This window comes from Proteus faecis (assembly GCF_003144395.1).
Taxonomy (GTDB): domain Bacteria; phylum Pseudomonadota; class Gammaproteobacteria; order Enterobacterales; family Enterobacteriaceae; genus Proteus; species Proteus faecis.
Map to the genome: position 1 here is coordinate 115,343 of NZ_PENZ01000051.1, position 57,671 is coordinate 173,013.

A 57,671-nucleotide genomic window follows, 5' to 3' on the forward strand; every position below is an offset into this window, starting at 1 on the left:
GCTTTAGGAATACTTTCCGTAGTACGCGCTGATGCCGGCTTATTACCAACTTCAAAACGTAAAGAAGGGACTTCTGAGCCACAAAAATCCACTAACAATGCATTAATATTATTAATGTATTTTTCTCTCACCCAATCTAAAACGAAACGATTAGGTGCATACAGTGCCAGCGTATTATCGCTTAGTTCTGCCTGCAAGGGACGTATCCACATACTAAATTCAGTGGCAGGTAACTCATCCTGCAATCGGGCAAGACAATGCTGCCAAAGCGAAAGTGACACGGCGGACTCCCCTAAAAAAACAAGACTAAAAAATAAACAGGAAAAATGCAGTTAAACACTGTGTGCCTAAATACAAAGTGCACAACACCGTTCCTCTTCAATTCTTAATAAGGAACAACTCTTGGTGACAACGATTTTTTTACATCGTGACTCACGATCGCAGACTGGCTATTCTGATCGTGACGGGGGATCATATCGCAAAATGAAACGAAGATCCTCTTTCTTTTGCACAGTTTTTATGGTTTTTATCCACAGGCTTACTGATTTAAGATAATTCACCAAATTAAATATGCAAAGGCGTTCTAGTGTACTTGAGTCGCCCTATAAATAGCAATTGGGGATAACTTTCTCTTTGCATAAATCTCTCTTTCTTATAGTAAGTGATCAAATATCTCTCATTTGATCCCTCAAAGATCCTTGCGCTTTCACTATGAGTCCGTATAATCTTGCACCCTGCGTGCTTGTACCAACAATGTCACTTATTTAAGGCCCTTTTTAGGTCGCTAATAAGCGTACTCGTTGCGCATAAGTCAGGATTGATTATCGGGTTTGCTAAAAAAGACGACAAAAATCGGTACTTAAAGCGTCATCTTCATTGACGCATTTGAGTGATTTTATTACAATCCCGCATCTTTCCATCATTGATGCTGCGATTGAAGTACCGGTTTGTTTATTTATTACACGCCTGTCTGTCAACGCATTTGCTGAATCAGTAATTATATTAAGTAGGTAGAAATCGCCATGAAACGCACTTTTCAACCGTCTGTACTGAAGCGCAACCGTAACCACGGCTTCCGCGCTCGTATGGCCACTAAAAATGGTCGTCAGGTTCTGGCTCGCCGTCGTGCGAAAGGCCGCGCTCGTCTGACCGTTTCTTCGAAATAATAAAAGCTAACCATTCCGTGGTTAAGCTCGCTTTTCCAAGGGAGTTACGTTTGTTAACTCCCAAGCATTTCAATTTTGTTTTCCAGCAACCACAACGTGCGAGTTCTCCAGAAGTTACTATTTTGGGTCGCCAGAATGAGCTGGGGCATCCCCGCATCGGTCTAACAATCGCAAAGAAAAACGTTAAACGTGCTCATGAGCGCAATCGGATTAAACGATTAGCCCGTGAATACTTTCGTTTACATCAGCATGAATTACCGCCGATGGATTTTGTGCTATTAGTAAGAAAAGGGGTTGCTGAACTTGATAACCATCAATTGACGGAAGTGTTGGGTAAATTATGGCGTCGTCATTGTCGCTTGGCTCAAAAGTCCTGATTTTGCTAATTAGGGGCTATCAACTGGGGATTAGTCCTCTGTTGGGGCCTCGTTGTCGTTTTAATCCTACGTGCTCTAATTACGGAATTGAGGCATTGCGCAGGTTTGGAATGATAAAAGGTAGTTGGTTAACAGTGAAACGCATATTAAAATGCCACCCTTTACACGAAGGTGGTGATGATCCTGTCCCACCTAGAAAAAACGACGATAACAGAGAAAATTAACGATGGATTCGCAACGCAATCTTCTATTCATCGCTTTGCTGTTCGTTTCTTTCCTGATCTGGCAGCAGTGGGAGGGTGATAAAGTTTCACAAAACACCACCACTACCGCTCAGATCTCGCAACAAGCGGACGTGCCAAGCAGTGATAGTCTTGCTGTAACTGGTAACAGCAATGAGCAGGCAAAATTGATTACCGTAAAAACTGACGTACTTGATCTTCGTATCAATACTCAGGGCGGTACTATCGATGAGGCTGATTTGTTAGCCTATCCCGCCGAGCTTAATTCGACTACGCCTTTCCGTTTACTGGAAACTACACCACAATTTCTGTATCAGGCACAAAGTGGCTTAATTGGCCCAGATGGCCCAGATCAGAAATCTCGCCCTATCTATAACGCAGATAAGAACGAATTCGTACTTGGTGAAAATCAAGATGAATTACGCGTACCTATGACTTTTGTGAATGAAGAAGGGGTGAAATTCATCAAAACCTTCATTCTGAAAAAAGGTCAATACGATATCAGCGTTGATTACAAAATTGAGAATACAACAGATAAAACACTGACAATGAACTTCTACGGTCAGTTAAAACAATCTGTTAAATTGCCAGAAAGCCGTGATACAGGTAGTAGCAACTTTGCGCTACACACTTATCGTGGTGCGGCATACTCATCAGATGAAACCAACTATAAAAAATACAGCTTTGGTGATATCGAAGATAAAAACTTATCTCTAACCACCAATAATGGCTGGGTTGCAATGTTACAACAGTACTTTGCAACAGCATGGGTTCCATCTAAAGATAGTCAGAACAATCAATTCTATACTATCACTTTAGAAAACAAATCTATTGCTCTGATTGGTTATAAATCAGCACCGGTGACAATTGCACCAAATAGCAGTGCTGATATCAGCTCAACATTATGGGTTGGCCCTGAAATTCAGTCAGAAATGTCCGCTATTGCGCCACATTTAGACCTGTCTGTAGACTACGGTTGGTTATGGTTTATCTCTCAGCCACTGTTTAAACTGCTGAAATTCCTTCACAGCTTTATCGGTAACTGGGGCTTCTCCATCATCATGATCACCTTTATCGTTCGTGGTATCATGTATCCGCTGACAAAAGCGCAGTACACCTCTATGGCGAAAATGCGTTTACTGCAACCAAAACTGGCTGCACTGCGTGAACGTATTGGTGATGACAAACAACGTATGAGCCAAGAAATGATGGCGTTATACAAGCAAGAGAAAGTGAATCCTCTGGGTGGTTGTTTACCACTGATTATCCAGATGCCAATCTTCCTTGCATTGTATTACATGCTGATGGGCTCTGTTGAATTACGTCATGCTCCATTTATGTTATGGATCCAAGACTTATCTGCACAAGATCCGTACTACATCCTGCCATTATTAATGGGTGTGACAATGTTCATCATTCAGAAACTGTCTCCTACAGCAGTGACTGATCCGATGCAACAAAAAATCATGACCTTTATGCCGGTTGTGTTTACTGTATTCTTCCTGTGGTTCCCATCAGGTCTGGTTCTGTACTATATCGTCAGTAACTTAGTGACCATTATCCAGCAGCAGTTAATTTACCGTGGTCTGGAAAAACGTGGCTTACACAGTAGAGACAAAAAATAAGGTCACATGAGGAAAAACCTCTTCCTTGGTTACATTCAAAGGAAAGTGACATAAAATAGCGAAGGCGGTCTACAATGACCGCCTTCTGTTTTTTATATTGATATGATTATTCTGATTAAGCGAGTACACCATGCATAGCACTGATACTATCGTCGCTCAGGCCACACCTCCGGGAAGAGGCGGTGTTGGTATCCTGCGCGTTTCTGGCCCTAAAGCAGCTCTTGTAGCACAAACCGTTTTAGGTAAATTACCTAAACCTCGTTATGCCGATTACCTGCCATTTCGCAATGATGACAACTCAGTACTTGATCAGGGTATCGCCCTTTTCTTCCCGAACCCGCACTCATTTACCGGCGAAGATGTTCTAGAACTACAAGGCCATGGTGGCCCCGTTATTCTGGATTTATTACTAAAACGTATTTTACAAATTCCCGGTGTGCGGATTGCAAACCCTGGGGAATTTTCTGAACGTGCATTTTTAAATGACAAACTCGATTTAGCTCAAGCTGAAGCGATTGCTGATTTAATTGATGCTAGCTCAGAACAAGCGGCACGTTCAGCGATTAATTCATTACAAGGTGCCTTTTCTTCTCATGTTAACGAGATGGTTGAGTCATTAACTCACTTACGCATCTATGTTGAAGCGGCCATTGATTTTCCTGATGAAGAGATTGATTTTCTTTCTGACGGGATCATCGAAGGAAAACTCAATGCTGTTATTGCTGAATTAGATGATGTTCGTGCTCAAGCTCGCCAAGGTAGTCTGTTACGCGAAGGAATGAAAGTGGTTATCGCTGGTCGTCCTAATGCGGGTAAATCAAGCCTATTAAATGCATTAGCTGGCAGAGAAGCGGCGATTGTCACGGATATTGCGGGTACAACTCGCGATGTATTGCGTGAACATATTCATATTGATGGTATGCCTTTACATATTATCGATACAGCGGGCTTACGTGAAGCCAGTGATGAAGTTGAACGTATTGGTATTGAGCGTGCTTGGAAAGAGATTGAGCAAGCAGATAGAGTGCTATTTATGGTGGATAGTACCACTACCGATGCAACAACACCTGAAGATATCTGGCCTGAATTTATGGCTCGTTTACCAAATACCTTGCCTGTTACTGTTATTCGTAACAAATCAGATTTAACAGGGGAAAATGTCGAGATCACGGCACAAGGTAACTACCCGATGATCCGCTTATCTGCTCGTGATGGTATGGGTATTGAGTTGTTGCGTGATCACCTAAAAGAAGCGATGGGCTTTAATAGTAATACTGAAGGTGGTTTTTTAGCTCGCCGTCGCCATTTACAAGCATTAAATACCGCAGCAGAACATTTACAGCAAGGCCATGAGCAACTGGTTTATGCAAAATCAGGTGAGTTATTGGCAGAAGAGCTAAGACTCGCTCAACAAGCATTAAGTGAAATCACGGGTGAATTTACCTCCGATGATTTATTAGGTCGTATTTTCTCTAGTTTCTGTATCGGGAAGTAAAGTAACTTATCAATCAGATGAAATGTGGTAGAATTCTTTTAAAAAATCAAAATAACCAGTTGTTTTCAATGAGAATTATTTATTTCTGATTACGAAGAGGTTTTACTGCATTTCACATACTTTTGTTCCATTTTGATAGAGTTTGATCCCTATTTACTCCCAGTCCAGCAGATAGAGCCGTCAAGTTCATCGTATCGGTGGCTTTTGATAAAGTAAGTATCCCACTGCTATAATCAGAACACCCTGATGATATCAAGAAGTGATTTTTTGATTGATTTTCAATCTGTAAGCCGTGTTTTGATCAAACATGCTTGGTGATCTTGGTTATAAAATTATTTCTATTAAAGCACAAGCTTAAAGTTCTTTAATTTTGAGACGAAACTTGGAAGCTTCTGCTTTTGCAAGCAAGTTAAAAACTCGTCTTGAGTCATTGGTGGTCTTTTCAACGAACCTCGTTGTTGCTGGGCAGCCTTGGCGCAAGCACTGCTATCTAGCTCAAACATATCACATAAAAACTCATCTGGATGTATTGCAGAAAGACCTAGCGGATCAAGCTCCGTTGTAGGGAAGTCTTTTAGATTGAAAGTGATGATAGACTCTGCTCGTCCTTTAATAGCAGCGGCAACAACATGTCTATCATCAACGTCTGGTAAGGTTAAACCATTAATCAATGATTCATAACCTTCAACTAAGCAGTCAGGTACATGAGCGTTCATTAACTGCTTGGTTCTTTCTAGCCGTCCAAGATCGGCATCTGGGTTGTTCTTGATAAGATTACGAATCCATTCATCATGTATTTGCTCTGTCCATCGTGCTCTGAATAGCCCGGTGTTGGACAAATACATTAGGTAACTACGAAGCGGAGCTGGATACATAACACATGCGTCTAAAATCACCGTATATGATGTCATTAATACCCCATATCCATTTCTTGATCTAATGCGGATAATTCAGCAAGAGCTGCTAGTCTGTTTTCCTCTAAACGGTTCTTGTATTCCATAAGGTCAGCATAGGCTACCTTCCTGCGATTACCAGTGCGATTAAACGGAATCTCTTTAGAATCTAAGAGTTTAATAAATGTAGGTCGAGACATATTTAGCATGTCAGCACCTTCTTGCGTTGTTAGTTCAGCATGAATGGGTGTAATGCTAACAGAGTTACCTTGACCTAATTGAGTAAGCACCTCAATCATCATATTTAATGCATTTGATGGGATCATGACTTCGTGAGTCTTACCTAATTTATCGATAACATTGATCCTTTGAGCTCCGCCATTGATTTCCATTACGGCTGACAACTCTTGACTACCAAGCTTAGCCAGTGCAATTTCTTCAGCACTTGGCAGTTTTGTAACAGTATTCATCGTATTTCTCTCTCTAGTTTCAAATTTAAATTATACAAATCTATACATCACAATATTATCCGAAATATTCGAAAAGTCAATATTCGAAATATTCGCAACACTAAGAGAGTTTACTGCATGAGATATTCCTGAAAACTTACCTCCAAAAACGACTCGTTTCTTTCAATAATGAGTTCTTCATGGCAAAACCTAACAAAAGGTTACACTCCAAATCTGCGCCAATAGCTTTCTAACACTTTGAGTGGTTTTGCATTTTTAGTTTCTGTATTGAAAAGTAATCACTAAAATTGACCTGCTATACCGTGTAAATATGCTTTTAACAGTTATAGCTGGTAAATAATAAGCGATCGACATTGCACTTGGTAACGAATTTTTTCAAGAAAGAGCAAATTAAAAAGAATTCACTTATTTTCTTTTTATCTTTTATATTAATAAATAATATTTATTTGCTAATTAACTAATTATTTCAATAACGCAATCGTTTACTTTGTCTTTTTCTTTTTTTAAAAGAAAAATAGATTTTATAGAAAGAAAAAATACGTATTTAAATGATGATGTTTAATGATCTAAATATAGTAAATCAACTAATGATAATGCTAAACTTCGTTTTTAGTTAACTGGGTAAATATCCCCCTTATATTTAAGAGTCTATCGTGAGAACGCTTTATTTTACTGCGCTGACAACAGGCATTCTTTCCGCCATTTGGGCATTTGTTGCTAATCAATTTGATTTATTAAGCTGGGCTGGCTTTTTAGGTTGTACGGCTTATTTTGCTTATCCAAAAGAAGGTATTAAAGGATTAGCAGTGACAATTGCCACAATTATGAGTGGTGTAATTTGGGCATTAGCCATTATTTATGGTAGCCAGATTTTTAATGATATTTCTATTTTCGGCTATGCAGTAACGGGTGTGATTGCCTTTATCATGTGCATTCAAGCTAAAAGCACTCTGCTTGCCTATATCCCCGGCACTTTTATTGGCGCCTGTACCATTTTTGCAGCACAAGGTGATTTAACACAAACCATTCCTTCGCTTATTGTCGGTGTATTATTTGGTTATTCAATGAAAATGAGTGGACTTTGGATTGCCAATAAATCACAGGGAAAAACAGTTTAATTAATTTATCAAACCAATAAAAAGCGGTAACTTGATACTTTCCCTCTTAAAGTACCGCTTTCTTTTTCCCTTAACTTTTCTACTTTCCCTCATAGATAACTAACAAAATTTGAAATTGTAGTTCGTTTCTATTTACGTCAAAAAAGAGCTCTTAGTTAATCAAACCATGGAACTGATTTAAACAAGGAGCTTTCGTTATGTATTTAAACCCATTAAAAATTGCTATTAGTCCTTCATCATTACCTGCAACACAGCCATTAATCTGTATCGACTACCAAGAACTCCAAGAAGGTATGTTGGATATGATTAACCGCAACAGTAATGTATTGCCTACCATTGTAGACAAATTCAATGAGCAAGATCCGCTAAATGCCCCCATGATTGTAGGGCAAACCGTCATCGGACATATTATTGGCTTAATACCTGTTGTCGGTGGTGCATTATCGAAAATCACCTCTGCACTCTTTGGCTTGATGAATAAAAATATGAAAGATAGCTCGCTCGCTAATCAAATTATCGAACATGTCTCTCGTATTATTGATGCAAAAATCGCTGATAATAACGTTAAGATAATCAAACTCACTACAGAAGGAATATCTGATGTTTATCAGTTATTTTCTGATTCACTTGCTCGTTATCTTGATCCCACAATGCGTTATTCGGCACAACAAAAACAAGATTTACGGGAACAAGTACTCAACCGTTTTGATGATGTGATTACTACCATTGTTTCTCAACAACCCTTAGTATTAAATTTAGCGCAATCAGCAGGCTTACCTTTTTATTGTCATTGTTGCGCCCTTTTTGTTGCGGCACACTACGATATTCTCACCAATAAAGACAAACTCGAGTTAAGTGATAATTACTTTAAAAGTAATCTAAAAACATTAAGAGAAAGTATAGATAAATTTAATGGTGCTATTCACACTACAATTTATCAGCAAACCTCTGGTGTATTTAAAGATGATTACAATAAAAGTAATACCTTTTTATCCGGTGTTTATACCTCAGGATTATCTTTTTATCAGGCTTGGATAAAAAAGAGTTTTGAAATCGAATTTAACACCCCTTTTTCTCATTGGAATAGCTTAGAGTTATATGGAAACGATTATAGCCATGATCCTAAAATCAGCTATTACAAAGCTTATTTTGATATAGGCAAAGATATATTACATCGAACATCAATGTTACAGAGTATCGAAACCTATTCCCATATTGATGCCGTTATTCGTATTAAACACAACTATTTAAGTATTGAAAAAATAGTAGATAGTTTTCAATATGAAGGCTGTTATGGTGTAACGGGTGATGGTCGCGATGTATTAAAAACAGACACCTTTTTTACACCAGATAGTAGCAAAGCATATTTATCGCCCTCTCAAATTTTGCCTTCTGTACGTTATATTTCTGACACGCCTTGGGGTGCATTACACTATATGGTGCTTGATGATGTAAATAATAATAGCTTTACCATTGGTCAAGGCCGTCGAGAGAACAAGTCTTATCTCAATATTCCTGGTTACTGTTTTAATGGCGTAAACCTTTACTTAAGCCGGCATAATGGCAAACAATGCCATGATGATTCTGGCGCTTGGCTAACCGAATCGGCTCCGATATTTCGTTTTTATGATGGATATGCATCCCTTACGCTAGAAACTGAAAACCAGCTACCGCTCCCCCAAAAAAGCTATGAACTGGATTTAAATCATGGGTTTGATACGCAATTAAGCAAAGCTCAATATGGTTATAGCGATATGCTGGTTGGTAAAAACTGTATTTTGTTAAATCAAGAAGCTTATTTTTGTTTACCTTCAGAAGAAACGATTAGAAAAACAGATAATCCACAAAAAATGGAAGTGTTACTACAGTGTGCTATTGAAAGTGAACAATCACTTTCAATTTCAGTGCGAACGGGTAATGCCATAAATGGTACATTAGTCGCTTCAAATACATTTTCACTTGGCCTAAATCAGGACAATATCGTTTATAAAATAACACCGTTACTTAATCATCCAGTAACAAATAACAAAGCCTATTTTCGTACTTATCAGCTTGAATTAGACTATTTATTCATACGTGAAAACGAATCCAACCTTTATTTTTATTTGCACTTTTCTAAACCTAATACGGTATTAGCAGATATTACCGTACTGTTTTAGCCATCGATTCTAATAAAAACACCTAAGCCTTAATCATACTTAGGCGTTTTTATTAGCTCATTAATTTAATTGAAAATCTAATGAAACAATAAGGGGGTTCAATACACTTTCAGGTTTAGGGCCGATGGGTTTTACACGTTTAACAGCAGCAATAGCCGCATTATCAAGAGAGGAAATACCCGAAGTATTTTCTATCTCAACTCTTGAAACCACACCTTCTGATGTTAGTGAAAAACTCACCACGACCTGACCTTCATGTTGCATGCGACGCGCTTGTGATGGATAACGTTTATGGCGTTCTATTTCTCGACGCAGTGAGCTTATATAGTGATGATCAGATTCACCTTTCCCTATTCCTTTCTCACTTAATGCATGACTCCTTCCTGCTAACGAACTTGCGGTATGTTGCGTTAAACTTTCTGCCGATGCTTCAGATGCTGTTTGCGCTATTTGGCTTTCTAAATCACTCTGTTTTATCGGTTCTACCTTTTCTTGTATTACCTGTTTTTTTACTGAAGTTATTGGTTTAGGTTTTATAGGTATAGGTTTTTCTTTGGGTTTTTCTTTGGGTTTTTCAGGCATTTTCTTTGATGCTTCAACAAACTCCCCTTTTTCGGCACTGGGTAACACAATGGGCGTTTCTTGAGGTAGCGTTTCCACTAAAGGCTCTGGCACAGCTGTCGATTGTTGGGGTTGTGAAAATACCACTTGGTAAACGGATAATGTATTTTCTTGTTGCTGATGAATATGGTGTGCACTTTCTGTCATAGAAAGTGAACGTAACACCCAACTTAATATAGCGATATAAACTAACGATATGCCTATTAGCCAGTAATAAATATTAAGCGGTTGTCTGACAGAAAGTGCCAACATAACAAAAGCTCCTTACTCTCTTTTAATTAAAATTGTGCAGTCACACCTAATCGGAACGTTCTTCCCGGTGCGGGCATACCTGATCGCGTTAATGGATCAATGTAATATTCGTTTAATAAATTACTGCCCGTTATTTCAAAAGATAAATTAGGGCTATATTGATAGTTAATATAGGCATCAACAGTAAAGACTTCTGCCCAACGCATCGGGTTATTATTTCGGCCATACATTTCTCTTGGTAATTTTTCTTTTAGCCATTTTTCATCTTTATTTTCTACTTCTGATGAATAGAGCCAGCGGCTGCCTATTTCTAATTTATTATCTAGCCAACGAGTACCTAAATGTAAATTAACCGAATATTTAGGCTGAATAGAGGTACGTAAAAAACCACCGGGATAACCGCCTGTCATGCACTCTTTAATGCCCAAGAAACCAAAAGGATCATAGTGACTAAAGGCATTTTTATCGCATACCTTATTTTTATGGCTATAAACTAAAGCTGTATCCATAAAAATAAAACCGTTATCAAAACGCGCTTGAACTTCCATCCCCTTTAATACTTGTTTTTCAAATTGCCTAATTTGCCAATTCCCATCTCTATCAAACACATTTTCAATATTGGTATGAAAATAATTTATTTTAATATCAGCATGGCGCTCGACATTAAGCCAATCGGTCAAATCAAACACAACCCCAAATTCTGTACTTTTGGCGCGTTCTGGTTTTAATTTAAAGCCGTAATAACGAGCTTTTGACCCCGAAAAACCACTGGTGTCTTCAAATAAATTAGGTAAACGCAGTTGCTCGGTATAGCGCCCATAAAAGCGTAATATCTCGTTGGCATACACCGTTGCAGAAACTAGAGGGGAAAATGCCCCATGCTGATAGCTAGGCTCCGGTGCAAAATTATCTTTATCATCATCAAGATAAATAGGGATTGGATTTGTTACACCCATTTCATATTTATTAACTAACTTACCTATAATTGGATCGGGCACTTTTTCATTGATATCAACATAACTACTTAAGAACATATTTTTACTTTTAGATAATTCGCCATTTTTATCATAAAGTAAGACTGTATATTCTGTGGTCATAGGGCGTTTTTGAGAAGATTTTATGTTTAAATTTCCTTGTTCATCACGAAGAAAATCATCTTGCATCATATGAACTTGAATTTTATTAACTTTATGATGATTAATAATCTTTTCTTTTATTTCAGGTGATAATTTTTCATATTCAGGATAAACAAATTTAGAGAGTAAAAACTCACGTATTTTTTTATGTATTTCTGGATGACGCCGAAAATTTTTAAGCTCTTCAGGTAAGCTTTCTACATCCACCCGATGGTAAGCTCTATATAATAAATATTCCTCCGCAGTTAATGTTCGTCGATAAGGAAGAATAAAACCTCTTATTGAAGGGGATTTTTCATAACCTTTTACGTTATTCTGTCGCTTATTATTTAAAAAGGTATCTGTTAAATGATAATAATGGTATTTCCCTCCCGCAGTAATGGCTAACCAAGAAAGGGGTTTCCAATCAGTAGAAATGGCTAAATTAATTTCATGACGTTGCCCTGCTCGCCCGGAGGTAACAAAATCAAAGCCTTCAGGTAATTCCAATTCATCGCTATCTAATTTTTCAAATTGATAATGACTGGAAAATGAAATGGAAAATTGAGGTGATAATTTAAATATCGAAGAGAAATCAATGCCATAACGATTATTCTCTTGATAAAGAGAAGATGTATCAATAAATCCCGTATCATAACTGAGTCTCCACTCAGTATTTCTATTAGAAAACGAATCAACTTGTTTTGGCTCTCTCGGTTTACCACCTCGAGTATTAGTATGCCCTGAGGTTACATTACCCCATAGCCGTAACAATAAATCAGTTTGTTTATCTTCTGGTTTATATTGGTAGGTTAATACTCCCGCTTGTTGTGTAATATTTCCTAAAGGCCATTGGTTCACTAAATTTTTATCATAACGAACCCAACTTAAACGTGATGGCATAATATCGCCAAACAGTAAGTCTGTGTATCGGTAATTAATGGAAAAACGGTGCGTTAATTCAGGAAATAACGTTCCTTTAACTAAAATAGAGCGACTGCGATTGGAAGTGTTCGGTACTTCATTATTTGGGCGATAAATATGAGCAATAAAAGGTAAATAAGGCTCAAAATTTCTTCCCCCATCTTTTACATGAACTGATTCAAGTAAATCCTTATCTGTTTCACTATAATTTTTGGCATTTCTTTTTCCTGCAAAGTAATTTCCTTTTTCTCGTAGTGCATAAGCAAATAATAAGTTAAAGTTTTCCTCTTCAAAACCTACCCCAAGACGAAATGAATAATCTTGAAAGTTTTGTACTTTACTTTTTTGAGGTGTGATTTCTAAGGCAGGATCAATAATGTAAGCACTTTGCTGATAGAATTTCGGATAATAGCGATAATCTTCAATCATATTTAAATAAACTTCTTTATACCGTGTAGCGTTATTACTCATATCCCCTTTAAAATTAATACCAAAAGAGTCACCAATAGGCACAATATCGCGGATATCTAGGGTTTTAATCGCAATACCGCCACCAATACCTGTTTTCATATCTGGGGTTAATGAAGGGCCTTTTTCAATATAGATACTACTAATCAAATTAGAATCAATATAGTTACGATTAGAGGCACCACTATACCCACGATAAACAGTAATTGCTTGCTCTGTCCCATCAACAGTAACAGGAATTCGCCCTTGCCCTTGAATACCGCGAATATTAGGATCAAGTGCGCCACCATTACGAGCTTCACCACTATAAACCCCAATGGCACTTTTTAATAAATCTGCCGGAGAAACACCTTGATAACGTTCTAATAGCTCTTTGCCTAAATAAACATTAGAGACATCTTTCTCATAAACTTGTGAGTAACCTTGTGTATCTTTTTCTTTATTATCGGAGATCTGAATATGACCAAGATCGGTTTTATCTTCTTTAGCTTGCAGATAAAAGCAAGGAGAAAATAACGATAGAGAAATGAAGATTGAAACAATTTTCCGCTTTCTAAAAAGCATAATATGCATTGTTTTACCTATTAAATTAATAATGGAAGTTACTTATTCAATTAAAATTGTTTTTCTAATTTAAATAACACTTCATGTTGCTGATATTGATATAACCAATCCACATTGCTTAATCTTCGGGTATAACGGAACTCTATTGTGGGGTAAAACCCTAAAATAAAAGGTGATTTATTTTTAATATTGGTTGTAAAAACAAAACCATTGTCTCTTCTTCTCTTTTTTAAAAAAGGATTATAGTTATTAAAGTGTTTAAATTGATACTGTAAAAAAAGAGATATATGCCAATTTACTGACAGTGGATAATGAACGCCAGTTTTTATACCATGTCGATGATAATTTAATAAAGTGTTTTTTTTGTGTTCTAATTGATAATTTAATTGATTAACTAAGTGTATTCTATTATTAAAATAGTAGTTATGATTAGCACTATAACTAACTCGCTGACTATTTAAACTATTTAACGCTTCTTGATATTTCTTTATTTTATAATCCAAACTTAAATTAATAGTTTGCTTTTTATTAATAAAATAAGAAAATTGTATTTCATTTCCCCATGCTTGATATTCATATTGAGTTGGTGTTTTTTTTATTTCGTAATAAGGTGTTATTGACCATTGATATAGAGGTTTTTGATAGCGATAACCTAATTGTGTATATAACGCAAAAAAATTAGCGCTACGGTGAGAGTGATAATCGACATATCGTGCATAAGTATAAGAAGAAAAAGTATGGTGAGAATAAATAGCAACAGGCTGATAAAAAGAAAAATAATGAGCAAGTCCTGTTGATACAATGGGTTTAGCACCTCTTAGCGTCACTTTTCTTTGAATGGATTGAGAAACAACTTGTTCTGCTAAATCAGGTGCATGGTTAATATTATCATCATAAAAAAAGCTTAGTTGATAGAAACGTTGACCTTGAAAATAAGAGGCTAGCTTAACCTTATAAAATTCTATAGATTGGATAATATCTTTAGGTAAATCAACTATATTGCTCAACTGATTGAGTTGTAGTTGTGCTTTTTTATACTCTCGCAGATGAAAATAAAGTTGAATTAACCCTGTTTGCGCTGGGATAAAATCGGCTTTTTTTTTAAGTTGCTGCTGATAATAAAATTCAGCATTTAAAAAATCACCTTTTGTTTGGGCTAAAAGCGCTTTAGCGTAATCAATTAATAATGTTTCATGTAAAGGTAATTGTTGATACTCCAGTAGTAGTTCTTCAGCCTTTTTCCACTGCTGTTGCTGTAAAGCACGATAAAGTTGTTGCCCTATTTGTGCAACTTGGTGTTGAGATGAAGAATAGGAGAATAAAATAGCATTATTTTCTTTGGCGTTAACTTTTAATGGAATAAATAACACGCTGATAATAAGAGCTAATTCCATTCGTTTTTGATAATAACGCATGGTATATCCTTATAATAAAAATCGACCTATTCCTTAAGATCGGTTTATTTTTGATAAAAAAAAACAGATAACCCTATACCTGATTATCTGTTGCTAACATTTAGCTTAATGACCACTAATACCACTTTTTAAAGAATTAACCGATTGTATGACCAAACAAATTTATAATATTATTTTTGAAAAAATTAAGAAGCATCCGTGCTTGCTGTTATTTCTTCACTTTCACTACTCTCTTTCGCACCACCAAAACCAATATCTTTTGTGTGATCCGAACTAAATACCACAATACCCGCTAACGCTTCAGCACTTTCGCCAAAAAAGGCACCTTCAACAATCCCTGATGTTGTGCCCTCTTTTGCATCTGCCGAAAACGTCACTTGGTTATTGGCGGTATAAAGATTTCCACCTTCTAACTCAACTGTGCGTTGGCTATTCGCCAATGAACCTTCAATTTTCTTTTGAGAAAAATCAACATCAAACGTACCTGAAAGTAGGTTACTGCCGCTGTATTGGCTAATACCCGTTACCGTATAAGTCGCGCTATCTGTCGGCAATGTGGTAGTGACATCTTTACCCACATAATAGGTTTGATGTGTTACATCTGTTGCTGATGTTGTTTTTGCCCAGTCACCAAAATAGACATTGGCATCTGTGATTTTGGCAAAGTGAAAAACGCCCATATTACTGTGACTTGCAGGAGAATTAGCATTAGGTTGGATAGTATAAACACCATGACTGTCCGCTCCACCACTCATTCTTGGTGAGGTTAACGAAGCAAAACCAATTTTTTTTCCACCTCCTACTGTACTAATACCCACACCTGGTGCACCACCAGGCATTTGATGATCACCACGTTGCATAGGGTCACTTGCCCCCACTTCCATCGTCGTTAACGACCCGCTTTGATTAGAATGAATTTCAGCTTGTACAGTATGAGTCCCCATTAATATAAACAGTGCACATGTTAGTTTATTCAGTTTCTTCATAATAATTTCCATATTATTAGTTTGAGGGTGTGGCTACTTATTAAAAATAATAAGTAGCCACTTACAGAGATATTAATATTTTATCTTTACAGCTTCACTTACGAATATAAAGCTTGCTGTTTCGGGCGTAGGTAATATTAAATAAATCTCTTTCATTGTAAATAACACATTTTAATTACTGAGATTTTAATTAACCTTATTTATATTATGAGAATTAAACTAATTGAATGATTTAACTTGGTTTTTTATTTAAACACATAAGAAACAAATAAATATTTTATGTTTATTTTTGTGAACAAACTCGCAATTATTTATCTTTATTCGTTTTAAAACTAATTGATATTTATTAGATGTTTTATATTTATTATAACCCACGCATTAAAAATATAATCATTTCTGAAATTAAAGATTATTTTCATTCATTATATTTTATTTATTTCATCAGAAATTATATTTATAAGAAGATCACGATCTTTATTTTTAATATTATTATTCCAAATAACACCTATTTCCCATTGTGTATACAGATCAGACAGTGGCAATAAAGTCACTTTTTGTTTATCACAAATAAGCTCTGCATTTTTAGGCACCAATGCCATTCCTAATCCAGCAGCAACTAACGCTAACTGCGTTTGAATATCTTGCGATTGTTGTAATACACGAGGCTCGATTTGATGATATTTTAGAAAAGCATTTATTTGTTGATGTAGTTTTTTTTCTTTTTCTGGAACAAGCTGAATAAGCCCAAGCGTATTAAAATAGTGTAATGGATCATCTTCAATCTCTAACACCATAATGTTTTGTGTTGGAATCGCTAACATCAATCGCTCTTGTGCTAATGAAATCCCCTTAAGTGGCTCTGTAACGGGTAAGCGTGAAAATGCGAGATCAAGTTCTCCTAAAAGTAATTTACTTTCCATTATGTTAGAAGGTATATCATCAATATGAACGGTGATATCAGGATGAACCTGATTAAACTTTGCCAATAATGGTGTAATAAAATTTAATGAAGACAAACCAAATCCTGCATAAAGCTCTGCTTTTTGGGGTTCACTTAATTGACGAGCTTGTTTTTCTAGAGCGCGAACTTCTCTTAAAACTGATTGAGATTGATTCAGTAAATACTGTCCTTCAGGCGTTAATTTTGCACCATAACGTCCACGCTGAAAAAGCGTGATACCTAACTGAGATTCCAGTGTTTTTATCTGTTTAGTGAGTGCCGGTTGGCTAATACAAAGCTTTGAGGAAGCTTCACCAAAATGTTCTGTTTCAGCTAAAACAACAAAAGCATTCAATAAACGGGTATCCATGCTTAATTATTAATCCTATCTTATTTCTCCTTTAATTATTCTAACACAGAATAATTAAATAAAATTAATAACCAATACCGATACATTGATAAGCAAATTAAATAGATTAAATTGAGATTATTCTTTAACGAGCACCCAAAATACTCACAAAATAAAAGTGTTGTCGTTTGCTTTATATCGAAACTGTACTGTAGCAACGCGTAATGTTTTAGATGTGTTCATACGTTTTTACCTATAAAACCTTCTCTCTTTTTCAAATAGGAGAACGTATTTATTGTTTAAAGGGTAATCACTTACTTGCTTTTTTCGATAACCTTTTGGAATGAAATAAGATAACCGCAAGAAATAACAGGCTTCTATGCCTCTGTTTCGCGGAACAAGTACCTTATTTTCTGGCATCATAATGGCAATAAAGGAGTATTTATGTCTGCTAAGTCCCTATTTATAATTCTTTCATTATTAGGATTATCTGTTTCCTGTATGGCAGGAGATGGCTTAGTGGATAGAACATGGACGGCCTCAGGTTTAGATACACAAAGTTATCGACAAGCATTAAGGCAACCAGCTACAACTTCTCGATATACTCTTTTTAATATCACGCCAGATATGCCTGTTCCGGGCGGTGCAAACCATTCTGACCTTCAAGGTATTCGTTATATTGCAATGAAGTATGGCCCTTATGGTCAGCCAGAACACTATAAAACCTACCAAATCATGTTTTCTCACTATTCAAATAGTAGTACGAAAAAAGTTCGCTATTTAGGTGAGTTATATACTGTTGTCGGTGATATCTATTTAATTGATCCTTTTGCAACAACTAACGAATGGCAACGTGGTCGTAGCCAAATCGTTGAAGAGTACTATGAGATATTAGATGCTCACGGAAATAGAACAGGAAAAGGGTTACGCTTTAATAATTGGGATAAACCAATTCATATAACTAAATGGTCATCAAATTAATATACTCTTAATCAATATTCCTTTTTGTTAACCCTCTCTTAATGTCACCTTTTTTTCTTTTATTAAAATATATACTTTGAATATTAACTTACGTTAATGATTTCTAATTTTATATAAATAAAAAACATCATAATAAGATCAACCAATGATAGTACTCTCTTTAATTATTTCTTTATAGAAAAGTTTAATTTTAAGAAAAGGGAGTTTTTATTTCACCTATCTATCTAACATAATCATTCACTTATGAAAATCATAGAATATTATTTCAAACAGTTCCGAACTATTGCATTGCCTGACCGTATATATTTAAAAAATAAGTTTATTCGTAACTTAGGTTATCAGCCAAATTTTAAAACACCGGCATCACTTAATGAAAAAATCAATGCGCGTATGTTATTCGATAGAAATCCAATTTATACGCGCTTAGCAGATAAAATTACAGTCAGAGATTATGTGGCAGAAAAGATTGGTTCTCGCTATCTGGTTCCTATCATTAACACCTATTCTCATCCTGATGAAATCGATATCACTCAACTTCCTTCACGTTTTGTACTCAAATGTAATCACGATAGTGGCAGTACAATTATTTGTCTTAATAAAGCTACGTTTGATTTTGAAAAAGCAAAGAAAAAGCTTCAATTTCATTTAAAACGTAATCTCTATCCCGTCACTCGTGAATGGCACTATAAAAACATCAAAGCTAAAATTATCTGTGAAGAATATATTGATTTATTTGATACACAAAATCCAATGATACCAACGACTTGTCGTCTTCACTGCTTTAATGGTCAGCCCCATTATGCGGAAATTGATATTTCTGATACCAAAGGGAATGAATATATAAATGTGTATGATGCAAATTGGCAGTTACAACCTATCACATTAGAAGATCCCAACACACCAGAACTTATTGAAAAACCAATACAATTTGAAATTATGTTGCAATTAGCCGCTAAACTGGCAAATAACTTTAATTATTGTCGAGTTGATTTTTTAATGTCTGAAAATAAGCTCATCTTTAGTGAAATGACCTTTACCCCAAATGCAGGGCGTATCCCCATCAAGCCTAAAGAGTGGGATTACAAATTAGGTGCTTTATGGTCATAAATTGGTTACTACGTTTTAATAAGTAAATTAACTATGAAGAATATTGCCAATGGCAGAATAACGATAATAAGCCATTTGACCCTTGAATACGTACACACTGGCGTTTCGGTGCAATGATTATCAAAATAGCCCCACAGTCGATGAAAACAAAAGCTTCAAAAGAAACGTGAGAACAATGGACTTCGTTACGATTTCCAATGAGTGGTGATTATGCCATTCCTATGGGGCTTGCACCGGTTAGTATTGATATTCAACGCCAATATGGTACTTATCTTGAACCCAACCTTTGGATGTTGCACGCGCTTAATTAGTCAGTCGCTGTGGATGAGTAAACACCGTTGCTCTTCCGCGACGACAAAAACCCACCAGCGTGACATTGTATTTATTAGCAACTTCAACAGCTAAAGAGGTTGCAGCAGAAACAGCAAATAAAATTTCTGCGCCACACATTGCGGCTTTTTGTACCATTTCATAACTGGCTCGACTAGAGACTAATACCGCGCCTTCATTCCACTTTTCTTGTGCTTTCATGCCTAAAAGCTTATCAAGCGCAACATGACGACCAACGTCTTCACATCCGCCTTGCATTTCACCTTCTGGCGACAACCAAACAGCAGCATGTGTACATCCCGTCAGTTCACCGATTTCTTGAACAGTGGTCATCTGCTCTAAAGCTTTATCAAGATTTGAAAGTGAAAAAGTTTGTGTAAAAGGTAACGGAGTAATAGGTCGAAAAATCTCTTCTAGTTGCTCAGTTCCACAAATACCACAGCCAGTACGACCTGTCATATTGCGTCGTCGCTCTTTTAATCCCATAAAACGTCGACTTGATAATTCAATTTGAACTTCAATACCTCCGTTACAACTTTCCACAATTTCGATACTGCGAATTTCATTAGAAGATTCTATAATGCCTTCGGATAAAGAAAATCCGACAGCAAACAACTCTAAATTTTTAGGGCTTGCCATCATAACGACGTGAGATATTCCGTTGTACACTAATGCAACAGGAACTTCGAGTGCAATATAATCGTCTTCTTGTCTGTTAAGAGATCCTTTGTGTTGCACAATTGTTTGATCTACGCCAACGATTACACGTTTAGTTAACAATTTTGTCGATTTTGTTTCATCCATAAGATGAATTCCTAAATTTATTAATACATAATAACAATACGGGTAAAAACGATTTTACACTACCTATCAGGCAATGAACCTGATCCTATTAGGGATAATAGGGATAAAAAAACAATCAGCTCCATTTTCGTGAAGAAAATTAGAGTCAGTAAAAGCAATGTATGATGAGGAGAGACCCCATGCAGGTCAGCAGAAGGCAGTTCTTTAAGATCTGTGCTGGCGGTATGGCAGGTACTACAGCGGCAGCGCTCGGTTTTGCACCAGCAGTTGCGCTAGCAGGCTCACGTCAGTATAAATTACTGAGAGCCCGCGAAACCCGCAATACCTGTACGTACTGTTCTGTCGGTTGTGGACTATTAATGTATAGTCTGGGCGATGGCGCCAAAAACGCAAAAGAAACGATATTTCATATTGAAGGTGACTCAGACCATCCAGTAAACCGCGGTGCATTATGCCCTAAAGGTGCTGGTCTAGTGGATTTTATCCACAGTGAAGGTCGTTTAAAACACCCAGAATACCGTGCACCCGGCTCGGATAAATGGGTAAAACTCTCATGGGAAGAAACGTTTGATCGTATTGCGCGCTTAATCAAAAAAGACCGCGATGCCAACTTCCAAAAATTCAATAAAGAAGGTGTAGAAGTCAACCGTTGGTTAACTACCGGTATGCTTTGCGCCTCTGCAGCAAGCAATGAAACTGGGTTTTTAACTCAAAAATTCTCAAGAGCTCTTGGGATGCTGGCTGTCGATAACCAAGCGCGTGTCTGACACGGACCAACGGTAGCAAGTCTTGCTCCAACATTTGGTCGCGGTGCGATGACCAACCACTGGGTTGATATGAAAAATGCCAACCTTATCGTCGTTATGGGCGGTAATGCGGCAGAAGCACACCCTGTGGGATTCCGCTGGGCGATGGAAGCTAAAATTCATAATAACGCCAAGCTCATTGTTATTGACCCTCGCTTCACCCGTACTGCGGCTGTTGCGGATTTCTATACGCCTATCCGTTCTGGTACTGATATTACGTTCTTATCGGGCGTTATCTTATATCTGCTCGAAAATAAGAAATATCAAAAAGAATACGTTGAGGCTTATACCAATGCGAGCTTAATTGTCCGTGAAGACTATCATTTTGATGATGGTTTATTCAGCGGATATGATGCAGAAAAACGTAAATACGATAAAACCACTTGGAACTACGAGATGGATGAAAATGGTTTCGCAAAACGCGACACCACATTACAACATCCTCGTTGTGTCTGGAATCTGTTAAAACAACACGTTAGTCGTTACACACCTGATGTGGTTACTCAGATTTGTGGTACACCAAAAGATGATTTCTTAAAAGTCTGTGAATATATTGCTGAAACCGCAGCGAAAGATAAAACAGCCTCTTTCCTGTATGCATTAGGCTGGACCCAACATACTGTTGGTGCTCAAAACATTCGTACCATGGCAATGATCCAATTACTGTTAGGTAATATGGGTATGGCTGGTGGCGGTGTTAACGCACTACGTGGTCACTCTAATATTCAAGGCTTGACTGACCTCGGTCTATTATCTCAAAGCTTACCAGGTTATTTGACTCTGCCTTCTGAAAAACAGACTACATTAGAAACCTACTTAGCTGCGAATACGCCAAAAGCGACAGTACCGGGACAAGTTAACTACTGGGGCAATTATCCTAAATTCTTCGTTAGTATGATGAAGACATTCTATGGAGATAATGCTCAACGTGATAATGATTGGGGCTTCTCACTGTTACCTAAGTGGGACAAACCTTACGACGTTCTACAATACTTCGACATGATGGATAAAGGTGAAGTCAACGGCTATATCTGCCAAGGCTTTAACCCAGTTGCATCATTCCCGAATAAGAACAAAGTTATTCGTTCATTATCAAAACTGAAATTCCTTATCACAATGGATCCGCTAAACACTGAAACTGCGTGTTTCTGGCAGAACCACGGTGAAGAGAACGACGTTAAAACAGCCGAGATCCAAACAGAAGTCTTCCGTCTACCAACAACTTGTTTCGCAGAAGAAGATGGTTCTATCGTTAACTCTGGTCGTTGGTTACAGTGGCACTGGAAAGGGGGCGATGCCCCAGGTGTTGCTATTCCTGATGCTGAGATTTTATCTGGTATTTTCCATCGTTTACGCCAACTCTACAAAGAAGAAGGCGGTGCGATGCCAGAACAGGTGTTGAATATGACTTGGGATTATTTTGATCCTGATAATCCAACATCCGCAGAAGTTGCACAAGAAAGTAACGGTAGAGCATTAGTCGACTTAAAAGACGCTGATGGCAATATCATTCTGAAAAAAGGTCAACTGCTTAGCTCGTTTGCTCAATTACGTGATGATGGTACAACGGCCAGTGGCTGTTGGATCTTCGCAGGTAGCTGGACAGAGAAAGGCAACCAAATGGCTAACCGTGATAACTCCGATCCATCAGGATTAGGCAATACATTGGGTTGGGCATGGGCATGGCCTCTTAACCGTCGCATTATTTATAACCGCGCATCAGCAGACCCACAAGGTCAGCCATGGGATCCTAAACGTAAATTAATCGAATGGGATGGCAGCAAATGGACGGGTATTGATGTACCTGACTATAGCAACGCTGCACCGGGTTCTGATGTCGGTCCATTTATTATGCAACCAGAAGGTATGGGTCGTCTGTTTGCTATCGATAAGATGGCAGAAGGTCCATTCCCTGAGCACTACGAGCCAATTGAAACACCATTGGGTACTAACCCACTGCATCCAAATGTAGTTTCAAATCCAGCGGCGCGTATCTTTAAAGATGACTGGAAAGATATGGGTAAAGCAGAAGAGTTCCCATATGTCGGTACAACTTATCGTCTGACAGAACATTTCCACTTCTGGACTAAACACGCACGCTTAAATGCGATTATTCAGCCACAACAATTTATTGAAATTGGTGAGCGCTTAGCCGCAGAAAAAGGCATTGTTCAAGGCGATACCGTTAAAGTCAGCTCAAAACGTGGTTATATCAAAGCGAAAGCGGTGGTCACTAAACGTATTAAAACCCTTGATGTTGATGGGCGCAAAGTGGATACCATTGGTATTCCTATTCACTGGGGCTTTGAAGGTGTTGCAGTGAAAGGCTTTATTGCAAATACGTTAACGCCATTCGTTGGTGATGCGAATACACAAACGCCTGAGTTTAAAGCGTTCCTTGTTAATGTGGAAAAGGTGTAAGGAGATAAATTATGTCACTGCAATCCCAAGACATTATTCGTCGCTCTGCCACCAATTCCCTCACTCCCGCGCCTCAGGTGCGGGATTACAAGGAAGAAGTGGCAAAACTTATCGACGTAACAACCTGTATCGGCTGTAAAGCGTGTCAGGTAGCTTGTTCTGAATGGAACGATATTCGCGATAAAATTGGCACAAACGTCGGTGTTTACGATAACCCAACTGACCTAACAGCAAAATCATGGACAGTGATGCGTTTCTCTGAAGTTGAAGAGAACGGCAAACTGGAATGGTTAATTCGTAAAGATGGTTGTATGCACTGTGCTGATCCGGGCTGCTTAAAAGCCTGTCCAGCAGAAGGAGCAATCATTCAATACGCTAACGGTATTGTTGATTTCCAATCAGAACACTGTATTGGTTGTGGTTATTGTATTGCTGGTTGTCCTTTTAATGTACCTCGCATTAATGAAGAAGATAACCGTGCTTACAAATGTACGTTATGTGTTGATCGTGTAGAAGTCGGTCAAGAGCCTGCATGTGTGAAAACTTGCCCAACAGGTGCAATTCATTTTGGTTCGAAAGAAGCAATGATCAATCTTGCTGGTGAGCGTGTTGCAGAACTGCAAACTCGTGGCTATGACAAAGCGGGTCTTTACGATCCACAAGGTGTGGGTGGTACACACGTAATGTATGTTCTCCATCATGCTGATAAACCAAATCTGTACCACGGTTTACCAGAAAATCCAGAAATTAGCTCTACCGTTAAATTCTGGAAAGGTATCTGGAAACCATTGGCTGCTGTTGGTTTTGCCGCAACCTTCGCGGGCGCTATTTTCCACTATTTAGGTGTCGGTCCAAACCGTACAACTGAAGAAGATGAAGAAGAAGCACTCAAAGAGATGGAAGCATCTTCTAAAACACAGACCTCTGTGAATAAGGAGGAGCAGAAATGATGAAGAAGAAAGGTGATAAAATTCTTCGCCATACCGCATCAGAGCGTATAAACCACTGGGTCGTTGTGATTGTCTTTCTGTTCACAGCAATCAGCGGATTGGGTTTCTTCTTCCCATCTCTGAACTGGTTCATGAATATTTTAGGTACACCAGAATTGTCACGTCTGTTACACCCGTTTGTGGGTAGTGCTATGGCAATTCTCTTTATCTTTATGTTCTTCAGATACTTGAAGTACAACTTTATTGATAAAGATGATTTAGTCTGGGCTAAAAATATTCATAAAGTGCTACAAAATGAAGAAGCTGGCGATATCGGTCACTACAATTTAGGTCAGAAAGGCATTTACTGGATGTTAAGTATCAGCCTTATCTTACTCACTGTCAGTGGCATTATCATTTGGCGTCCCTATTTCGCTGAATATTTCTCGATCCCAGTTATTAGAATTGCCTTATTAGTTCACTCATTATCAGCAATATTACTGATAATCACCGTATTTGTTCACGCTTATGCGGCATTCTGGGTAAAAGGTTCAATTCGTAGCATGATTGAAGGCTGGGTAACTCGTGGTTGGGCTAAAAAGCACCATCCTCGTTGGTATCGTGAAATTCTCGAAGAAGAGAAAAAAGAAGCCGAAAAGAAGTCACAGAAATAATGCCTTAAAGTGTATTTCTGAACAAACGGAGGCTTGATTAGCCTCCGTTTTTTATTCAATTTACGCCCACAGTTAAGACGTAAAAGAACAATAACACACTATTATTACCCACTGTCATGGCTTCATGTTTGCTTTTGATTTATTCTGAAGCCAAACCCTGTGGGTATTCACTATAAAATTTATGATAATAGGAAGATAGAACGTTATGAGTATTCGCATCGTTCCTAAAGAGCAATTAGGTAAAGAGCAATCAGAAAAAGGGATTAGCTTTATTCCACCCGTATTATTCCCTAATCTGAAAAACCTTTATCAACGTCGTGCTGAACGTTTTCAAACACTAGCAAAAGATAATCCTTTCGCAGACTACCTTGAATTTGCGGCAGAAATTGTCAAGGCTCAAGAAAAAGCACTTCATGACAATCCACTTACCATTGATCTTGCTCCACTTCTTACACAGCAAATTGGTGTAGCACCTTTAGATAGAAAAACCTTCAAACGCAGTAAACATTGGCATGCTTTATTAACCTCGATTATTGCTGAATTACGCCCTGTTGTACCTGAAAGTGCCACTATCACTTTAGAAAATCTCGCTAAAGCTTCTGAAAATGAATTAGAAGAGATGGCAACGGCATTACTCAATGATGAATATTCAAAAGTTTCAGCAGATAAATCTGTGTTTATTTGGGCAGCATTGTCTCTTTACTGGGCACAATTAGCGGCAAATATTCCAGGTAAGGCTAAAACAGAATACGGTGAAAATCGTCAATTCTGCCCAGTTTGTAACAGTATGCCTGTGGCAAGCATGGTACAAATCGGTACAACACAAGGTTTGCGTTATTTACACTGTAATTTATGTGAAACACAGTGGCATGTTGTACGCATTAAATGCACCAACTGTGAATTAACAGGTAAATTAAATTACTGGTCTTTAGACAGCGAAAATGCTCCAGTGAAAGCAGAAAGCTGTGGTGATTGTGGAAGCTATCTGAAAATTTTATATCAAGAAAAAGATGCCAATGTGGATGCTGTCGCTGACGATTTAGCGTCTATTGTTCTTGATGCAAAAATGGAAGAAGAAGGCTTTGCTCGTAGTAGTATTAATCCATTCCTGTTCCCAAATGAATAATAATTAGGTATTAGCATGACAAATGATATGCGCTCACTTTATAGTCAACTACCCTCTATTGATAAGCTACTGCATCAAGCAGATATTCAAGACTTAGTGGCTTCTTATGGTCAGACATTTATTGCAGAGCATTTACGAAAGTTACAAGAAGAAGCGCGTATCATTATTCAGCAAGAAAACGAGTTACCACAATGGCATAACCATTGGGCAAATGAGTTAAAAAATCGGATTACATTACAACGAAAATCTTCGATTAAACCCGTTTTCAACTTAACAGGTACCGTTTTACACACGAATCTAGGGCGTGCATTAATGGCTGAGTCCGCTATTGAAGCGGTTAGCCAAGTTATGCGCTCAGCAGCAACCTTAGAGTATTCTCTTGATGGTGCTTCAAGAGGACATCGTGATCGTGCTATCGCTGATTTGTTATGTGAATTAACGGGGGCAGAAGATGCCTGTATCGTTAATAACAATGCTGCAGCTGTTTTACTGATGCTTGCAACCGTTGCCCCTAATAAAGAGGTTGTTGTTTCTCGTGGCGAATTAGTTGAGATTGGTGGCGCGTTTCGTATTCCTGATGTGATGACGCAAGCAGGTTGCACACTAAAAGAAGTAGGAACAACAAACCGTACTCACCTTAAAGATTATCGTAACGCTATTAATGAGAATACAGGTTTGCTAATGAAAGTTCATACTAGCAACTATTGTATTCAAGGCTTTACAGCGGAAGTACATGGCGATGAACTGGCTGCACTTGGTAAAGAGATGAACTTACCAACTGCTATCGATTTAGGCAGTGGCTCAATGACTAATTTAGCCGCATTAGGTTTACCTTCAGAGCCAATGCCTCAAGATTATCTGCAACAAGGCATCGACCTTGTTACCTTCTCGGGTGATAAATTATTAGGTGGCCCGCAAGCAGGGATAATCTTAGGAAAAAAAGAGTGGATTGAGGCTATTCAACGCCATCCTCTAAAGCGCGCATTACGTGTTGATAAAATGACATTAGCAGCTTTAGGCGCCACATTACGCCTTTATCAGCAACCTGAGAAAATGGCTGTTGAAATCCCAACATTACGTTTGTTAACTCGGACACAAACAGAAATTAATGATATGGCGCAACGGTTATTGCCTCATTTTCAGGCATATTATGGGAATAGCTACCATATCACAATATCCTCATGTGCTTCTCAAATAGGCAGCGGTTCGTTACCTATTGAAAGTTTACCCAGTACAGCACTGACTTTTGAAGCCAAAGATGGCAAAGGTAGCCAGTTAGATGCGTTAGCTGCGCATTGGCGTAATTTAGAAAAACCGATTATCGGTCGAATTACTGATGGTCGCCTGTGGCTTGATCTGCGCTGTCTTGAGGATGAAAATGCATTAATACAGGCACTTTTACTATGATTTTTGCAACAGCAGGTCACGTAGACCACGGAAAAACCACACTCATACAGGCCATTACTGGGGTAGATACAACCCATTTACCTGAAGAGAAAAAACGAGGCATGACCATTGATTTAGGTTATGCCTATTGGCGTCAAGACGATGGTACTTCAATCGGTTTTGTCGATGTGCCTGGTCATGAGAAATTTCTGTCAAATATGCTCTCTGGCATCGGAGGGATCTCTCATGCACTATTAATTGTGGCTTGTGACGATGGTGTTATGGCTCAAACCATTGAACATATTTCTATTTTACGTCTTGCTGGCTGTCCTAAAGTTACCGTTATCCTCACCAAAGCAGATCGTGTTACAGCAGAACGAATTGAAGAAGTTCGTTTACAAACAACAGATATGTTAGCCAATTTAGGTTGGCAAAAACCTGACTTTTTTGTCACCTCAGCACCCTCAGGAGAGGGGATTTCAGCGCTTCGAGACTATCTTGTTGATCTTCATCAGAAAGCACAACAACACCCTCAATGGCATAAGCGTTTTCGTTTAGCAATAGATCGTGTATTTAGTATTAAAGGAGCAGGATTAGTTGTCACAGGAACTGCACTTGCGGGACAAATTTCTGTTGGCGATACTTTTTGGCTAACTGGCGCAGATAAGCCAGTAAGAATAAGAGCCTTACATGCACAAAATCAGCCCGTAGAGAGTGCCGGTGCGGGTCATCGTATTGCAATAAATATCACGGGTGATGTCAGTAAAGAAAACGTCTCTCGTGGTGACTGGTTACTTTCTCAAGCGCCTAACTATCAATCCCATAAAGTATTAGTCAGTTTAATTGCCGATGAACCTTTAAAGCATTGGCAACCTGTACATATTCATCATGGTACACGCCATATTACGGGCCGTGTTGCTCTTTTAAATGATGCTCATGAAACGCCACAGTTAGCAGAGCTTATTCTTGATGATCCCCTTTGGCTGGTGGATAACGATAGACTTATTTTGCGTGATATCAGTGCTCAACGTACCTTAGCCGCAGCAAAAGTCTTATATTTGCACTCGCCACGTAGAGGGAAACGACAAGCTGAATTCTTAGCTTGGTTACACCAACTTGATAATGCAGACAGCGTCAGTGCCAAGTTAGCGTTATGTTTACCAAAAGGTGAGATCTCCCTAAGTCAGTTTTCTTGGGCTCAGCAATTAACCGAAAATGCACTGACTCAATTATTAGAAACATTTGATCTAATCAACGTTGCTGGTGTCATTCTTTCTAAAGAGAATGCTGATCACGCAAAACAGAAATTACTCAACACTCTTGAGGAATATCACCAACAACATAATGATCAAATGGGAATTGGGCGCTCTCGTTTAAAACGGATGGCACTACCTACTTATCATGATGAATTGGTTTATCACCTAATTGATCAATTACGTAAAGAAGGTGCTATTAGCCAAAGTCGTGGTTGGCTTCACCTTCCAACTCATGGTCTTGCTTTTTCTCCAGAACAAGATGCGCTATGGCAAAATGCTAAAGTCTATTTTGAGCAATCCGAACCTTGGTGGGTACGTGATCTCGCCAATGAAATGAAAAATGATGAGAAAGTGATCCGCTCATTATTACGTAAAGCGGCACAATTAGGTTTAATTATTCCAATTATTGCTGACCGCTACTATACACACCAATCAATGGAAAAATTTGCATCTATCATTGTGAAATATAATGAGAGCAATGGCAGTGTCACTGCCGCGGATTTCCGTGATGAGTTATCTGTTGGGCGTAAGTTAGCAGTACAAATCTTAGAGTATTTTGACCGTACTGGTTTTACTCGTCGTAAAAAAGATCTTCATATTTTACGAGATAAAGGGTTATTCTAAAAACAGATGTTAACTTAGGCTAAATAACTTTATTTAGCCTATTTAAGGTTATCACCTACAATATTTGTAAAATATCCCCTTTATTCTTTATCGCTATACTCGGAAGAGATATGAAAAAAATATTAGGAAGTGCTTATCTTGCACTTATTCTTATTGCCTCATTTTTTATTGTTTTTGAGAAAGCAACGTTTATTTATACTGCACTTCTTTCAGTCGGTGCTTATTTTATTCTTTTTTCTCTTTGCTTTATTTTATCATCTCGTGTCTTATTTTCAGCTATTACCACCGGCACGCTCTTCCTTATAACTAAGTTTATTAATCAACTCAAAGTCCACTATTACAAAGAAACATTAATGTTCTCTGACTTTGATTTGGCTTTTGATAGCTCTAATTTAGGAACATTAGGTCATTATTGGGAAGCCGGTGTTGCATTAATTGCGATGCTAATATGGCTTCTTATCAATATGTCTATTGCTTGGCATTTTTCCAAAAAATCACGCCTAAGTTTGCGTATAAGTGGCTTACTCTTAATGGTCATTGGATTTACCACAATCCATTTCACCGTAGAAAAATGGCAAGCTGAATGGGAGGGGACACTTCCAGGAGGACGAGGTACTGTGACTAATTTAATCATGTCTGGCTACCAAACGGCTTATCACCCTCCTTATTTCAATGAAAATGCGGATTACTTTCTAGAACGAGCGAACAAAACCGTATTGCCAGAAACACAGACAGACATAAAACCTGACATTGTCGTTTTATTACAAGAATCGACGGTTAACCCTCATATTTATCAATTTGATACCGATGTTACACTGCCTGATTTATTTATGTTTCAAAAAGATGAAGGTGTCAGTGCGCAAAGCCCTTTACGAGTGCAAACCTTTGGTGGTGGTACTTGGCTTTCTGAATTTTCTGTATTAACAGGGTTAAATACGGATGATTTTGGTGCACGTAAAAACTCAGTATTCTATTTTGTTGTCGATAATCTTAATGAGAGTTTATTCCGCCAACTAAAAGCCGAAGGTTATTACACCGTTTTACTTACGCCATTTAATCGTAGTGCTTACCATGCCGGTTACGCTTATGAAAAAATGGGGATTGATGAAATCATTCAACCTCAAGAGCTGGGTTATCCGGGCACATTAGAGGAAAATCTCTGGAAAATATCGACGGTCGATATGCTGGGTTATGTTGAAGAGATACTGAAAAAACGTACTGATAAACCCTTGTTTATATTCTCATTAACCATGTATGAACATGGTCCTTATGATGAATCACATAGAGATATGTACCAAATTACGGGTCATACAGAAAGCAGTAATGCACCAGGCAAATTTAGCCACTATATGGAAAAAATCATTACTAGTGATCCGGCAATTAAAGATTTCGCCCATTTTGTTGCACAAAGAGAAAAACCGACGATGTTCCTCTATTTTGGTGATCATCAACCCAATATTGAGTTAAAAAATTATCAGTCGCCTTTTAATAACCCTGCATATATTACTCAGTTCACCTTAAGAGATAACCTATCGCAAGGTGCGCCAATAACAACAGGTGAATTAACTGATATTAGCTTCTTAGGTGGCATGATCTTAGAACGCGCGCGTTTGCCTTTATCTCCTTTCTACAAAGCAAATATTCAAATGCGCCACTTATGTAAAGGTAAATTAAATGACTGTGAGGATGAAAAATTAGTTAACAGTTATAAAAATTATATCTATGAAAAACTGAAAGTCGCAGGTAGCACAAATAATTAAATTTATTACTTGAATAAACGATGATCGGGATGATAAATCCCCAAAGATAAGTAATATCAAATAAAGAGGCTAAAAATTCAGCCTCTTTATTTATTTCAAGAGATAAACGTACAATTATTTGCGCGTTGCAACAATCACACTTGATGCTTTCACTAGAGCTAAAACATCACTGCCTTTTGCCAATTTCATTTCTTGTAGGCTTTCATTTGTAATAACAGCCGTAAGTGCTAAACCTTTCGCCGTTTCTAAATGAACAGTCGCGTTCACCGCACCTTGTGCAATTTGAGTCACTTTACCTGTAAATTGATTACGTGCAGAAAAATTTAAACCGCAATCAGGTAGTGCTAATACAACCCATGGTGCTTTAATAATGGCGATTGCTTCACCCTCTTTCTTGATCTTTAGAGTGTCACAACTCTCTTTAGTAATAATTGTGGCAAGTTTTTCACCATGTGCTAAAGATAAAATGACTTCGTTATTTACGGCACCTTCAATAATATCAACAACTTTACCAACTAACTGATTGCGTGCTGAAACTTTCATTTACCCACCTTATTATTGATAAGAAATTATATTAATAACACTATCAAGTTATTTGGATAACCTTAGCATAAATATTATTAAATAAATTACTCTTAGATCATAGATTAAAGTTTATTTATTATTTAATAAAAATATAAAAAAATAGATAACTTAATTCCTATCTGTATTAAAAGGAGTTTAAGCTATCTATTATTCAAATTGGCTAAATAGACTTATTGCCCGTTCTGAGCAAATGCCGCTAATAAATGTAAAGCTGAAGAGTAATAATCTGTATCTTTACTTAAATCGACATCTTCAATAGGTGTTTTCAGCGTTAAATCTCTTACTGCCATCATACCAGGAGTAAGGTTGTATTCAGCGCGCGCTTGAGCATCAATACTAACCCAAGCCGGGGTTTTATCACGATCAAATTGCTGCCAATATTGCACAAAAGGTTGTAACGCTAATTCATCATGTGCCCAAGCTAAATAAAGCGGAATACGTATTGCATCAAAACTAAATCGTGCAGGCCATTTTTCACTGGGCTCTATTTTTCCATCGGGAAATAAACTTACCCAGTCTGTTGGTAATTGATATTCACCAAATCGCATATTTCTAAGTAAAGACTGGCTATCATTAATTAACGCTTTCCAACGAACGTCTTTACTCGTACGATAAAAATCTTTCCATGCAGGGAAAATAAAATAGGATGGGTTTATAATAATTTCTTCTGCTGTTTTAAAGCCATTAATTCCAGGCAAAAGTACAGTATAATTTTTTGTCTTAACTAAAGTATGTTCCAAAATAGCGTGTTGAATAGAATCAGAAGCAGAAAGATAACTTTCATCATTCCATTTCTCACCGGCTTTTAATAATGCCCACGCAATTAAGATATCACCATCTGTGGCATTATTAGGATCAGGAGTGTGTTCACTATTTTCGGGCTCATAGCGCCATTTAAATAAACCTAAATCGCCACGATAAAGAGAGGTTGCTGTCCAGCGCCATAACTGATTAAAAGTTTCATGATCATCGCTCATTACAGCCATTAACAGGCCATAGCCTTGACCTTCAGAATGTGAAATATTTTTATTAGCGCTATCTATAACTCGCCCATCATCCTTAATATAGCGCTCTTTAAACTGTTGCCATCCTACTTGAGTATCTGCTGCCTGTATTGGGGAAGAAACCATAAGCAACAAACCTAAAATAAAAAAGCTAGAAAGTAGATAATTATAACGAGATAAGTGCCTAAAAGACATTGCATTTCTCTCCTGCTATTGCCGACCGCTATCTTATTTCGGTCGGCATATTGCATATCATTTCAATATAAACTCAAAAGATAGCTGCTATCTCTTGTGCTTCATTTGTTTCATCTTCTTCTATGACTTCTGTTTTAGCTAACAATGTCTTTTCACAGAAGTCCCGCATCCAAGAAGAAAAATCATCTTTTAATGCAGAATTATGTAGGCCATATTCAACAAAAGCTTTCATATACCCTAACTTATTACCACAGTCATGTGATTTACCCACTAAGGTATATGCTTCAGCGACTTCTTTTTTCAACAATAAATCAATCGCATCCGTTAATTGAATTTCACCACCGACACCAGCAGGTAGACCATCTAATAATTCCCAGATAGCTTCAGAAAAAACATAACGGCCAACAACAGAAAGGTTAGAAGGCGCATCTTCAGGATTGGGTTTTTCCACGATACGACGAATAGGAGCCCAATTACCTTGAGGACAGAAAACACCTTCACAATCTACAACACCATATTGTTGTACTTGGCTGATTGGTACAGGTTCAACCATGATTTGACTACGCTCTGTTTTTTCAAAACGTTTTATCATTGCTGATAAATTATCATGCTGAGGATTGCAATAATGTGCATTTAATAAAACATCAGGCAGTAAAACAATAAATGGGTTATTCCCTATCACTGGGTGCGCACAGCAAATTGCATGGCCTAAACCTAAAGCATGACCTTGGCGAATTTGAATAATTTTGACATTATCAGGACAGATTGAACGCACTTCTTCTAATAATTTATTTTTAATCCGCTGTTCCAACATATTTTCTAATTCAAAGCTGGTATCAAAATGATCCGCAATTGAATTTTTAGAAGAGTGAGTAACTAAAATAATTTCCTCAACACCAGCCTGAGCACACTCTTCTACAATATATTGAATTAAAGGACGATCAACAATAGGTAGCATTTCTTTAGGAATTGATTTCGTTGCAGGTAACATACGAGTACCTAATCCAGCAACAGGGATAACTGCTTTCATCATAATAAAATCCTCTAATAGACATTTAACTAAAAATAATATTTAGTATTATTTTAAATTTACTCTTATATTTCATCAGGGAATGACAGATATATTTTAAAAATAGTCACCTCCCTCTTCGTTAAAAAGAGGCAACCTTATTTATATATCTTTATTAAATAATTATTTAAAATCCAGAATAAAATCCATATTTATTACCACCCATTTCTTTTATAGAATAAAGTGTTTTATCTGCAGATTTTAATAATTCAGATAATGTTTTTCCGTCTTTAGGATATTCAGCAATACCTAAACTAATTGAAGGCGTTAACATAAATTCCGAATTAATATTGATGGGTTTTTCCATGGATTTCCAAAGTAATTCTATTATTTCTAATAAAATAACAGAACAAGAACGTAATCCTTTAGGAAAAAGCACAGCAAACTCATCACCACCGAGACGTCCACAATAGACTTCTTTATTTTCTAATTGTGACAACCGTTTTGATATTTCACACAATACTTTATCGCCTGCATGATGCCCGAATTGATCATTAATAGATTTGAATTTATCGCAATCTATAATACCAAGACAAAATGATAAAGGTTGTGAAATATTTAATCGTTCATTCTCAATTCTTTCAATAATACTTAATCGATTAGATATTCCAGTTAATGAATCAACATAACTTTTATTAAACAGTTCATTTCTTAGCTCTACCTTATCAGTAATATCTAAGCTAATAAACACATAGTGAGATATGAAATTATGTTTATCAAAAACAGGAATAATACTAATATCTTCCCATATATCTTGTTGTGTATTATTGTTTCTTTTAGCCTCTAATCGATAGACTCCTTTATTATCATTATTGCTATTTTCACAACAATTAATTTGATTCTCATCAATTAAATTAAATAAGCTGTATTTTTTACCTTTTATATTTTTAAAGTGAACATTATTGAACTCACAATATTTATCATTTGCATAAATAATGATGCCATTAATATCTGTTACTAACATCATAAAAACATTATTAGTAAATTGCTTTATTAATAAGCATTTAGAATTATCATCATTAAATATCATATCATTCATTATTGACCTCCTATACTCATCAATAAAGCATATATATTATTATTCGACTGATGAGTTATGTGCATAGCGAAAAATAAAGACATCTTTTGCGTCAGTAGGTTGGCGGTGCACTTGCATTTTGGCATTACCACCTTGATTCGTTAACCAGCCTTCATATAACCCTTCTAAAACCCCCGCACTTGCAACACGCCACTGAGCATCATCTTGGCTTTGCGTAAAATGAGGCCATGCACAATGAACCAATAAAAGCTCACTCATTGCTGGAGATATAGTGACAAAACCCCATTTAAATAGTGTTAATACACGATTAATATGTGATTCAAGTAATTGAATATTTTCACTTTCAGGTAAAGGATAACGTAAGGCAATATCTTTACCTATATTCCTTAATTTATTTCCAGCAGTAGAAATATCATTGTCATTTAAAATTTGAAAAAATAATAATTGAGTTAGATCTTGCCAGCCACTTTCAAAAGGTAATTGTAAAATATCGCTATCATGCTTATTCATTATTTATCTCCTTAATTATTTAGACAGGAAATCTGGAGTATATTTTAAGTGTAACCACATATTATCTTCAGCATAATCACCCGATGTATCATGCGATAAGCTGACACCTAACTCGGTTTCTTTGTTTAAATAATATTTCGCGTCTAAACCTAATCTGTAAGTAAAATTTGTTTCGTCTTGTTCTTCGTACTGGGATTTAATACGAGGATCGCTCGCATTCTTTTTATTTAATGCGTTTTGCATATAACCATGTGTTGGAAAATAATCACTGCCTTTTTGTTTGTAACTTTGTATCCCTATTGCACCATTTAATGAGACTTCACCTTTTTCAAAACGGCGGGTATAAGCAACAGGCAATGATACAGACACATAATCTTGCGGGCTAAAGTAACCTCCGTGTCCTAATGAGAAGTAATTTTGGTTATTCCTAAAGTTCATATAATCAACATGCACACCAGCTTTTACTTCTTGTTGATCATCTTTATAGAACTTAGCATAAGAGCCTATCCACGCTTTCACTTCATCATTACTCGCAACACTTTTACCTTGGTAGTTATAGAAACCACCACCAGCATAAGCTCCTATTTTTCCATCATCCCAAGCATATTGAACTTTAGCGCCGTTACGTGTTACACGCCCCCAACTTTCGCCTGTCATAGGATCAGTACGCCCCATATAAGAAAGTAGACTATCTTTTATGGCTCTGCGCTCTGCTGTCAGTGTTAATTGCCCATTTGGGCTAATTTGAGGTGAATATGTGAGCCCCCCAACAATCGTTGCCGTATCTTTACCTAATGGCGTTGAACCCACATCAAAGCTGACATCCTTGTCTGATAAACGCAGTCCTAATTCAACACCTGAAGCACGTTGACTACCTGCTTCATCAGCATTAATTTTATTTTTCTCGTCATGGTTATCGCTATTTTTAGCAAAGCGTTCAGCATGTTGAAGCTGACCCGTACCAAATCGGTTAGCTCTTTCTCCTGAAACCGAACCACTTGTCATCGAAACAGGGTTAACATTCAGTTCCCAACGAAACTCTTCACCTGGTACATTCGAAATACTGATTGGTGCTGAAATTTCAGTGACATTAGACAATCCTTTATCACCATTACGATGACGTATAGCGACACCGCCTTGTACCCACGGTGCAACCTTTTCTTCTAATTCACGAATAGAACGTTGAACCGATGCCATCTCTTTACGTTCATAGATAGAACCAGCAATAACGGGATTGTCACTTTCCCCTAATACACTTAATTGGCCTGCTGAGGTTTTTAATGTGTTATCACTGTTTTGCCATTGCGCACTACGCAGTAACGTTAATGCTTTGCGATTTTCACCATTTAATTGCGCAATTTGCGCCGCTTGTAATAAATAAGCAGGTTGTGAAGATGAAGGAATTTGCTGCAATAACTGCTGTGCTTTTCTTCCATCTTTTTGTGCTAATGCTACGTCAATTTGAGCTTGGATTAATTTGCTATCTTTTCCTTGCTCTTTTTCCAAGTAAGAAAGAATTTTATTTGATTGTTCCGGCATTGATTGCGCTAAATAAACACGACTTAATGCCATTAATAAATCGGGATCATTCGGTGATGTTTTTAATGCAACGACTAACAAGTCATAAGCTGCTTTAATTTCGCCTTTTTCACGTAAGCCATCTGCTTGTGCAACTTTAGTGGCAACTTCTAAACGTTTTTTCTCAACAATTGGTGTTTCTTGTTGTAAAGCTGGATCGTTAATCAAGCTAGATGCCTGTGTATAGCGACCTAATTCATTGAGGACATTGATATGACCAGCGTAGTTACCTATCGAGCCTTTAGTGCCTTTTGCAATATCACTTTCAACTAATTGCAACGCTTCATCATTTAATCCGCTGTTAACCAATTTCTCTGCTAATTCACCCACATCATTTGGATAATCAGCTACTTGATTAATTAATGGGCGTAAAATATTACGCATTGCAACAAGGTTTCCTGACTGACGATAATGGTCAGCTTGCGCAAGTTGGCGGTGAAAGCGAGCACGCTGTAATAACTCTTTTTCTGCTTCAGTTTGTTGGTGATGGCCACTTAACAAGTTAAAAACTTTATCCCACTCTTTTTGCTCAACATAAAACAGAGATGCCACATAATCAGAGTCTTTTGTTCTACGGTTTTGTAGCTGTGAAATAATATTTTTTGCACCAGCACTATCACCATCAGCCGTCATTAGGCGTGCTAAATCGAGGTAAACCCAGTTATTTTGCGGGTTTTTACGCTGAGCTTGTAAAAGTAATTGTCTTGCTTGAACACGCTGACCATTTTCTAACGCTTTTTGCGCTTCACGACGTAATTTCTCAGAAGGATCTGTGTTCGCAGTAAGTTTTTGACGTAAAGAGGCAGATTGTTGAGCCAGCAATTGCTCTGCTTTCGTATTCTGTCCTTCCTGAACTAATAAATAGTAATAAGCAGAAACTACTTTTTCATTACGGCTATTTTGCTGATAAAGCCCTGACAGTAATTGGTGAGCTGCGGGTAAGTTACCTTGCTTACGTAATAAGTCAGCTTGTAATAAGTTGGCAGACAACCCTTTTTCACCTGAAGCCCCCGTTAATGGTGCTAATTGATCAAGAGCTTGTTGAATATTCCCTTGTTTAGCACGTTGTTGTGCGCGACGTAATTGCGCATAAAAACCCGCATCTTCCGCTTGTTGCTTCCATTTACTACCTTGTTCGCCACCTGATTGTGCTGCTTGATTTAATAAACGCTGACCTGTAGTTAAATCACCTGAACGCAGTGCGATATAACCTAAACCTGCCAAAGCTTGCGCATCATGGTTATCTGTCGCTAAAGCTTGTTTGAAATAACCTTCGGCTTCTTTCAATTTACCTTTATTTAATGCGGTATAACCTGCTTGACGTGCATTACCTTGAATAGCGCCTTGGAAATGTTCTGCAACCGCTTTATCGTTCGGGTTTGCTTGCAAATAAGTTTTATATAACACTTCATCATCAGGACGAACATTCAACCATAACAGAGCTTGGCGTATACCTTTTTTGACTGACTCATCACCTGAGATATTACCTAAAATGGTTATTCCTTCACGGCGAGTTTCTTCGTTATAAGTTAACGTTAATCCTAATGCTTTTTGCGTTTCTTTATTATCAGGCATTGCTGCAGCACGTTGCTTTAATCCCGTAATAGCTTGAGGCAACATTGCGGGTACACCCGCCATGGTTTGATAATATTCTAACGCCAGTGTTTCTGGTGGCTCACTGCTAACAAATAAACGTTGATACGCTTTTATCGCTTCTTCATGTTGTCCTTTCTTTGCTAATTCTCTGGCATATCCTAATTGTTGTTCACTAAATTGTGATGATCGGATATTTTTTAATCCTCCAATTCGTGGATCTTGCGGTGCAATTTGCGCAAGTTTTTCTCGCCAATACGTTGCTTGTTTTTCATTACCTTGTTGCGCCGTAAAAAATGCCATTAAATACAGCGCATCCTGATTATTGCTTTCCATAATCAGCACCTTTTGCAGTGCTTCTACAGCTCGCTCGTCGTGTGCTCTACCGTGCCAATAATTAGCTTGTTCAATAAGAGAACTGACAATATTTGGATCAGTTGCTGTTGTATTTACCTCAACGGCTGTTGCTTGAACTTGACTTGAAGCCCCTAGAATACAACCTGCATAGATGACTTTAACGATGATATTAAGTGCATGATTTTTCATCTTATATCCCCCTTATTTGTCTGAGCGATGCTGTGATATCTGATGTAAACGACGAGTTGAACGACGTTGTAACCAGTAATAAGTCGCGAACCCCGTCAGCGCACAAAAACCAACCGCTAAAAGACCCAGCAAATATACGTGTCTAGAGCTATACCAAAGGAATTGTTGTAAGAAAGGTAAGTCACCTTGCGAGAAGTGTTCACCTAAATGGAAACTTTTTACGGTATCTTTACCACTAATAAGTGTGATATCGCCTTTAATAGCCGCATTTATTTGGGCTAAATTTAAGTCATTGATAATGGTTTTTATCGAATCATTACCTTTAGCTGTAACCAATACGACAACCCTATCGTTTGCCCAAGGTGAGATAAAACTCATCATGCCACGCCAATCTTTTACTGAAGATAAGTAACTTGCAGCATCACTACTTTGAGATAAATAATCGCCAGCAATCCAGCCTTTTGCTTTATCAATCAATGATTGAGATTTGATTTCAACGTTTTTATTTAAAAATGAGAACGTTTGTTGTGAAAAACGCGCAGGTAGAAATCCTTCACTACTTAATGAGCCAATCGCAAGCACATCGTGTTGAGAGAGGTTATTTTTCTCAAGCTCTTTAGCACCTAAGAAAACTGAAGCATGAGAAACTGGTGTACCTGTGGCATAACCTGATCTCGCCATTAAGTTCACTAAGGTATAAAGCTCTTCTATTGTTGGATTTTCAGGTAGCAACAGTGTGGTTTGTGAAAAATCTGCACGGCGACTAAATGGAAATGACGCACCTGAAAAATAAGCCAAGTTCGGCATTCTTGAGTAGTGCCAAGTATTTTTAAATTGCAGCGTTGATTGCGGATCGATTCGACTAATCAAACTACTGCCATCCGTTAAAATACACGGTGCATCATCGGGTTCACGTAAATCAAAATAAAACTGTAATTGATTCTGGCTATAAATTTGACGAGGGTTTAAATAGAGTGTGCTGTTTTGCTCTTCACTCTCCATACCTAACCATTGCCTTAACATGCCTAAAGGTTCTGAACGCGCTGGATACAATGCACCTAAGAATTGGTTATTCAAAGAGGCAATTAATGAAGAACGACGACTATTTATTTTATCCGAATGAGGGAATACATATTTCAAATCTAAAGGTAGTGCATCACCATCCCACCAAAAGAGATCAGGAGAGACTCGAAATGAAAACTGATTCGGTGCGTGGTTAATACCTTGACGTGAGAAGTCATCACTACCATTGGCAATTTCACTTAACGTAACCGGTTTGTTGGTATTTAACCAACGAGGAGCATCGTAATCTTTACTCATCGCAAGCGTTTGAAACGGCACCACTAAGTGATCGTTTTGTGGCAATTTCCCATTGTTTAATGCCCATACCGCTTGGCGAAGAGATTTCTCATTATCACCGCTGATCAATAGTAATTTGAAAACAGGATCAACCGGGTTATCAACAATAGTTAATTGCCCACTATTTCCTGAAGGTAATGTAATACCCGCAATAGTTTGTCCTGAATAGCCAACTAAAACACCATCACTTTCAGGTAACTGATTCATTAAAACCGGTAAATCAATTTGCTTAATATCATGGCTAAAACTACCAAACCATGATGCAGCAATAGCTGCTGTTGTTACCTCCGCATGATCAGGTTTATCTGACAATATGATAGGTAACGAGGTCGCTGTCATTCTGTCAGGATCAAAGAACGGTAGGGGCAATCGTTCCAAACTATACCCGCCATTAATCCAGCGACCTCGATAATCTAATGATGAATCTGGTGAAATAATCAGACTTAGTCCTTCAGCCAGTGGAGGAATACATTGGTTTTCATCCAATGCATCACGACTAGCTAAACGAAAGCTAAGGTTATTCACATTCGTCAACATCATTTCAGGAATTTCTAAAACATATTCATGCTCTTGCCCACCTTCTTCTAAAGGTAGAAATCCCATAGGTTGACCATTTAGCATTAAGTGAAGTGTTTGATCAGATTGAATTAATCCTTGAGATGCTTTCACTTTCATCGTTAATGTAGCGTTATCAATAAATAAATCGTTCGCCATATTAAACGTCACACCTGAAAGTAATTTTCTTCCTGATAACACGATAGGTGATGGACTGCCCATCTGTGCTAATGTTAATTGCTCTTCAATATTACGCGCTTCAGATAATGCACCACCTTCAAGTTGTATCGGGTTATTCGCATTTTGTTGTACAGACGAATGAGCATAAGAAGTCGGATCAGGTAAAAGCTCTCCTCCTAGCTCTAACATTCCGGTATCTGCTTGAGAAAGATTGATACTTGCAATCGCTATCGCCGTCAGGCTTAGCATTAATGTCAGTTTCTTTTTCATGCTTAATCATCCCCGTTAATAGATTGCACAGAGAGTGAAGCTTTTGCTTTCGTTCTTATTGCTGGTGCTTTCACTTTTTGGCGACGCCCAAAGAACAATTCAAAAATACAACGCGTAATACCTGCCAATTCTTTAAATGGCTTGTCCTTATAATCTGCTTGATGGATCCATGCATCAGCACGACCAAAAACAATGCGCACTAATTTACGGCGAAGATTTAAATCAATAGGTAAGAATTCAAGACGGAGTTGATTGCTTTCTAAACTCACCAGATCAACAGGAACAGTAACTTCATCTCGTTGTACATTCAGAGTGATTGACGTGACATTACGTTGGCGAAGTTCAGACATTTTATTCACAGCAATGCGAACACCTCCCATTGAAATATCTTCAGTGGTCGTTGTTAACTCAGCACCATCATCAAAATGTAACGTAATCGGTAGAGATGCATTGATTCGCGTATTTTTACGAATTTGTCGAGTCTCTTTACCCACGGCGATAGAGGCAAGAATGATAAATAAACTGTAAGTCGCCCAAGTAAGATTTAAAACAATAACCAGAGGATCAATACCTTGGAAATCATTCAATAGGTAACGAACAATAACCCATGAAATCCCAGTAATAAGCAGGAGTGCAGTAATAATTAATGGGCGTACAGTGAGGTAATCCATATAGCTTTTATCAAGCAAGTCACCTTTATCTGTTACGTTAAACTTACCTAATTTTGGTGAAACTAAGCTCAGTAAGGTAGGTAATACCAAACTAAATGCCATGACGGTTTCATAAATTTCCCCCCAAAAAGAGTAACGGTATTTACCGATATTTTTCGAGTTTACATAAACCGACATGATTAAGTGAGGTAATGCATAGGCAAATATCATGCTTGCGGATGAAGCGATAATATTAAGGTTAAATAACATAAACAGTAACGGTGCAGTCAAGAAGATGATACGAGGCAAACCATACTGAAAATGGAGCATCGCATTGAGATAACATAAACGCTGAGGGAATGTTAAACCACGGCCCAACATAGGATTATCAACACGGAATATCTGTGTCATCCCTCTAGCCCAACGAATACGTTGATTAACGTGTAATGCTAAACGTTCTGTTGCAAGACCGGCAGCTAAAGGAATATCAATAAATGCAGAGTTCCAACCTAAACGTTGTAATTTAAGCGCAGTGTGTGCATCTTCGGTGACCGTTTCAACAGCAATCCCCCCAATTTCTTCAAGAGCACTACGACGCATAACAGCACATGAACCACAGAAGAAAGTTGCATTCCAGTTATCATTACCACGTTGAACAGGGCCATAGAAAAGTGCGCCTTCATGCGGTGCATCTTTAGCTGCACTTAAGTTACGTTCAAATGGGTCTGATGAGTAAAAATAGTGTGGAGTTTGGATCAACGCTAATTTTGGATCTTCAAGGAAACTTCCTACCGTTGCTTGCAAGAAAATACGTGTTGAAATGTGGTCACAGTCAAAAACACAGATTAGCTCACCGTCTGTTAATCCCATCGCATGATTTAAATTACCCGCCTTAGCGTGATCATGAACTTCTCGTTCAATGTAAGTTACCCCAACGTCACCAGCAAATTGTTTAAATTCTTCACGACTACCATCATCCAATATATAAACTTTCATTTTATCTTGTGGATAATCGATAGCTTGTGCAGCGAGGACCGTATCACGTACAACATCTAAGCTTTCATTATATGTTGGAATATAAATATCAACTGTAGGCCATTGAGAAACATCTTTAGGTAAGGGGGCTATTTTTCTATTTAATGGCCATGACGTTTGGAAGTATCCTAGGACTAATATTATCCAAGAATAAATCTCAGCCATAAATAAACCACTACCTAAAATAGCCTCAATTGTTGTATTAAAATTTAAAGTATTTGTTGCACGCCAGTAGAGATAACGCGTTGACATCAACAATGAAATAAAAACCATCGTTAATAATCGTTTTTTTGATTTTTTAAAACCGATAACAAATAACAGCAATATATTGATAATACCGAATATATATTGTTGTTCGGCACTCATTGGCATAACAATAAGTGAAAACATTGTTATCAATAGAAAAGCCGTAATTAATGTTTTAAATATTTTATTCATAAACCTGTACCTTTGTCATCGCCATAGATCTTTTCTTAAGACAAAGGCACCCCATCGATATTAATAAATATCGAAAAGAAACAAACCTATCTTAAAAATAAAATAACAATGGCTAAAAATTGACACCAGTCAATATTATTTATTTACACAAAGCGTTTTTATTATTTAGATTAGACAGAGGCAATAAATGAAAATATCTCTTTTAGTGATATATTTTCATGAGCATAAACTCTATCAGTTTCTTTGCTATCAAATATTTTATTATCTGATAACAACTTTTCCTTGCTCTTAATTAAATTGTCTTTCTTTGTTTTAACAGCTAAAGCATCCTGGTGATAAGAAGGAATAGGCGATGAGATAACAGGCTGTTTGAGTTCTTTTTTCACTAAAAACGAAGTTTCAGAAAACGTATCATTACTTAACTTACTAAGTTTATTATTATCTTCTTTATTCGTAACAACCGGTTCTATTTTATTATCAACATGTTGTGTTGTAGAGGAAGAAAAATCTTGAAAAGAAAAGGCATCTTCCTGAAACTTATCTTTTAGGTTACTAATATCATCATACATAGTGTGGCCCCCTTTAATAACAAGTACTCTATAAACCTTATTCAATAACTTAATGCCCATTCAAAATAAAGAAGAGAGAGCCTTATAGATATTTTTCACAATATGTTAAAAACATATCTTTATAAATTCATATTGAAACTCTCATTAAACTTTCAATTAATGAACATCAACTATATAGGGTAAAATAATCTTATAAACACTAATCTATTTAATTACAAATAAGCATCTTTATATTGTTAGTAATGATTATTTAAATTAAATTGTATAATTATTTTAATGAAAAATACAACATCAAAAAAAGTACAAAAAGAAAAATGACACTCATTTTCACCTTATAAAAATGAGTATTTTTACTTACTGCTATATTTATTATTACTACCAAAAGCAGTGCCTTTTTCACCTAAAAAAACAGGTAAAAAAAACAGATAATAACTAGAGTTAACTAATAACAATTTGTATAAATTTTATAAAAATAAAATTCTAAAATAATTATTTATTGATATTATTTCTTCTAAAAATCAAAGAACCTATCAAGATCAATTTTAATTCCCTTTCTTTTTCCCACTCAAAAAAAGACTAAAAAAATGATAATTAAAAACAAAAAAGATTATTTATTCATATTGATCATTATCAAAACAGATTCTTTTTTTACACCTAAAAAGTGTTTTTATTGTTTTTTATCATATTACGATCGTTTTATTTTAATGAGAAAAAATAAAATACATCAGAGTTGATTAAGTTTTAGAAAAAAACATGACAAGAAAATACAAAACTAGATTATCAATCTATGATTGGTTTTATTACTCTCTTATAGTAAATACCGCTAAGAATAACCAGTATTTTAGAATAATTAACTTAAGTAATATTTTATTTATAAAATGATATTGTTAATTTAGCTTAACAAACTCATAAGCGTGATTTGGTTCAAATAATAAATGAAATAATGAAAAGTAGCACACCAAAAAGATATAACATATTGAATAAACTATAAATTAACAACAATAGTAGTTATAAATACCAATAACTAGTATAAATACCAATAATTGTAATTTTTTATATTAAAAATACTTAATTAACTACACATTTATACTAATTAAGAGATATCGTTTTAAGATTATCTTTTTGTGTGATTATATAAATAAAGAAACACTTTATCTCGATTTTTTTAAGAATAATCTCAGTAATCTAAGTTATATTTTTTTTATTATTTAGCAAAAAATAATCAAATAAAGATGAATTTAATAAGAATAAATTAAAAATAGCGGAATCGCTTCACCTACTCACAGAATCGCAAAAAGGCACTCTATCCTTCTTTACTTCTATGCTATCTTTATTATGTGAATTAGGAGTATTCAACATAACGGGAAAAAAGATGGATTTAGCACAATTAAGAAAAGAATTTCGTGCAGGAAAGAAAATAAAGTACATCTACTTTTGGGGACACCAAAGTAAAGGTAATGACATCGCAAAAAGTTGCTTTAGCCAATGGTATCCAGCACCTTTTATATTAGATGATGTGCGTTATGCCAGTGCTGAACACTATATGATGGCTGAAAAAGCGAAGCTATTTAATGATATAGAAGTTAGAAATCGCATTATTACTGCATCTAATCCGGGCTCAGCAAAAGCATTAGGCAGAGAAGTAAAAGGATTTGACCAAGACATTTGGGAGCAACACCGTATGGATATTGTTATTCGTGCCAATATCGCTAAATTTTCCCAAAATAAAGAGCTCGGTAACTTTCTGATTTCAACAGGCAATCGTGTGCTTGTTGAAGCAAGCCCTGTTGATAAAATATGGGGCGTCGGTTTAAGTGAGCAAGACAACGAAATTCACAATCCCCTTCTTTGGAATGGGTTAAATTTATTAGGCTTTGCTCTAATGAAAGTACGTAGTATTTTGATTGAAGGTAGTAATCAATAGATAAAGAAAACTCAACTGTCACCAATCACTGTTCTTCTTTAACCTAGTGTATATAAGCAGTAGAGATAACTTAAGTATTGACTGAAATAGAAATGACCACGTAACGACAACTTTGTCGTTGCTATAAATAATATTTACAGAATAATTAAGAGACTGATATGTATTATGGTTTTGATATGGGCGGCACAAAAATTGAGCTTGCCGTTTTTGATAAAGATCTCACTCAAGTATGGCAAAAGCGTGTTCCAACACCTAAAAATGACTATCAAGCATTATTGAATGTCTTTAAAGAACTGACTTTAGAAGCTGACAATGAAATAGGTTATAAAGGAAAAGTAGGAGTTGGTGTTCCTGGTATTGTGAATGCTAAAGAAGGAACAGTATTTACTACTAATGTTCCAGCAGCTAAATACAAGCCAATGATCCACGATCTCGCACATATACTCAATAGACCTGTTAAAGTTGAAAATGATGCTAACTGTTTTGCCTTATCGGAAGCTTGGGATCCTGAGTTTCGTCATCACCCTTCTGTACTAGGTCTTATATTAGGAACTGGCGTAGGTGGTGGTTTTGTTATTGATGGTAAAGTCTTGTCAGGCAAGAATGGGATTGCTGGTGAAATCGGTCATATGAATCTGAATGTGGATGCAGATAACGTGATCGGCGAAACGATGCCAAAAATTATTTGTGGTTGTGGTAAAAAAGCATGTTTTGAAACCTATTTATCAGGCCGTGGTTTTGAACGTATGTATAAAGCCTTTAATGATGCACCACAAAGAGCGGTTGATATTGTTGAGCAATATTATGCGGGCGATAAAAAGACCCAAGAGCATGTTGATCGCTATATGAAAGTACTTGCGATTTACCTTAGCAATATTCTTACGGTACTTGACCCTCATTTAATTGTTATTGGTGGTGGATTATCACAATTTAACGCACTGTATGAGCTATTACCTGAATATCTCTCACACTGTGTTTACGGAAATGCACAAATTCCATTAATAGAAAAAGCTCGTCATGGTGATGCAGGTGGCGCTCGTGGAGCTGCTTGCCTTAATTTATTAGATTGATAAATAACAAAGAGTCTTTCTTCTTTTATTAAAGACTCTTCTATTTATAGCGTTTTATCAACGTCATCACATTATTAAGGCTACCGTTATGGATAAAGTTTGGTTTAAAAAAAGACTCACCTTTCTTGGCGGGTTAACTATCATATTAGTCTTACTTCAACTTATTAACTCACTATTTTCCATATCTCTTCTTCAATGGGGGATTATTCCAAGAACGGGTGAAGGTTTAATTGGTATTTTTATCGCACCTTTCATTCACGGATCTTGGTCTCATCTATTTAGTAATCTACTCCCATTTCTTATTCTTAGCTTTTTATCTATGACACAATCTCTACGAGAATATGTGTTATCCAGCATATTTATTATTATCGTAAGTGGTTTATTAGTTTGGATTTTTGGTAGAAATGCTATTCACGTTGGTGCAAGTGGATGGATTTTTGGATTATGGTCTTTACTTATTGCACACGCTTTTACTCGCCACAAAATTATCGATATTGTCATTGCCCTCTTTGTTTTATTCTATTATGGATCAATGGCCTATGGCTTAATCCCAGGGCAATTAGGTGTATCAACAGAATCACATATTTCAGGTGTCGTTGCAGGGTTACTTTATGCATGGTGTGCAAGAAAATTAATACGCCGTAAAAGCCAAGTAGTAGAAGTGGCTAAATAGCCACTTCTTTATAAAACAGTTACTTGTGACCAATTGGCAGTATTGTTCTGCCATACATCTCATTTAATACTTCAGCCATTGCCAGATAAAAAGCACTAGCACCACAAATAATACCTTCAAAACCTGCAATTTTTAAAATCAGAGCATTACCGGTGATATTTCCGATTGCCAGCAAAGCAAATAAAATTGTCAGACTTAAAAAGACAAACTGGAGTGCTCTATTGGCTTTTAACGTGCCAATAAACATGAAAAAGGTAAATATTCCCCATAGCGCTAAAAATACCCCTAAAAATAGAGGGGTTGTTGGCTCACTTAACCCCATTACGGGTAATAACCAAATTCCTACTAATGTTACCCAAAAGAAGCCATAAGAGGTAAATGCAGTAGCCCCAAAAGTATTGCCTTTTTTGAATTCAAAAATCCCAGCAATAACTTGAGCTATCCCACCATAAAAAATTCCCATACTCATAATGACGGAGACTACTGGGAAAAAACCAGCATTATGTATATTCAACAAAATCGTTGTCATACCAAAACCCATTAAACCTAATGGACCCGGATTGGCAATGCGTTCGTTAGTCATAAAACCTCTAAAAATAACAGGGGAAAATTAAAAAAAATTTGAAGGCGCTGGATGATAAGAGGTAATACATCTAAAAACAATGATCTTGCAGAGTATATTTTTGAATAACGGTCTACACTGATCCCAAGGGGAAATAACTAGAGGATTTAACTTAAAGAAAAGAAGTCTTTAGTGATAGATGCTTGTGTTGAAAAAAACAACACTATAAAATATAAATCTAGTTTTCAAACTTTAATATCAATTATTTGATATATTAATACTTAAGTTTACCTTTACATACTGTTTTATATGTAAAATTGAAACAAAATAAGTACTATAATTAGTTATATTTTAAACCAAAAGCGAGCTTGATATGAAAAAAATTCTTGTATTATTAATTGGTAGTACGTTGGCTTTTGCATCTCAAGCCAATACAACATCTCATAATAATGGTGGTTTTGTTTCTCCTCAAGGTACTATCCAATCAAGTGCTGACCAAGGGGGATTTAAAGGTCCTTCAATTAGTGAAACCACTGTCGCAAAAGCAAAAGATCTTTCTGATGATACTTGGGTTATCTTAACAGGCAAAATCACCAAAAAAATTGGTAATGAGCTATACGTTTTTGAAGATAGCACCGGTGGTATCAATGTAGATATTGACAATAAAAGATGGCGCGGACAAACAGTAACCCCAGATAATACCGTCAGAATTGAAGGTAAAGTTGATAAAGAGTGGACAAGCGTAGAGATCGACGTAAAACAAATTACCATTATCAAATAATTTATCTTTAAATAAAATAGCCTGATTATTATAAAAGCTAATATATTTCAATATATTAGCTTTTTATTTTTTCTTTTTATATCAACTAAAAAAACATCAAAAAAGATACACAAAGTATTATTTATATCTTTGTTTTTTATAAATATTTTTTTACAAAACTCTACGCGTTTATACCTTAATTAAATTGACCTTCCAGTAGGGGGAAAGATTATTGTTTCGTCTATCAACTTAATGAAAGGAATGAACAATGAAAAAATTATTACTGCCTTCTATCATTGCAATCTCTGTTTTTACAAGCACAGCTTATGCTTCTAATCATAATGTTGTTGAGGTTTATAAAACAGAAAGTTGCGGATGCTGTACTTTATGGGCTGATGGTGTAAAAGAAGCCGGTTTTAACGTTAAAGTGAATATCGTTTCAGAAACACAATTAATGAAAAAATATCAACAAGCAGGTGTACCAAATAATTTATTAAGTTGCCACTTTGCGACTTATCAAGGTAAAGATTTAGTAGGACACATCCCTGTCGATAGTTTAAAAAATATCGACTTAATGGATAAATCTAAATCAGGTATTGCAGTTGCAGGAATGCCGGCGGGTAGCTTAGGTATGTATGCAGGTGATTACAAAGAATCTTACCAAGTTATCGCTTTTGATAAATCAGGCAATCAATCCCTATTTAAATCTTACAACTAGTTATTTCCTTACTTCATTTTGTTTACTGTAATGTTATTTTAATAACCATAAAAAAACCCAGTTAGCGGATATCTCTAACTGGGTTTTATCAACTAAAGACTATTAACGTATCATTTATTCAACTGTAACTGATTTTGCCAAGTTACGTGGTTGGTCTACGTCTGTGCCTTTAATTAGAGCAACATGATAAGACAACAGCTGTAATGGTACGGTGTAGAAAATCGGCGCAATAAGCTCTTCAACGTGAGGCAGAGAAATCAGCTTCATTGTTTCATTTTCTTCAAAACCCGCATCTTGATCTGCAAACACATACAGTAAACCACCACGCGCACGCACTTCTTCGATATTAGATTTTAATTTCTCTAATAACTCGTTGTTCGGCGCAATGATAATAACAGGCATATCTGCATCAATTAATGCTAACGGGCCATGTTTTAATTCACCAGCAGCATAAGCTTCAGCATGAATATAAGAGATCTCTTTTAGCTTTAATGCACCTTCTACCGCAATCGGGTATTGATCGCCACGACCTAAGAATAAAGCATGGCTTTTTTCTGAGAAGTCTTCAGCTAACGCTTCAATCACTTTATCTTTCGATAACATGCTTTCAATACGACTTGGTAATGCGTGTAATGCCGTAGAAACATCGTGCTCTAGTGTTGCAACACCTTTAATACGCCCCATATATGCCACCAGCATTAATAGAACAGTTAACTGTGTTGTAAATGCTTTGGTTGATGCAACACCAATTTCAGCACCAGCTTTAGTCATTAAAACAAATTCAGACTCACGCACCAAAGAAGAGCCAGCTACGTTACAAATAGCTAAAGAAGATAAATAACCTAACTCTTTAGATAAACGCAGAGCCGCTAATGTATCCGCTGTTTCACCTGATTGAGATAATGTGATCAATAAGCTATTGCGGCGAGTTGCAGGTTTACGATAGCGATATTCTGATGCAATTTCGACATCACAAGGAATACCCGCTAACGATTCAAACCAATAACGAGAAACCATACCTGCGTTATAAGATGTCCCACAAGCTACAATTTGAATATGCTCAACTTTAGATAAGATCTCTTCAGCTTTAGGGCCTAATTCGCTAAGATCGATACCTTCTGCTTTTAAACGACCTTCTAGCGTATTTTTAATTGCAAGAGGCTGTTCATAGATCTCTTTTTGCATGTAGTGACGATAAACGCCTTTATCACCCGCATCATATTGAACGTTAGATTCAATCGTATCACGATTAACTTCATTGCCATTCACATCAAAAATATGAACATGGCGACGAGTAATTTCAACAATATCCCCTTCTTCAAGGTAGATAAAACGACGAGTAACGGGTAATAGAGCTAATTGGTCAGAAGCAAGGAAGTTTTCACCAACGCCAAGACCGACCACCAGCGGACTGCCAGAGCGAGCAGCGATTAATAACTCAGGCGTACGGCTATCCATAATAACAGTGCCGTAAGCACCACGTAATTGAGGAATAACGCGTTGTACAACTTCACGTAATGTACCACCCTGACGCTGTTCCCAATTAACAAGGTGAGCAATCACTTCAGTATCAGTTTGAGAAGCAAACTGATACCCTTTTTTAATTAATTCTGCTTTCAGTTCTTGGTAATTTTCGATAATGCCATTATGTACAACCGCAATCGTACCTGATACATGAGGATGCGCATTATCTTCACAAGGTTCACCATGTGTTGCCCAACGAGTATGAGCAATACCTGTACCACCAATCACTTGTGTTTTTTCTGCCTCTTCAGCCAGCATTTGTACTTTGCCAGCTTCACGCAGACGTGTCATTTTACAGTCATTATCCACAACCGCTAAACCCGCAGAATCATAACCGCGGTATTCTAAACGACGTAAGCCTTCTATTAAGATTTCAGCGATATCGCGTTGTGCAACTGCACCTACTATTCCACACATTGTGTTATTCCTAAAACTGTGCGTTTATTCGCACTTGGATGTCTTATACCTGATTATTTTTTCCCCAAGCCATTGTAGAAAGCGGGGATATTTTTGTTTTTAGAATAATAGCGTACAAGAAAAGGGCGCTAATTAAATATACGCCCTTTTCTTAAAATTATTGTTTTTTCTTCACTGGACGTTTCCATCCACTGATATGAGTTTGCTTAACTCGGCTAATCACTAATTCGTTTTCATTCACGTTCTTAGTGAGTGTTGTTCCTGCGCCAATTGTTGCACCATTAGCAACAGTAACAGGTGCCACTAATTGGGTATCTGAACCAATAAAGACATCATCACCAATAACTGTTTTGAATTTATTCGCACCATCATAGTTACAAGTAATAGTACCTGCACCAATATTAACGTTAGCACCGACTTCAGTATCGCCTAAGTAAGTCAGATGACCGGCTTTAGAGCCAACACCTAAGCTTGCTTTTTTCATCTCAACAAAGTTACCCACGTGAGCTTTATCCGCCAACTCACTACCCGGACGAAGGCGTGCAAAAGGTCCTACAGTACACTCTTGTGCTAAGTTTGCATCCTCGATCACCGTATATGGGCTAATAGTAGAATTATCACCAATTACACAATTTTTCAGGACACATCCCGTACCAATTTCAACGTTATTTCCTAAAGTCACATCACCTTCAATAATAACGTTAGTATCAATCACGACATCTTTACCGTGAGTTAATGTGCCACGTAAATCAAAACGCGCAGGATCAAGCAACATAACACCTTCTAATAATAAGCGTTCAGCTTGCTCTGTTTGGTAAATACGTTCTAATGCAGCCAGTTGCAAACGGTTATTCACGCCTTCCATTTCGCTATGACGACGAGGATGAGCCGTTTCAATTTTACGACCTTCTTTATACGCTAACGCGATAATGTCAGTAATGTAATACTCTTTTTGTGCATTGTTATTATCGAGCTTACTTAACCAACGTTTTAAATCACCACCGTTTGCGACTAAAATACCCGTGTTGATTTCAGTAATTTTGAGTTGTTCTTCAGAAGCATCTTTTTGTTCGATAATGCCAGTCACTTCGCCATTTTCACGAACAATACGGCCATAACCAGTTGGGTTATCTAAAATAACCGTTAATAAGCCAATGCCACCTTCTGGTTTGACTTCAATTAAACGTTCTAACGTTTCTTTAGTGATAAGTGGAACATCACCATAAAGCATCAGGATATCTTCATCATCAGCAAAGAAAGGCGCAGCTTGTTGCATTGCATGACCTGTTCCTAGTTGCTCTGCTTGTAGTACCCAATTAACAGGTTGTGAACCTAATTTTTCTTTCATGAGTTCACCACCATGTCCATAAACAAGGTGTGTTTGTTGAGCGCCTAATGACTTGGCGGTATCAATCACATGTTGAACCATGGATTTACCCGCAAGTTTATGAAGAACTTTAGGTAACTGTGAATACATGCGGGTGCCTTTTCCCGCAGCAAGAATAACAACGCTTTTAGCTGAATTAGACATAATTAACCTGATAACTCCCGTAAAGAATGGCAAGTAAACCTGTTTATGCCAAATAATACTACATATTTCGTCACACAAAATATTTCATGACGCAAAAAAGCCAGTTAGCGAAGAACCAACTGGCTTTTTTATTCATAGACTGCCTATTTACATCAACGTCGAGTCAATTCGATTACACGTAGTTTTGCAATCGCTTTAGCGAGTTCTGCTGATGCTTGAGCATAATCAACATCACCATGAGAGGATTGAATGTGTTCTTCAGCTTTACGCTTAGATTCCAACGCTTTCGCTTCATCCAAATCACGCCCGCGGATAGCTGTATCTGCCAGTACAATGACGCCCGTCGGCTGAACTTCGAGAATACCACCTGAAAGGTAGATAACCTCTTCTTCGCCCGATGTTTTTACGACACGTACCATGCCCGGTTTTATGGCAGTTAATAACGGGGTATGCTGCGGATAAATACCGAGCTCACCTTCGCTACCAGTTACCTGAATTCGTTTGACTTCGCCGTCATATAACTGCTTTTCAGCGCTGACAACTTTCAGGTGGAACGATGTATCGGCCATATCAACCTCCCGTCAGCCGTATTAAAGCTTCTTAGCTTTTTCTACTGCTTCTTCGATAGTACCAACCATGTAGAACGCCTGCTCTGGCAGGTGGTCATAATCACCGTTCAGAATACCTTTAAAGCCACGGATAGTGTCTTTCAGGGAAACGAACTTACCTGGTGAACCGGTAAATACTTCAGCAACGAAGAATGGCTGAGATAGGAAGCGCTGGATCTTACGCGCACGCGCAACAACCAGTTTATCTTCTTCTGACAGTTCATCCATACCTAAGATAGCGATGATGTCTTTCAGTTCCTGATAACGTTGCAGGATAGACTGAACACCACGAGCCACATCATAGTGCTCTTGGCCAACTACCAGTGGGTCTAACTGACGACTGGTTGAATCCAGTGGGTCAACCGCAGGGTAGATACCTAGTGAAGCAATTTGACGACTCAGTACAACTGTCGCATCTAAGTGAGCAAACGTTGTTGCTGGTGATGGGTCAGTTAAGTCATCCGCAGGTACGTATACGGCCTGTACAGAAGTGATAGAACCTGTTTTGGTTGAAGTGATACGTTCTTGCAGAACACCCATCTCTTCAGCCAATGTTGGTTGGTAACCTACTGCTGATGGCATACGACCTAACAGTGCTGATACTTCAGTACCGGCTAAGGTGTAACGATAAATGTTATCGACGAATAACAGTACGTCACGGCCTTCATCACGGAATTTTTCAGCCATAGTCAGACCCGTCAATGCGACACGCAGACGGTTTCCTGGTGGCTCATTCATCTGACCATAAACTAACGATACTTTGTCAAGAACGTTAGAATCCGTCATTTCATGATAGAAGTCGTTACCCTCACGAGTACGCTCACCAACACCAGCAAATACAGAGTAACCTGAGTGCTCGATCGCGATATTACGGATCAATTCCATCATGTTAACTGTTTTACCAACACCCGCACCACCGAACAGACCTACTTTACCACCTTTAGCAAACGGACAGATTAAGTCCATTACTTTGATACCGGTTTCAAGCAGTTCTTGTGAGTTTGATAACTCTTCGTAGGTTGGCGCTTCACGGTGGATAGACCAACGTTCTTCAGTTGCAATATCACCTTTCATATCGATAGGTGTACCCAGAACGTTCATGATACGTCCCAGTGTTGCTTTACCTACTGGTACTTCAATTGGGTGGCCTAAGTTTTCAACTTTTAAACCACGGCTTAAACCGTCAGATGTACCCATTGCGATACAACGAACGATACCACCGCCTAACTGTTGCTGAACTTCCAGCACCAGTTTTTCTTTACCATTCATAACCTCAAGAGCGTCGTATACTTTAGGGACGCTATCCTGAGGGAACTCGGCGTCCACTACGGCGCCGATTACCTGGACAATCTTTCCAGTAGCCATCTTGAATCCTCTACGTAATTCGTAAACCTAGCTGTTATACCGCGGCTGCACCAGACACAATTTCTGTAAGTTCCTGAGTAATACTTGCTTGGCGTGCTTTGTTGTACACCAATTGCAATTCTTTAATCAGGTTACCACCGTTATCTGTAGCGGCTTTCATCGCAACCATTCGGGCGGCCTGCTCACTCGCTAAGTTCTCTACGACGCTCTGGTAAACTTGCGATTCGATATAACGACGCAGCAAAGTATCCAGTAACGCCTTAGGATCAGGTTCGTACAGATAATCCCAAGATTTTTCTTTCAGCTCTTCATCATCACCTGGTGGTAATGGTAAAACCTGAAGAATTTTAGGCTCTTGAGCCATGGTATTGATGAACTTATTTGCCACCACATACAGTTTATCTAAACGACCTTCGTCATAAGCCTGCAACATGATATTAACTGGACCGATAAGGTCTGACAGTTTTGGATCATCACCCATACCCGTTACTTGACCAACAACATTCCCGCCTACTGAGCCAAAGAATGACGCGGCTTTAGAACCGATTAGAGCTAAATCTACCTGCACACCTTTTTCAGACCACTCTTTCATGTCTGCCAGCAGTTTTTTGAACAAGTTAATGTTCAAACCACCACACAAACCACGGTCGGTCGAAACAACCAGGTACCCGACACGTTTAACTTCACGCTCTTCGAGGTATGGATGTTTGTATTCCAGATTCCCTAACGCAAGGTGACCAATCACACTGCGCATGGTTTCTGCATAAGGACGGCTGGCTGCCATGCGTTCCTGCGTTTTACGCATTTTCGACGCGGCGACCATCTCCATCGCTTTAGTGATCTTCTGTGTGTTTTGCACACTGGCGATCTTCGAACGTATCTCTTTTGCGCCGGCCATTTCTGCTTCTCCTCATGAACCAGACGGCCTAATGTTTAACTATTAGGCCGAATAGTTATTACCAGGACTGAGTCGCTTTGAAGTTTTCTAGCACGCCTTTCAGCTTCGCTTCGATTTCTTCGTTATAAGTACCAGTCTGGTTGATTTCTTTCAATAAATCAGCATGTTCACGAGAGGCATAAGCTAATAAAGCCGCTTCAAATGGCACAACTTTTGAAATTTCAACATCTTCCAGATAACCACGTTCTGCAGCAAACAGTGATAAAGACTGTTGTGCGACAGACATAGGTTCGTACTGTTTCTGTTTCAGCAATTCAGTCACTTTCTGACCGTGGTTCAGCTGTTTACGGGTAGCATCGTCCAGATCTGAAGCGAACTGTGAGAATGCTGCCAGCTCACGATACTGCGCAAGTGCAGTACGGATACCACCAGAAAGTTTCTTCATAATCTTAGTCTGAGCTGCACCACCAACACGAGATACGGAGATCCCTGGGTTAACAGCTGGACGGATACCTGCGTTAAACAGGTTAGATTCTAAGAAGATCTGACCATCGGTAATAGAGATTACGTTCGTAGGAACGAATGCAGAAACGTCCCCTGCTTGCGTTTCGATAATTGGTAACGCAGTCAGAGAGCCGGTTTTACCTTTAACTTCACCATTAGTGAAAGCTTCTACATACTCAGCATTAACACGAGCAGCACGCTCCAGTAAACGGGAGTGCAGATAGAAAACATCACCAGGGTATGCTTCACGTCCAGGTGGACGACGAAGTAACAGTGAAATTTGACGGTATGCGACAGCCTGTTTAGACAGGTCATCATAAATAATCAGAGCATCTTCACCACGGTCACGGAAGTATTCACCCATTGCGCAACCAGAATAAGGAGCGAGGTATTGCAACGCAGCAGATTCTGATGCAGAAGCAACAACAACAATGGTGTTTTCTAACGCGCCATGTTCCTCTAATTTACGAACAACGTTCGAAATAGTAGAGGCTTTCTGACCAATAGCGACATAGATACATTTAATGCCAGAGTCGCGTTGGTTGATGATCGCATCGAC

At 37.5% G+C, this 57,671-nt stretch carries 46 protein-coding genes (2 of these 46 running past the window's edge); 21 read left to right on the forward strand and 25 right to left on the reverse strand.

The genetic code is table 11. The features are described 5' to 3' along the window. A protein-coding gene (gene dnaA, locus DK858_RS17670) for a chromosomal replication initiator protein DnaA (protein WP_109398524.1) crosses the window boundary here: on the reverse strand, positions 1–281 show its start. 1,120 nt of this gene lie to the left of the window's left edge; 281 of the gene's 1,401 nt are visible here — the first part of the coding sequence; it begins with the start codon at positions 279–281; its stop codon lies beyond the left edge, outside the window. A 741-nt stretch (positions 282–1,022) separates the two neighbouring features. Here dnaA and rpmH point away from each other — a divergent pair. The 5 genes from rpmH (at position 1,023) to mnmE (ending at position 4,905) form a co-directional block, all read left to right on the forward strand. After that, a complete protein-coding gene (gene rpmH, locus DK858_RS17675) occupies positions 1,023–1,166 on the forward strand; it encodes a 50S ribosomal protein L34 (protein WP_004246509.1) in 144 nt (47 codons plus the stop codon). A 17-nt stretch (positions 1,167–1,183) separates the two neighbouring features. Then, positions 1,184–1,543, forward strand: coding sequence for a ribonuclease P protein component (gene rnpA, locus DK858_RS17680; protein WP_071788569.1), 360 nt, complete (start codon positions 1,184–1,186; stop codon positions 1,541–1,543). Continuing rightward, complete coding sequence (yidD, locus tag DK858_RS17685; protein WP_072064717.1) at positions 1,507–1,767, forward strand: membrane protein insertion efficiency factor YidD; 261 nt, start codon at positions 1,507–1,509, stop codon at positions 1,765–1,767. Before rnpA ends, yidD begins: the two co-directional genes overlap by 37 nt. Positions 1,768–1,769: 2 nt before the next feature. Then, a complete protein-coding gene (gene yidC / locus DK858_RS17690) occupies positions 1,770–3,410 on the forward strand; it encodes a membrane protein insertase YidC (protein ID WP_109398525.1) in 1,641 nt (546 codons plus the stop codon). Positions 3,411–3,540: 130 nt separating this feature from the next. Further along, positions 3,541–4,905: a tRNA uridine-5-carboxymethylaminomethyl(34) synthesis GTPase MnmE gene (gene mnmE, locus DK858_RS17695; RefSeq protein ID WP_109398526.1), complete on the forward strand. Its 1,365-nt coding sequence runs from the start codon at positions 3,541–3,543 to the stop codon at positions 4,903–4,905. A gap of 341 nt (positions 4,906–5,246) precedes the next feature. On the opposite strand, the gene DK858_RS17700 is transcribed toward mnmE, so the two are convergent. After that, entirely contained in the window at positions 5,247–5,621 is a 375-nt protein-coding gene (locus DK858_RS17700) for a hypothetical protein (protein WP_410110878.1), read from the reverse strand. Positions 5,622–5,815: 194 nt separating this feature from the next. After that, positions 5,816–6,268, reverse strand: a complete 453-nt coding sequence (locus DK858_RS17705) for an excisionase family DNA-binding protein (RefSeq protein ID WP_109398528.1) — start codon at positions 6,266–6,268, stop codon at positions 5,816–5,818. Between the two features lie 653 nt (positions 6,269–6,921). Between DK858_RS17705 and DK858_RS17710 the strand changes: the two genes are divergently transcribed. Both DK858_RS17710 and DK858_RS17715 read left to right on the forward strand, forming a co-directional pair. Beyond that, the gene (locus DK858_RS17710; RefSeq protein ID WP_109398529.1) at positions 6,922–7,386 is read left to right on the forward strand and encodes a DUF1097 domain-containing protein; all 465 of its coding nucleotides are present in this window, start codon (positions 6,922–6,924) and stop codon (positions 7,384–7,386) included. Between the two features lie 197 nt (positions 7,387–7,583). Then, positions 7,584–9,545 carry a hypothetical protein gene (locus DK858_RS17715; RefSeq protein ID WP_194294861.1) on the forward strand — a complete coding sequence of 654 codons (1,962 nt, stop codon included), beginning with the start codon at positions 7,584–7,586 and terminating at the stop codon, positions 9,543–9,545. A 60-nt stretch (positions 9,546–9,605) separates the two neighbouring features. Here the strand turns inward: DK858_RS17715 and DK858_RS17720 are convergent, their stop codons facing one another. From DK858_RS17720 to DK858_RS17740, 5 genes are all read right to left on the reverse strand, one after another. Continuing rightward, complete coding sequence (locus DK858_RS17720) at positions 9,606–10,418, reverse strand: energy transducer TonB (RefSeq protein WP_109398530.1); 813 nt, start codon at positions 10,416–10,418, stop codon at positions 9,606–9,608. A 26-nt stretch (positions 10,419–10,444) separates the two neighbouring features. Next, the gene (locus tag DK858_RS17725) at positions 10,445–13,498 is read right to left on the reverse strand and encodes a TonB-dependent receptor domain-containing protein (RefSeq protein WP_109398531.1); all 3,054 of its coding nucleotides are present in this window, start codon (positions 13,496–13,498) and stop codon (positions 10,445–10,447) included. A 41-nt stretch (positions 13,499–13,539) separates the two neighbouring features. After that, positions 13,540–14,904 carry a surface lipoprotein assembly modifier gene (locus DK858_RS17730; protein ID WP_109398532.1) on the reverse strand — a complete coding sequence of 455 codons (1,365 nt, stop codon included), beginning with the start codon at positions 14,902–14,904 and terminating at the stop codon, positions 13,540–13,542. Between the two features lie 185 nt (positions 14,905–15,089). Next, on the reverse strand, positions 15,090–15,890 hold the full coding sequence (locus DK858_RS17735) for a Slam-dependent surface lipoprotein (protein ID WP_109398533.1): 801 nt from the start codon (positions 15,888–15,890) through the stop codon (positions 15,090–15,092). A gap of 422 nt (positions 15,891–16,312) precedes the next feature. Next, a complete protein-coding gene (locus DK858_RS17740; RefSeq protein WP_109398534.1) occupies positions 16,313–17,200 on the reverse strand; it encodes a LysR family transcriptional regulator in 888 nt (295 codons plus the stop codon). Positions 17,201–17,623: 423 nt separating this feature from the next. Here DK858_RS17740 and umoA point away from each other — a divergent pair, with 423 nt between their 5' ends. Then, positions 17,624–18,160 carry a UmoA family flagellar biogenesis regulator gene (gene umoA / locus DK858_RS17745; RefSeq protein WP_109398535.1) on the forward strand — a complete coding sequence of 179 codons (537 nt, stop codon included), beginning with the start codon at positions 17,624–17,626 and terminating at the stop codon, positions 18,158–18,160. Positions 18,161–18,403: 243 nt separating this feature from the next. Further along, the gene (locus DK858_RS17750) at positions 18,404–19,267 is read left to right on the forward strand and encodes an ATP-grasp fold amidoligase family protein (RefSeq protein ID WP_109398536.1); all 864 of its coding nucleotides are present in this window, start codon (positions 18,404–18,406) and stop codon (positions 19,265–19,267) included. Between the two features lie 303 nt (positions 19,268–19,570). Here DK858_RS17750 and fdhD read toward each other — a convergent pair whose 3' ends face one another. Next, positions 19,571–20,401 carry a formate dehydrogenase accessory sulfurtransferase FdhD gene (gene fdhD, locus DK858_RS17760; RefSeq protein ID WP_109398537.1) on the reverse strand — a complete coding sequence of 277 codons (831 nt, stop codon included), beginning with the start codon at positions 20,399–20,401 and terminating at the stop codon, positions 19,571–19,573. 179 nt (positions 20,402–20,580) lie between these two features. On the opposite strand from fdhD, the gene fdnG reads away from it, so the two are divergent. The 7 genes from fdnG to DK858_RS17800 all read left to right on the forward strand — a co-directional run bounded on the left by fdnG (position 20,581) and on the right by DK858_RS17800 (position 31,383). Beyond that, the gene (gene fdnG, locus DK858_RS17770; protein ID WP_109406960.1) at positions 20,581–23,628 is read left to right on the forward strand and encodes a formate dehydrogenase-N subunit alpha; all 3,048 of its coding nucleotides are present in this window, start codon (positions 20,581–20,583) and stop codon (positions 23,626–23,628) included. A gap of 11 nt (positions 23,629–23,639) precedes the next feature. Further along, a complete protein-coding gene (fdxH, locus tag DK858_RS17775; RefSeq protein ID WP_109398539.1) occupies positions 23,640–24,578 on the forward strand; it encodes a formate dehydrogenase subunit beta in 939 nt (312 codons plus the stop codon). Further along, positions 24,575–25,231: a formate dehydrogenase cytochrome b556 subunit gene (gene fdoI, locus DK858_RS17780; RefSeq protein WP_109398540.1), complete on the forward strand. Its 657-nt coding sequence runs from the start codon at positions 24,575–24,577 to the stop codon at positions 25,229–25,231. Before fdxH ends, fdoI begins: the two co-directional genes overlap by 4 nt. Positions 25,232–25,436: 205 nt before the next feature. Next, positions 25,437–26,357 carry a formate dehydrogenase accessory protein FdhE gene (gene fdhE / locus DK858_RS17785; protein WP_109398541.1) on the forward strand — a complete coding sequence of 307 codons (921 nt, stop codon included), beginning with the start codon at positions 25,437–25,439 and terminating at the stop codon, positions 26,355–26,357. A 15-nt stretch (positions 26,358–26,372) separates the two neighbouring features. After that, a complete protein-coding gene (gene selA, locus DK858_RS17790) occupies positions 26,373–27,764 on the forward strand; it encodes an L-seryl-tRNA(Sec) selenium transferase (protein ID WP_109398542.1) in 1,392 nt (463 codons plus the stop codon). Continuing rightward, positions 27,761–29,623 (forward strand): selenocysteine-specific translation elongation factor, encoded by a 1,863-nt coding sequence (gene selB / locus DK858_RS17795; protein WP_109398543.1) that lies wholly within the window; start codon positions 27,761–27,763, stop codon positions 29,621–29,623. The genes selA and selB overlap by 4 nt, the downstream gene beginning before the upstream one ends. Before the next feature lie 110 nt (positions 29,624–29,733). Further along, the gene (locus DK858_RS17800) at positions 29,734–31,383 is read left to right on the forward strand and encodes an LTA synthase family protein (protein ID WP_109398544.1); all 1,650 of its coding nucleotides are present in this window, start codon (positions 29,734–29,736) and stop codon (positions 31,381–31,383) included. 114 nt (positions 31,384–31,497) lie between these two features. On the opposite strand, the gene DK858_RS17805 is transcribed toward DK858_RS17800, so the two are convergent. The 9 genes from DK858_RS17805 to DK858_RS17845 all read right to left on the reverse strand — a co-directional run bounded on the left by DK858_RS17805 (position 31,498) and on the right by DK858_RS17845 (position 44,558). Beyond that, complete coding sequence (locus tag DK858_RS17805) at positions 31,498–31,926, reverse strand: TOBE domain-containing protein (protein ID WP_109398545.1); 429 nt, start codon at positions 31,924–31,926, stop codon at positions 31,498–31,500. Positions 31,927–32,138: 212 nt separating this feature from the next. After that, on the reverse strand, positions 32,139–33,167 hold the full coding sequence (locus tag DK858_RS17810; RefSeq protein WP_109398546.1) for a glycosyl hydrolase family 8: 1,029 nt from the start codon (positions 33,165–33,167) through the stop codon (positions 32,139–32,141). 73 nt (positions 33,168–33,240) lie between these two features. Then, positions 33,241–34,200, reverse strand: a complete 960-nt coding sequence (gene galU / locus DK858_RS17815) for a UTP--glucose-1-phosphate uridylyltransferase GalU (protein ID WP_109398547.1) — start codon at positions 34,198–34,200, stop codon at positions 33,241–33,243. Between the two features lie 163 nt (positions 34,201–34,363). Next, positions 34,364–35,275 (reverse strand): sensor domain-containing diguanylate cyclase, encoded by a 912-nt coding sequence (locus DK858_RS17820; protein WP_109398548.1) that lies wholly within the window; start codon positions 35,273–35,275, stop codon positions 34,364–34,366. Between the two features lie 39 nt (positions 35,276–35,314). Next, positions 35,315–35,785 (reverse strand): cellulose biosynthesis protein BcsD, encoded by a 471-nt coding sequence (bcsD, locus tag DK858_RS17825; protein ID WP_109398549.1) that lies wholly within the window; start codon positions 35,783–35,785, stop codon positions 35,315–35,317. Between the two features lie 15 nt (positions 35,786–35,800). After that, positions 35,801–39,502 (reverse strand): cellulose biosynthesis protein BcsC, encoded by a 3,702-nt coding sequence (locus DK858_RS17830; RefSeq protein WP_109398550.1) that lies wholly within the window; start codon positions 39,500–39,502, stop codon positions 35,801–35,803. 12 nt (positions 39,503–39,514) lie between these two features. Next, the gene (gene bcsB, locus DK858_RS17835) at positions 39,515–41,866 is read right to left on the reverse strand and encodes a cellulose biosynthesis cyclic di-GMP-binding regulatory protein BcsB (protein WP_109398551.1); all 2,352 of its coding nucleotides are present in this window, start codon (positions 41,864–41,866) and stop codon (positions 39,515–39,517) included. A 2-nt stretch (positions 41,867–41,868) separates the two neighbouring features. Continuing rightward, positions 41,869–43,989, reverse strand: a complete 2,121-nt coding sequence (gene bcsA / locus DK858_RS17840) for a UDP-forming cellulose synthase catalytic subunit (protein WP_109398552.1) — start codon at positions 43,987–43,989, stop codon at positions 41,869–41,871. 170 nt (positions 43,990–44,159) lie between these two features. Further along, the gene (locus DK858_RS17845; protein WP_109398553.1) at positions 44,160–44,558 is read right to left on the reverse strand and encodes a hypothetical protein; all 399 of its coding nucleotides are present in this window, start codon (positions 44,556–44,558) and stop codon (positions 44,160–44,162) included. 1,372 nt (positions 44,559–45,930) lie between these two features. Between DK858_RS17845 and DK858_RS17850 the strand changes: the two genes are divergently transcribed. The 3 genes from DK858_RS17850 (at position 45,931) to DK858_RS17860 (ending at position 48,225) form a co-directional block, all read left to right on the forward strand. Beyond that, positions 45,931–46,482 carry an NADAR family protein gene (locus tag DK858_RS17850; protein WP_109398554.1) on the forward strand — a complete coding sequence of 184 codons (552 nt, stop codon included), beginning with the start codon at positions 45,931–45,933 and terminating at the stop codon, positions 46,480–46,482. A 158-nt stretch (positions 46,483–46,640) separates the two neighbouring features. Then, entirely contained in the window at positions 46,641–47,552 is a 912-nt protein-coding gene (gene nagK, locus DK858_RS17855; protein ID WP_109398555.1) for an N-acetylglucosamine kinase, read from the forward strand. An 88-nt stretch (positions 47,553–47,640) separates the two neighbouring features. Further along, complete coding sequence (locus tag DK858_RS17860) at positions 47,641–48,225, forward strand: rhomboid family intramembrane serine protease (RefSeq protein ID WP_109398556.1); 585 nt, start codon at positions 47,641–47,643, stop codon at positions 48,223–48,225. A 19-nt stretch (positions 48,226–48,244) separates the two neighbouring features. Here DK858_RS17860 and satP read toward each other — a convergent pair whose 3' ends face one another. Further along, a complete protein-coding gene (satP, locus tag DK858_RS17865) occupies positions 48,245–48,808 on the reverse strand; it encodes an acetate uptake transporter (protein ID WP_072065220.1) in 564 nt (187 codons plus the stop codon). A 352-nt stretch (positions 48,809–49,160) separates the two neighbouring features. On the opposite strand from satP, the gene DK858_RS17870 reads away from it, so the two are divergent. Both DK858_RS17870 and DK858_RS17875 read left to right on the forward strand, forming a co-directional pair. Further along, positions 49,161–49,568, forward strand: a complete 408-nt coding sequence (locus DK858_RS17870; RefSeq protein ID WP_109398557.1) for a YgiW/YdeI family stress tolerance OB fold protein — start codon at positions 49,161–49,163, stop codon at positions 49,566–49,568. A gap of 247 nt (positions 49,569–49,815) precedes the next feature. Further along, positions 49,816–50,265, forward strand: a complete 450-nt coding sequence (locus DK858_RS17875) for a DUF411 domain-containing protein (RefSeq protein WP_109398558.1) — start codon at positions 49,816–49,818, stop codon at positions 50,263–50,265. Positions 50,266–50,379: 114 nt separating this feature from the next. Here the strand turns inward: DK858_RS17875 and glmS are convergent, their stop codons facing one another. From glmS to atpA, 6 genes are all read right to left on the reverse strand, one after another. Further along, positions 50,380–52,206 (reverse strand): glutamine--fructose-6-phosphate transaminase (isomerizing), encoded by a 1,827-nt coding sequence (gene glmS / locus DK858_RS17880; RefSeq protein ID WP_109398559.1) that lies wholly within the window; start codon positions 52,204–52,206, stop codon positions 50,380–50,382. 157 nt (positions 52,207–52,363) lie between these two features. Then, positions 52,364–53,737, reverse strand: coding sequence for a bifunctional UDP-N-acetylglucosamine diphosphorylase/glucosamine-1-phosphate N-acetyltransferase GlmU (gene glmU / locus DK858_RS17885; RefSeq protein WP_109398560.1), 1,374 nt, complete (start codon positions 53,735–53,737; stop codon positions 52,364–52,366). Between the two features lie 152 nt (positions 53,738–53,889). Next, positions 53,890–54,306: a F0F1 ATP synthase subunit epsilon gene (locus tag DK858_RS17890; RefSeq protein WP_006534340.1), complete on the reverse strand. Its 417-nt coding sequence runs from the start codon at positions 54,304–54,306 to the stop codon at positions 53,890–53,892. Positions 54,307–54,327: 21 nt separating this feature from the next. Next, the gene (gene atpD / locus DK858_RS17895) at positions 54,328–55,710 is read right to left on the reverse strand and encodes a F0F1 ATP synthase subunit beta (RefSeq protein WP_023583323.1); all 1,383 of its coding nucleotides are present in this window, start codon (positions 55,708–55,710) and stop codon (positions 54,328–54,330) included. Between the two features lie 34 nt (positions 55,711–55,744). Next, positions 55,745–56,608, reverse strand: a complete 864-nt coding sequence (gene atpG, locus DK858_RS17900; protein ID WP_006534342.1) for a F0F1 ATP synthase subunit gamma — start codon at positions 56,606–56,608, stop codon at positions 55,745–55,747. 58 nt (positions 56,609–56,666) lie between these two features. After that, positions 56,667–57,671 carry the 3' portion of a F0F1 ATP synthase subunit alpha gene (gene atpA / locus DK858_RS17905; RefSeq protein ID WP_006534343.1) on the reverse strand. 537 nt of this gene lie beyond the right edge of the window, so only the last 1,005 of its 1,542 coding nucleotides appear in the window; its start codon lies off the right edge, out of view; its stop codon occupies positions 56,667–56,669.

Excerpts from the sequence above, each read along its gene's own strand:
- yidD (WP_072064717.1), top strand. The coding sequence starts at position 1,507 with ATGGCGTCGTCATTGTCGCTTGGCTCAAAAGTCCTGATTTTGCTAATT.
- DK858_RS17870 (WP_109398557.1), top strand. The coding sequence starts at position 49,161 with ATGAAAAAAATTCTTGTATTATTAATTGGTAGTACGTTGGCTTTTGCA.
- DK858_RS17720 (WP_109398530.1), bottom strand. The coding sequence starts at position 10,418 with ATGTTGGCACTTTCTGTCAGACAACCGCTTAATATTTATTACTGGCTA.
- fdxH (WP_109398539.1), top strand. The coding sequence starts at position 23,640 with ATGTCACTGCAATCCCAAGACATTATTCGTCGCTCTGCCACCAATTCC.
- DK858_RS17725 (WP_109398531.1), bottom strand. The coding sequence starts at position 13,498 with ATGCATATTATGCTTTTTAGAAAGCGGAAAATTGTTTCAATCTTCATT.
- DK858_RS17800 (WP_109398544.1), top strand. The coding sequence starts at position 29,734 with ATGAAAAAAATATTAGGAAGTGCTTATCTTGCACTTATTCTTATTGCC.
- fdhE (WP_109398541.1), top strand. The coding sequence starts at position 25,437 with ATGAGTATTCGCATCGTTCCTAAAGAGCAATTAGGTAAAGAGCAATCA.
- DK858_RS17890 (WP_006534340.1), bottom strand. The coding sequence starts at position 54,306 with ATGGCCGATACATCGTTCCACCTGAAAGTTGTCAGCGCTGAAAAGCAG.
- fdhD (WP_109398537.1), bottom strand. The coding sequence starts at position 20,401 with ATGGATGAAACAAAATCGACAAAATTGTTAACTAAACGTGTAATCGTT.
- DK858_RS17810 (WP_109398546.1), bottom strand. The coding sequence starts at position 33,167 with ATGTCTTTTAGGCACTTATCTCGTTATAATTATCTACTTTCTAGCTTT.
- glmU (WP_109398560.1), bottom strand. The coding sequence starts at position 53,737 with ATGTCTAATTCAGCTAAAAGCGTTGTTATTCTTGCTGCGGGAAAAGGC.
- DK858_RS17730 (WP_109398532.1), bottom strand. The coding sequence starts at position 14,904 with ATGCGTTATTATCAAAAACGAATGGAATTAGCTCTTATTATCAGCGTG.
- mnmE (WP_109398526.1), top strand. The coding sequence starts at position 3,541 with ATGCATAGCACTGATACTATCGTCGCTCAGGCCACACCTCCGGGAAGA.
- galU (WP_109398547.1), bottom strand. The coding sequence starts at position 34,200 with ATGATGAAAGCAGTTATCCCTGTTGCTGGATTAGGTACTCGTATGTTA.
- satP (WP_072065220.1), bottom strand. The coding sequence starts at position 48,808 with ATGACTAACGAACGCATTGCCAATCCGGGTCCATTAGGTTTAATGGGT.
- atpD (WP_023583323.1), bottom strand. The coding sequence starts at position 55,710 with ATGGCTACTGGAAAGATTGTCCAGGTAATCGGCGCCGTAGTGGACGCC.
- DK858_RS17845 (WP_109398553.1), bottom strand. The coding sequence starts at position 44,558 with ATGTATGATGATATTAGTAACCTAAAAGATAAGTTTCAGGAAGATGCC.
- bcsA (WP_109398552.1), bottom strand. The coding sequence starts at position 43,989 with ATGAATAAAATATTTAAAACATTAATTACGGCTTTTCTATTGATAACA.
- selB (WP_109398543.1), top strand. The coding sequence starts at position 27,761 with ATGATTTTTGCAACAGCAGGTCACGTAGACCACGGAAAAACCACACTC.
- DK858_RS17830 (WP_109398550.1), bottom strand. The coding sequence starts at position 39,502 with ATGAAAAATCATGCACTTAATATCATCGTTAAAGTCATCTATGCAGGT.
- yidC (WP_109398525.1), top strand. The coding sequence starts at position 1,770 with ATGGATTCGCAACGCAATCTTCTATTCATCGCTTTGCTGTTCGTTTCT.
- DK858_RS17820 (WP_109398548.1), bottom strand. The coding sequence starts at position 35,275 with ATGAATGATATGATATTTAATGATGATAATTCTAAATGCTTATTAATA.
- DK858_RS17860 (WP_109398556.1), top strand. The coding sequence starts at position 47,641 with ATGGATAAAGTTTGGTTTAAAAAAAGACTCACCTTTCTTGGCGGGTTA.
- DK858_RS17715 (WP_194294861.1), top strand. The coding sequence starts at position 7,584 with ATGTATTTAAACCCATTAAAAATTGCTATTAGTCCTTCATCATTACCT.
- fdoI (WP_109398540.1), top strand. The coding sequence starts at position 24,575 with ATGATGAAGAAGAAAGGTGATAAAATTCTTCGCCATACCGCATCAGAG.
- DK858_RS17705 (WP_109398528.1), bottom strand. The coding sequence starts at position 6,268 with ATGAATACTGTTACAAAACTGCCAAGTGCTGAAGAAATTGCACTGGCT.
- DK858_RS17740 (WP_109398534.1), bottom strand. The coding sequence starts at position 17,200 with ATGGATACCCGTTTATTGAATGCTTTTGTTGTTTTAGCTGAAACAGAA.
- DK858_RS17700 (WP_410110878.1), bottom strand. The coding sequence starts at position 5,621 with ATGAACGCTCATGTACCTGACTGCTTAGTTGAAGGTTATGAATCATTG.
- DK858_RS17850 (WP_109398554.1), top strand. The coding sequence starts at position 45,931 with ATGGATTTAGCACAATTAAGAAAAGAATTTCGTGCAGGAAAGAAAATA.
- selA (WP_109398542.1), top strand. The coding sequence starts at position 26,373 with ATGACAAATGATATGCGCTCACTTTATAGTCAACTACCCTCTATTGAT.
- DK858_RS17875 (WP_109398558.1), top strand. The coding sequence starts at position 49,816 with ATGAAAAAATTATTACTGCCTTCTATCATTGCAATCTCTGTTTTTACA.
- bcsB (WP_109398551.1), bottom strand. The coding sequence starts at position 41,866 with ATGAAAAAGAAACTGACATTAATGCTAAGCCTGACGGCGATAGCGATT.
- umoA (WP_109398535.1), top strand. The coding sequence starts at position 17,624 with ATGTCTGCTAAGTCCCTATTTATAATTCTTTCATTATTAGGATTATCT.
- DK858_RS17735 (WP_109398533.1), bottom strand. The coding sequence starts at position 15,890 with ATGAAGAAACTGAATAAACTAACATGTGCACTGTTTATATTAATGGGG.
- nagK (WP_109398555.1), top strand. The coding sequence starts at position 46,641 with ATGTATTATGGTTTTGATATGGGCGGCACAAAAATTGAGCTTGCCGTT.
- bcsD (WP_109398549.1), bottom strand. The coding sequence starts at position 35,785 with ATGAATAAGCATGATAGCGATATTTTACAATTACCTTTTGAAAGTGGC.
- glmS (WP_109398559.1), bottom strand. The coding sequence starts at position 52,206 with ATGTGTGGAATAGTAGGTGCAGTTGCACAACGCGATATCGCTGAAATC.
- atpG (WP_006534342.1), bottom strand. The coding sequence starts at position 56,608 with ATGGCCGGCGCAAAAGAGATACGTTCGAAGATCGCCAGTGTGCAAAAC.
- rpmH (WP_004246509.1), top strand. The coding sequence starts at position 1,023 with ATGAAACGCACTTTTCAACCGTCTGTACTGAAGCGCAACCGTAACCAC.
- DK858_RS17750 (WP_109398536.1), top strand. The coding sequence starts at position 18,404 with ATGAAAATCATAGAATATTATTTCAAACAGTTCCGAACTATTGCATTG.
- DK858_RS17805 (WP_109398545.1), bottom strand. The coding sequence starts at position 31,926 with ATGAAAGTTTCAGCACGCAATCAGTTAGTTGGTAAAGTTGTTGATATT.